This is a genomic window from Bradyrhizobium sp. LA2.1 (assembly GCF_040547725.1).
Classification (GTDB): domain Bacteria; phylum Pseudomonadota; class Alphaproteobacteria; order Rhizobiales; family Xanthobacteraceae; genus Bradyrhizobium; species Bradyrhizobium barranii.
Genome location: NZ_JBEPQI010000003.1, coordinates 399,738 through 457,408 on the forward strand (window position 1 = coordinate 399,738; position 57,671 = coordinate 457,408).

The window sequence follows — 57,671 nt, forward strand, 5'->3', positions numbered from 1 at the left end:
GCGCTCATCGGCTGCGGCCGTCCGCATTCAGCGCCCGCAACATCGCGATGCGGGCGAACATCACCCAGCCGCCGCCTGTCTCGGCTGCGTTGATCAAGGTCTCGATGGCGGTCTGCCAGTGCACCTCGTGCTGTGCGTCCTCAGGCAGCTGCATGATGTAGTCTGCCGCGTCTTGCAGCGTCAACAGCTTGCGCTTGTGACTTACGCGAACGGGATCGTCGAACGCCGTCGACCAGGGCATGTCAGGCCGGCCGATCGGCGAGGGGAGACATCACGGCGCGATTGCAGACGCGGATTGCGTCTAACCGGCCTTCTTCGCCCGCGCCGGCGCGCGGACCGGCTTGTCGGCCTTCTTGGGCGGCGCTTCCTTGGCTGCTGCAGTCTTGCCGCCCTTGCCGGCGATCGGCAGCAGCATCTCGCGCTGGCCCTCGACGCGCTTCTTCGGCTTCTTGCCCTTGACGGTCTCCCTGACGGGCTCCTTGGCGGCCTTGGCCGTGGGCGCCATGTCCTTCTCGCCGGCGATGCTCTTCTTCAACGCGTCCATCAGGTTGATGACGTTGCCGCCGGTCTTCGGCGCGGCCTTCGCCGCGATCGGTGCACCACTGCGCTTCTTGTTGATGAGGTCGATCAGAGCGGTCTCGTAGTGATCCTCGAACAGCTCGGGCTCGAACGCGCCGGACTTCTTCTCGACGATGTGCTTTGCGAGGTCGAGCATGTCCCTGGTCAGCTTCACGTCCTGGATGTCGTCGAAATATTCCTTCTCGCTGCGCACCTCGTAAGGGTAGCGCAGCAGCGTGCCCATCAGCCCGCTCTCGAGCGGCTCGAGCGCGATGATGTGCTCGCGGTTGGTCAGCACGACGCGGCCGATCGCGACCTTGTCCATGCTGCGGATGGTCTCGCGGATCACCGCGAAGGCGTCGTGGCCGACCTTGCCGTCAGGCACGAGATAATAGGGACGGATCAAATAGCGGCTGTCGATATCGGTCTTCGGCACGAACTCGTCGATCTCGATCGTGTGCGTGGAGTCCAGCGCGATGTCGTCGAGCTCGTCCTTGGTGACCTCGATATAGGTGTCGGTGTCGACCTTGTAGCCCTTGACGATGTCCTCGGAGGTCACCTCGTCACCGGTCTCGGCGTCGACCTTGAGGTACTTGATCCGGTGGCCGGTCTTGCGGTTGATCTGGTTGAACGAAACCTTCTCGGTATCCGAAGTGGCCGGATACAGCGCGACCGGGCAGGTCACGAGCGACAGACGCAGAAAACCCTTCCAATTGGCGCGGGGGGCCATGGGCTACTCCAAACGCAACGGGGACAGAGGACGAGGATACCATCGGGGAACAACGAATCATAGCAAGGCGGATTGCGGAATCTTGCAACTGCGTTAACCGGCCGCCCGGCGCGCGGTTGCAGCCCGATGCAGCGGCAAAAACCGGAACATCATATCCAATCACGCGTTGGCTCAAGACATCAGGCCGCGAGGGGGTTGCGACCACCGCAGCCGACATCCAGAGATTGAGGGCACTATGGCAGCCACGCGAGAGCACGATCAGATCGTCGAAACCGCCACCGAGGCGCGTCAGGGCGAGCCCGGGCCGTCAGTGGCGGCCCTGCTTACCATCTCGACCGGGCTCGCGGTCCTGATCCTTGCCGTCATCTGGTTCGTGTTCTTCCGGACCTGACGGCCGATCGACGGGACGGTTCGGACCTTCCGACTCGCCGCGTAACGCGGCACATTGCGCCCGCCACGCCCGCCGGCTCGTCCGGTGGCTGCCTGGCGGGCGCCGTCGCGTCGGCGCTTGAGAAGCTCTATATGACCAAAAAGTAACGCGGCCGGTTCCCCGTGTTCATATTCAGTTCACGCCGGAATTGCTCATCTCTGGCGATCGATTGTGCAGTCTATTTCTGGAGAGAAGCGTGCGCCTGCTTGTTGTTGAGGACGACCCCGATCTCAATCGGCAGCTCACCAAGGCGCTGACCGACGCCGGCTACGTCGTCGACCGTGCCTTCGACGGCGAGGAGGGGCATTATCTCGGCGATAATGAGCCCTACGATGCCGTTGTGCTCGACATCGGCCTGCCGAAGAAGGACGGCATCTCGGTGCTGGAAGCCTGGCGCCGCAACGGCCGCACCATGCCGGTCCTGATCCTCACCGCGCGTGACCGCTGGAGCGACAAGGTCCAGGGGTTCGATGCCGGCGCCGACGATTACGTGCCGAAGCCGTTCCATCTGGAGGAGGTGCTGGCGCGCATCCGCGCGCTGCTGCGCCGCTCCACCGGCCATGCCCAGAGCGAATTGAGTTGCGGCCCCGTCACGCTCGACACCAGGACCGGGCGGGTCAGCGTCTCCGGCAATCCCGTCAAGATGACCTCGCACGAATATCGGCTTCTGGCCTACCTGATGCACCATTCGGGGCGCGTCGTGTCCCGCACCGAGCTGGTCGAACACCTCTACGACCAGGACTTCGACCGCGACTCCAACACCATCGAGGTCTTCGTCGGCCGCATCCGCAAGAAGCTCGACGTCGACATCATTCAGACCGTCCGCGGCCTCGGCTATCTCCTGACCCCGCCGCCTGCTCCCGGCGCTTGAGGCGTCAGGACTTGACGGCCGGCCGAACAGGGGCCTTGGTCCGGTCATGACGTCCGACGCCCCGCCACCCCGCGCCTGCCGGGATCCTTCCGATGCCCGCTAGCTCGCTTGCCAACCGCCTGTTCCTATCGGCGACGGCGTGGCTCGTGGTGATCCTGGCCATCACCGGGGTGGTGCTGTCGTCGGTCTACAAGAGCGCCACCGAGCGCGCCTTCGACCGCCGGCTCAATCTCTATCTGCGCACCCTCATCGCCGAGGTCGCGACCCCCGACGAGCCGCCGGACCGTCAGTTCCAGTCGCTCGGCGAGCCCCTGTTCGAGCTACCGCTGTCGGGCTGGTACTGGCAGATCACGCGGACCGATACCGAAAAGCCGGAGGTGCGCTCCTCGCGCTCGCTCTGGGACAAGAAGCTGCCGAAGCTGGAGGAGCAGGGCACCGAGCTCACCGCCGCCGGCATTCGCCTCGCCTATGTCGACGGGCCCGAGGGACAGAACCTGCGCATGGTGGAGCGGCCGGTCGATCTCGGTGCGGACGGCAAATATCTGGTCAGCGTCGCCGGTGACGACACCGAGATTTTCGACGAGACGCGGAGCTTCGACTACTACCTCGGCGGCACCTTCACCGCGCTCGGCATCGTGCTGCTGCTGACCACGGTGTTCCAGGTGAGGTTCGGTCTTGCGCCGCTCAAGCGCATCTCGGAATCTATCGCCGACATCCGCTCGGGGCGGGCGGAGCGGCTCGAAGGTGAATTCCCGGTCGAGATCGCGCCGTTGGCGCGCGAGACCAACGCGCTGATCGATGCCAATCGCGAGATCGTCGAGCGCGCGCGCACCCATGTCGGCAACCTCGCCCATGCGATCAAGACGCCGCTCTCGGTGATCGTGAATGAGGCCGGCACGCACGCCACCGAGCCGTTCGCAGCCAAGGTGATGGAGCAGGCGGACGTGATGCGCGACCAGCTCGCCCATCATCTGGAGCGCGCGCGCATCGCGGCACGCGTCTCGGTGGTCGCGACCGTGACGGAGGTCGCACCCGTCATCGAGGCGCTGCGGCGGACCATGGAGAAGATCCATCGCGATCGCGACATCGTGGTCGAGGCCAAGGCCGATCCGTCCGCAAAATTTCGCGGCGAGCGGCAAGATCTGGAGGAGATGGTCGGCAATCTCGTCGACAATGCCTGCAAATGGGCGGCCTCGCAGGTCTTCATCGAGGTTCTGGTGGAAGCGCCGCACCAGACGGGCGCCGGCCCGCGCCTGCGGATCATCGTCGACGACGATGGCCGCGGCCTGTCGGAGGCCGAGCGCGCCCAGGTCTCCCGGCGCGGCCAGCGGCTCGACGAGTCCAAGCCCGGCTCGGGGCTCGGCCTGTCCATCGTGACCGACCTCGCCGCGCTCTATGGCGGCAGCCTCTCGCTCGCGGGCGCCCCGACCGGTGGCCTGCGGGCGGAGCTGGTCCTTCCCGGAATATAATCCTTTGTTCCGGCACGACTATTTGGCTGGTCCGGTACCGATCCGGACGAAACCGGAGCTATTTCGAAGCGACTTCCTAAACGGCTTCTTAAGTGGGCCCCATCTATGATCGCGCAGGACGCATCCCACGTCTGCCATTTTATCGTGCATCACCCGGGCGCATGAGCCAGACATCGATCGAGCGGCTGAGGGAATATCTCGCGCAGCTCCCGCCGCAGTCGCAGGCGCTGCTGATGCGGGAGTTCGAGCGCGCGCTTGAGCGTGGCCAGGACACGGCGGTGGCGACCCTCGTGCTCGAGCAGCTGCGCAAGATCGTCCGCAAGACCGAAGTCGACGAGGCTGCGCCGCCGCGCACGGACGATCTGTCGCGGCTGTTGTTCCAGGTGCTGGAACCGTTCCTGGTCGAGGCGGGCGCCCCTGTCAGGGTCGGCCAGATCCGTCGCTCCTCGCTGCATCCGATCTGGCAATGGCTCGGCCGCGATGGCGCCCCCGACAAGGTCAACGAATTCGAGGCGGCGCTGGCGCGCATGCCGGCTTCAGACAGTGCAGGGCAGGTCGAAGCCCTCGCGGCGAGGCTCCAGGCCGTGGCCGCGGATGCCATCTTCGGGTTGACGGGTCCCGGCGGCGGCGACAAGTCGCGCGCGCTCGCCCGTGTCGGCCCGCCCAACGTGATCGAGGACCTCTATTCGATCGGAGCGGTGCTTCAGGTCCGGGAAGCCATCGCTACGCTGAACGAGAAGCTGCCGCGCTTCCTGCGTACCTTCGGCGAAGCCCAGATCGCATCTGTGACGTCCACACTCAACATCCCCGCGCTCCAGACGCCGCAGATGCTGGCCTTCGCGCTGTCGATGGTCGTGCAGCGGATGACCGCGCCGTGGCAGATCATCCGCCTCGCCATCAAGATTGCCGCGTCCGACGACGAGATCCGCGTCGCGGCCACGCCCTACGGCGTGGCCGTCACGATCGCTTTGCATGATTTGTCCTGCGTTGCCGCGATCCTGCGCATGGACATCAAGCGCGGTCATTTCGAGAACGTCGCGGACAATCTCAAGGCGCTGCATGACGGCGTGCGCGGTCTTCGCACCGAGCTCGATCTGCGTAACGATTCCGTCTGGGGCAAGCAGCTGACCTCGATCCGGGCCGACATCTCCAATGCGCTGCAATCGGAGATCGACAGCGTTCCCGGCCGGGTTCGCCGCATCCTGCGCCAGCGCGCCGAGAAGGATATTCCGCCGGGGGCGCGGATCGACAGCACCGAGGTCGAGGAAACCGCGGCACTGATCGATTTCGTCGCGACCTGCCGCAACTATGCGAGCGAGCTTGCGATCAACGAAGTGACGCTGCGCACCTATTCCGATCTCCAGCAATATGTCGAACGCTCGACCGAGCAGTTGGTGCAGTCGCTGCGAGCGGCCGATCACAAGGTCCGCACCTATCGGCAGCAGCAGGTGCAGGCCGCGATCCGCTTCTGCCAGGTGCTGTTCGGCGATGATTACGCGTCGCTGATGAGCCGCGCCGCAGAGAACGCGGCCACGGGCGAGCGCAAATCGTCGCGGGCAAGCTGATCAAGCGCATTTTTTTGTGATCACAATTTGTGGTTGACGGTGCCGGTGGCGGGCCCTACGGTCGCCGTGCAAGATTTTGGAATTTCTATCTGTGGGCGCATGAAACCCCTTATCAGCTCCATCGAAATTGAAAACCGCGTCATTGTCGCCAAATATCAGAGGCTGATGGTTGGCGCGAAGGTGGTGCTGATCGAGAAGGCAAGCGGCCGCCAACTGCCTGAGACCGTCACCAGGGTTGCATCGCCCGTTCCCGTCGGGGCGTTGCGCATCAAATTGCCTGAAGCAATCGAGCCGGGAACATACTTCCTGAGGGCCTTCAACGGGCACGGCGAGGACGCCGCTCAAAGCGCGGACTTCGAGATCCGTTAAGCCGTTGGATTTTCACAGTTTCGGGACTGTGTGCGGTCGCGCCGAATTGACAATTGTCAATTGCCGCATCGTCCGGCCGTGGTGTAAAGCCACCTATGGGCGCGGTTCGCGCGCCGCCGGAAGCTTGCCAGATGACGCTATGGTTCGTGTTCGCGCTGATGACGGTCGCGGCGATTTTCGCCGTGCTTCTGCCGCTCGGCCGCAGCGGACGCGCGCAAAATCAGGGGAGCGAGGTCGCGGTTTACAAGGACCAGCTGGCCGAGATCGAGCGTGATCTCGCCGCAGGACTGATCGCCGCGCCGGAAGCCGAGGCCGCACGTGTCGAGATCAGCCGCAGGCTGCTTGCCGCGGCCGGGAGCGAGCCGGTATCGGAACCGACATCGAGCCTCAAATGGCGCCGCGCGGCGGCTGTGCTGGCGCTTGCCGGCCTGCCGCTCATTGCGATCGGCGTCTACATGCCGCTCGGCTCGCCCAGGCTTCAGGACTTTCCCCTGGCGCAGCGGGAGCGCGGGGCCGGGTCCGGCATGGCGCTCGAGAATCTCGTCGTGCAGGTCGAGCAGCATCTGGAAAAGAATCCGACCGACGGGCGCGGCTGGAACGTGCTCGCGCCGGTGCTGGTGCGGCTTGGCCGCTTCGACGATGCGGTGCGCGCCTATCGCAACTCGCTCACCTACAACGGCGAGAGTTCGGAGCGCCGGGCCGATCTCGGCGAGGCGATCGCGGCTGCCGCCGGCGGCGTGGTGACCGCCGAGGCCAAGACCGAATTCGAGCGCGCGCATGGGCTGAACGCGGACGATCCCAAGGCGAACTATTTCCTCGGGCTTGCCGCCGAGCAGGATGGCCGCAAGGACGACGCCGCCAACATCTGGCGCTCACTGCTGGCGAAAGCGCCGGCGGATGCGCCGTGGCGTCCTCTGGTGCAGACCTCGCTGGTGCGGGTCGGCGGCGGTGGTGCTACGATGCCGGCGCTGTCGGACGAGACGATCGCAGCCTCCAAGGACATGAACGAGGGCGATCGCAACGCAATGGTGCGCGGCATGGTCGAACGCCTGGCCACCCGGCTGAAGCAGAACGGCGACGATGTCGAGGGTTGGCTGCGCCTGGTGCGCGCCTATCTCGTGATGGGCGATCGTGACAGGGCAATGGGCGCTTCGACCGACGCGCGACAGGCGGTCGCCAACGACGCCGCGCGGCTGCGCCAGCTCAACGAAGGCCTCAAGACTCTCGGGCTCGACGGATGACGATGTCGGGACGAGGCGAGCGGAGAACGGATACGCGATGACGCGCAAGCAGCGACGTATGACCATCATCGGCGGCTCCCTCGCGGTGCTCGCGCTTGCGGCCGCGCTCGTGCTCAACGCTCTGCGCGACTCCATCGTGTTCTTCTCGACGCCGACGATGGTCGCCGAAAAGCACGTCGAGCCCGGCAAGCGGTTTCGTCTCGGCGGCCTGGTGCAGCCCGGCTCGCTCCAGCGCGGCGACAATCTCGCCGTGACCTTCGAGGTTGCGGACGGCGGCGCCAAGCTGCCGGTCGCCTACAAGGGCATCCTGCCCGACCTGTTCCGGGAAGGGCAGGGCGTGGTCGCCGAAGGCGCGCTCGACGCCAATGGCGTGTTCAAGGCCGACACCGTGCTCGCCAAGCACGATGAGACCTACATGCCCAAGGAAGTCGCCGATGCCCTGAAGAAGCAGGGGCACTGGAAGGACGATTACGGCGCCAAGGCTTCTGATAGCGTCAAGCCCGCGGCGACGACCGCGCAGGGCAACCCGCAGGGAGCAGTGCGTTGATCGCGGAATCCGGACACTACGCGCTGGTGCTGGCTCTCGGCCTGGCGCTGATCCAGTCCATCGTGCCGCTGATCGGTGCGCGCTTGCGCGATGACGCGCTGATGAACGTGGCGCGCTCCGCCGCGCTGGCGCAGCTGCTGTTCGTCGGTGCATCGTTCATCGCGCTCGTGATGCTTCACGTGAACTCGGATTTCTCCGTCGCCAACGTCTACGAGAACTCCCATTCGATGAAGCCGCTGATCTACAAGATCACCGGCGTGTGGGGGAACCATGAAGGCTCGATGCTGCTGTGGGTCTCGATCCTGGCGCTGTTCGGCGGAATGGTCGCCGCCTTCGGCAACAATCTGCCGCTGTCGCTGCGCGCGCATGTGCTGGCCGTGCAGGCGTGGATCGCCAGCGCCTTCTATCTCTTCATCCTGGTGACATCGAATCCGTTCCTGCGCATCGCCAATCCGCCGATCGAGGGACGCGATCTCAATCCGGTGCTCCAGGACATCGGCCTCGCCGTGCATCCGCCGATGCTCTATCTCGGCTATGTCGGCTTCTCGATCTCGTTCTCCTTCGCCATCGCGGCGCTGATGGAGGGGCGGATCGACGCGGCCTGGGCGCGCTGGGTGCGGCCGTGGACGCTGGTGGCCTGGATCTTCCTGACCCTCGGCATCGCGATGGGGTCGTACTGGGCCTATTACGAGCTCGGCTGGGGCGGCTGGTGGTTCTGGGATCCGGTCGAGAACGCCTCGCTGATGCCGTGGCTCGCCGGCACGGCGCTGCTGCACTCGGCGCTGGTGATGGAGAAGCGCAACGCGCTGAAGGTCTGGACCATCCTGCTGTCGATCCTGACCTTCTCGCTATCGCTGCTCGGCACCTTCCTGGTGCGTTCGGGCGTCATCACCTCCGTGCACGCTTTCGCCACCGATCCGACGCGCGGCGTGTTCATCCTGCTGATCCTCTGCCTGTTCATCGGCGGCAGCCTCTCGCTGTTTGCGGGCCGCGCCACCTCGTTGAAGCAGGGCGGCCTGTTCGCGCCGATCTCGCGCGAGGGCGCGCTGGTGTTGAACAATCTGCTGCTCAGCGTAGCTTGCGCGGTCGTGCTGTTCGGCACGCTCTATCCTCTGGCGATGGAAGCGCTCGACTTCAAGATGTCGGTCGGCGCCCCCTTCTACAATCTCACCTTCGTCCCGCTGTTCGCGCTGCTGCTGCTCGTGGTGCCGTTCGGGCCGATGCTGGCGTGGAAGCGCGGCGATCTGCTCGCTGTGACCCAGCGGCTGCTCGCGGCGGGCGTTGCCGCGCTCGTTGTGATCGCCATCGTCTGGGCCTGGACCCGTGGTGGCAGTGCGCTGGCACCATTGGCAATTGGGCTTGGAGTCTTCGTCATCGCCGGTGCCGTGACCGATCTGTCCGAACGGACCGGTTTGTTCCGCCTGCCGTTCGCAACGACGCTGCACCGGGCCCGCGGCCTGCCGCGTTCGGCCTGGGGTTCTGTGTTTGCCCATGCGGGCCTCGGCGTCGCGCTGATCGGGATCGTCTGCGAGACCACCTGGAACAGCGAGTATATCGCGACCATGAAGCAGAACGACGTTGCACACGTCGCCGGCTATGATCTCAAGCTCGACGGCCTGTCCCAGCGTCAGGGGCCGAACTTCCGCGAGATGATCGCCGAGTTCAACGTCAGCCGCGACGGTGAGAAGATCAGCGTCATGACGCCGTCCAAGCGCAACTTCACGACGCGCGGGTCCTCGACCACCGAGGCCGCATTGCTGACGCGCGGCGCGAGCCAGCTCTACGTTTCCCTCGGCGACGCGACTGCCGATGGCGCCATTGCGGTGCGCATCTATCACAAGCCGCTGGTGCTGCTGATCTGGTGGGGACCGGTGCTCATGGCCGTTGGCGGCATGCTGTCGCTGTCCGATCGGCGCCTGCGGGTCGGCGCACCGAAGCCGGCGCGGGCCAAGCAGCGCCTTCAGCCGGCGGAGTGATCCGATGCGGCGGATGATGGTCACGATCGTTGCGCTCATGCTGCTGGCTTTGCCCGCCGCCCACGCCGTGCAGCCCGACGAGATCATGTCGGATCCCGTGAAGGAGGCACGCGCGCGCGACCTATCGCGCGAGCTGCGCTGCATGGTCTGCCAGAACCAGTCGATCGACGATTCCGACGCACCGCTGGCGCGCGATTTGCGGCTGCTGGTGCGCGAGCGGATCGCTGCCGGCGACAGCAATTCGCAGGTGCTCGACTTCCTGGTCGCGCGCTATGGCGAGTTCGTGCTGCTCAAGCCGCGCTTCGAGCGGCAGACCATGCTGTTGTGGCTGCTCGCGCCGCTGCTGCTGATTGGCGGCGGCCTGGCGCTCTGGCTGCAAATCCGCCGGCGCGCGCGAAGCGGTGCAGACCTACCAGCTCCGCCGCTCACGCCCGAGGAAGAGGCTCGGCTCGCAGCCTTGATGTCGGACGAGACGAAGTCGTCCTAGCGACTTCAAGTCGTCCCGGCCTAAGTAATGATACGTAGGCCGTCTGCCGCAGCCTGTTTCATGCTCTGTTGACCTTTGTCTGGAAGCTTGTCGCGAAATTCAATTCCAGACGTTTGAGTCCTCAGCCGATGTTCACGAACAGCAATCTGACGATCCGCTTCCTGGTCGGTGCCGTCGTCGCTGCATTATTGTTCCTGCTGGGCATTGGCGGCGGCACCGGCTTCGTCGCGGTGCTCTACCTCAACAACGAGATCACCAGCCTGTCGTCGGATTTCGCCGCGCTGAGCGGCCCCGCGCGCGAGCATGCAATGCTGATCTACCAGCAGGCGCAGGCGGCATTCTCCTATTTTCTGATCGCCTGCGGCGTGATCGCGGTGGTCGCTGTCGCGATCTGCCTCACCACCTGGTTTGCCGTGCGCAACGGCATCCTCAATCCGCTGGCGGCGATTGTGCACGCCATGCGTGAGGTCGCCGATCAGAAATTCGAGACGCCTGTTCCGGGCCTCGGCGGTACCAACGAGATCGGCCTGCTCGCCGGCGCACTGGAAGTGTTCAAGACAAACGGCTTGGAGCGGCGGCGCCTCACCGAGCAGCAATTACACGAAGCGCAGCATCAGGCCGAGCGGTCGAAATTCCTGCCGGATCAAGCGCTTCAACGATCTCGTTGCTAGTGTGGTCGACAGCGTGGCGTCCTCGGCCGTACACCTGAAGAGCAATGCCGAAACGCTGTCACGGACGGCCAGCGACACCAGCTCCAAGGCCAATGCGGTCGCGAGCGCGGCGAACCAGGCCAGCGCCAGCGTGCAGATCGTCGCGGGCTCGGCCGAGGAGATGACGAACTCGATCGGCACGATCAGCCGCCGCGTCACCGACGCGACGCAGCGTGCCGAAGGCGCGGCGACGCAGGCCGAGAAGAGCCGCGACACCATCCACACGCTGTCGGATGCCGCCGACAAGATCGGCGAGGTCGTGCAGCTCGTGCAGGCGATCGCCTCGCAGACCAACCTGCTGGCGCTCAACGCCACCATCGAGGCGGCGCGGGCAGGGGACGCCGGCAAGGGTTTTGCCGTGGTTGCCTCCGAAGTGAAGAGCCTCGCGCACCAGACCAGCAAGGCGACGGAAGAAATCACCTCGCACGTCGCAAGCATCCAGGGCATCACCGCGCAGACGCGCGGCGCGATCGACGGCATCTCGAAGACGCTGTCGGAGATCTCGTCGATCATGTCGGGCATCGAGGTCGACACCGCCCAGCAGCGCAACGCCACGCAGGACATCACCCGCAGCGCGCAGGATGCCGCGCATGGAACGCTGGACGTCTCCAACCACATCGTCCAGATCACCTCGACGTCGGCGGAGACCGGCCGCATGGCGGCCGAAGCGCGCGATTCCGCCGTCGATCTGTCGCAGCAGGCCGAAACCCTGAAGCGTGAAGTCGACGAATTCATCGTCAGCGTGAAGGCGAGCTGATCTCGCCAAAGGCGTGTTCGACGCTCGTCAGGGGAACTCGATTAAGTTCCTGCAAGGCCACGACTTTCGGCGTGCGATAAACTGCCGCAACGGCGCGACCCTTCATTACAAAAGTTTAACCCCGCCGCCAGCGCACGGTAAGGCGGGAGCCCCCATCTTCATGTCCGTAACGTGCTGCCATCCGGCACCGAAAGAATTCAAGGCCTTGGAGATTCCTGCATGACCGACCGTCCCGACCTCACGAACCTTCCGTCCTACCGGCCGCCCCGCCGGTCGGTTTTCTCCGCGCGCAGGATCGCGCTGATGGCTTCGGTCGTCGCTGGCCTCGGGATTGCCGTCCACGGCTTCAGCCCGTCGACCTCGCCGAGCGAGCTGTTCTCCAGCCCGGCGCATGCGCAGGTCAACAACGAGGTCCGGAAGGTTGAGCGTCCGGTCGGCTTCGCCGACATCGTCGAGCGCGTGAAACCGTCGGTGATCTCGGTGAAGGTCAATATCAAGGAGAAGACCGCGAGCAACGACGATGGCGATGATTCCTCCTCGCCGTTCCAGCCGGGCTCGCCGATGGAGCGCTTCTTCCGCCGCTTCGGCGGTCCGGATGGTTTCCCGGGCCAGAAGGGTGGCCGCGGCCGCGTCGTGCAGGGCCAGGGCTCCGGCTTCTTCATCTCCGCCGACGGTTTTGCCGTGACCAACAACCACGTGGTCGACGGCGCCGACAAGGTCGAGGTCACGACCGACGACGGCAAGACCTATACCGCCAAGGTGATCGGCACCGACCAGCGCACTGACCTCGCCCTCATCAAGGTCGAGGGCAGCTCGAACTTCCCGTTCGCCAAGCTCGCCGACAGCAAGCCGCGGATCGGCGACTGGGTGCTCGCGGTCGGCAATCCCTTCGGCCTCGGCGGCACCGTGACTGCGGGGATCGTCTCGGCCAGCGGCCGCGACATCGGCAACGGTCCCTATGACGATTTCATCCAGATCGATGCGCCCGTGAACAAGGGCAATTCCGGTGGTCCCGCTTTCGACACCAACGGCGAGGTGATGGGCGTCAATACCGCGATCTACTCGCCCTCCGGCGGCAGCGTCGGCATCGCGTTCTCGATTCCCGCGAGCACCGTGAAGAGCGTGGTGGCCCAGCTCAAGGACAAGGGCTCGGTCAGCCGCGGCTGGATCGGCGTCCAGATCCAGCCTGTCACCTCCGACATCGCCGACAGCCTCGGCATGAAGAAGGCTGAAGGTGCGCTGGTGGCGGAGCCGCAGGCGAACGGTCCGGCGGCGAAGGCCGGCATCGAGTCCGGCGACGTGATCACCTCGGTCAACGGTGAATCCGTCAAGGATGCCCGCGAGCTTGCCCGCACCATCGGCGGCATGGCGCCCGGCGCGACCGTGAAGCTCAACGTGTTGCACAAGGGCCAGGACAAGGTCGTGAACCTCACCCTCGGCCAGCTGCCGAACACGATCGAGGCCAAGGCCGACACCGACAAGGATAGCGGCAAGGGTGCGAGCCGTGGCACCGACGTGCCCAAGCTCGGCATGACCGTCGCGCCCGCCGACTCCGTGGCTGGCGCCGGCAAGGAAGGTGTCGTGGTCACCGAAGTCGATCCGAAGAGCGCCGCGGCCGAACGCGGCTTCAAGGAAGGCGACGTTATTCTCGAAGTCGGCGGCAAGAGCGTGAGCACCGCCGGCGAAGTCCGCGACGCCATCAACACGGCGCGGACCGACAACAAGAACAGCGTCCTGATGCGCGTGAAGAGCGGCGGCCAGTCGCGCTTCGTCGCCGTGCCCATCGCCAAGGGCTAAGCCGTCAGGAGGTCTACGAGATGAGGGGTGTCGCCGGCATCAGTCGCCCCCGCCGCCGACGCCCTTCGGGGGAGCAGCGTAAGGCCCGCTCCCCCAGCCTACCTTCCGGTGGAATTACGCCCCCCTCCGTCGGAAGGCCTAGGGCGGTGAGGTCCCCCCAGCTTCACCGCCCGCCTTTTTGCCTACCCAAGTCCCGTTTGCTTGGCTTGCATGCGATTGCCGCTCGCGCCATGTTCAGAGAAGGTTGACCCCCTTGACCGCCGCCGAACGCACGATGCGCCTCCTCATCATCGAAGACGACCGCGAATCCGCCGACTATCTCGTGAAGGCGTTTCGTGAAGTCGGACACATTGCCGACCACGCCGCCGACGGCGAGGAAGGCCTCGCCATGGCCGAGAGCGGCGATTACGACGTGCTGGTGGTCGACCGCATGCTGCCCAAGCGTGACGGCCTGTCCCTGATCGGCGCGTTGCGCGACAAGGGCGACTCGTCGCCGGTGCTGATTCTCTCCGCGCTCGGGCAGGTCGACGATCGCATTAAGGGTCTGCGCGCCGGCGGCGACGACTATCTGCCGAAGCCTTATTCCTTTGCCGAGTTGCTGGCCCGGGTCGAAGTGCTGTCACGGCGCCGCGGCGGTCCGGCCGAGGACACGCTCTACCGCGTCGGCGATCTCGAACTCGACCGGCTGTCCCATCGCGTCGCCCGCGGCAAGGACGAACTGACGCTCCAGCCGCGCGAATTCCGCCTGCTCGAATACCTCATGAAGCATGCCGGCCAGGTGGTGACGCGCACCATGCTGCTGGAGAACGTCTGGGACTACCATTTCGATCCGCAGACCAACGTGATCGACGTGCACATTTCGCGGCTGCGCTCCAAGATCGACAAGGGTTTTGAGCGGCCGCTGCTGCACACGATCCGCGGCGCCGGATACATGATCCGGGATGGGATACGTTAAAGCTTTGGATACTCTTCAATACGCAAGGCACTGAGCCAGAAGAATTTTGAAGCTTCCCCGGAAACGGCGGGGTCGATGAGAAATTCAGCGGTCGCGGCTTTGCGAGCCGCCGCGCATCAAGAGCGTGGTCAGGATTAGATGAAGGACGACTGCCGGCCACAGAAGGACGCCGCTCAATCCACCTGCGAAACCGAGGTAGGCCAAATATAGGGTGATGGCTCCGTTGTAGATCAACATGCCCGGCAGTGGCAGCCACCCTGGCCAACAGGCGATCCCCAAGGCAATCAGCGCAATGCCGGCGACACGCGCGAGCGGCGTTGCGACACCGGAAAGCTGCTCGCCCAGCAACAATTGGCCAACCAGCGACGGCGCGATCAACAGCGCCAATCCCGTTGCAGCTTCGCTGATGGCGGCGAACGCCAATGCGCCTTTCATTTCTTCCCAACGTTCGCGGGTGGCTTTTGAGACTTCGACTCTTCAATGGGATCCGGCTCCGGCGCCGGCATAGGTCCAAGTTCTGCCTTGGCTTGCGCCGGGTCCTTCAACTCTGGTCCGAGCTTGAACGTCAGCTTGTTGATCTTGCCCGTGAACTTGAACGGAGGATCGTAGCGATACTCGAGCATCGCGACGCCGGTGCGGGTGTCCTGGCCGACGTCGAAGGTCTCGTCCTCCGGGAACGTGATCGGCGTACCGTGTTCAATGGACTTCCGGTCTACTTCCTTGTCGTCCACTGAAAGTACGCCTGTACCGCCCTTGCCCAATCCGGGCCCATCCGACTTGAAGTCGAAGACGATGGTGTGCTTGCCCGCGCTCAACTCCGGTCCCGACCAGATCGTGCGCTTGAGGTTGAGCAGGTTGTAGAGGAACACGGGCTTACCCCGCCGAAGGCCCGCCACACCCTTGCTTAGAAATAGTCCGTAGCCGCCGAAACGTCCGCCTTCGGTGACGATCATCCCTTCAGCGCCGCCGTTGGGAATCTCAACCTCGGCGGTGATGGTATAGGGCTTGTTGAGGATGCTCGGCGCGGCGCTAGCCGGCACACCGGTCAGTTCGCCCGAATAGGTGAATACCGTCTGCCCGGCCGTCAGGCTTGGGCGCGGCGTATTCCAACGCGCGAGCGTCGTGTTATCGAGCGGCAGCACGTTGTACTTCTTCGCCTCGACATCAAAGACGGCTTGCAACTCCTTGACCTTCTCCGGCATTTTGGCGGCCAGATCATTGAACTGGGTGGGGTCTTCCTGGACGTTGTAGAGCTCCCACTTGTATCCCGTGATCACATCTGGCGGGGGCGCGCTGCTTAGCTCCCATGGAAGCGTGATCGGCGTCGTGGCCGCAACCCAGCCATCGCGATAGATGGCGCGATTACCGAGCATCTCGAAATATTGGGTCGTGTGCGTCGTCCCGGCGTTGGCGTTCGCTTTGTCCCATGTGTACGCCATACTCACCCCTTCCATGGGGCTCTGTTTGATACCGTCGATCGTGTCAGGTTGCGAAATGCCGGTTGCTTCGAGGATGGTCGGAGCAATATCGATGACGTGATGGAATTGGCGACGGATTCCTCCCACATCGTTGATATGGCCGGGCCAGGACATGGCGACGCCTTGGGCGGTCCCGCCGAAATGCGACGGCACCTGCTTGACCCACTTGAATGGAGTGTCCATCGCCCACGCCCAGGGCGCGGCAAAATGCGGGAAAGTCTTGTCCGAGCCCCAGAACGGATACCAGAGGTACTGAGCCTTCACCGGCACCGGGACACCATTGAAGGTCGTGAACTCGTTGGGCGTACCGTTGATCATGCCTTCGGCACTCGCGCCGTTGTCGCCGCCGATGTAGATAATCAACGTGTTGTTGAGCTCTCCCAGGTCTTCGACGGCTTGAATGACGCGGCCGATCTCATGGTCGGTGTAGGCAAGGTAGGCGCCATAGACATCTGCCTGCTTGATGAAGAGCTTCTTCTCCAACTCGCCGATAGAATCCCATTGCGGCAATTCCTTCGGCCATGGCGTCAGCTTGGCGTGGTCGGGCATGATGCCCAACCGCTTCTGGTTGGCGAAGATCGTCTCCCGCAGCTTGTTCCAGCCTTGGTCGAACAGGTGCATGTCGCTGATCTTCTTGATCCAATCCGGCGTCGGATGATGCGGCGCGTGCGTGCCGCCGGGCACGTAATAAACGAAGAACGGCTTGTCGGGCGCGATCTCCTTGAGCTGTTTCACGTGCTGGATGGCTTCGTCGGCCATCGCGGTCGTCAGGTTCCAGCGGGGATTGTCCTGGAATGGATAAATCGCTGTGGTGTTGCGGAACAGATTCGGCTGCCACTGACTGGCATCGCCGCCGACAAAACCATAGAAATACTCGAAGCCCATGCCATTGGGCCATTGATTGAATGGCCCCGCCTGGCTCGATTGATATGAGGGTGTGTTGTGGTCCTTGCCGAACCACGAGGTGGCGTACCCGTTCGCCTTCAGGATGGTGCCGACGGTGCCTTTCTCGATCGGAATAATGGAATCGTAACCCGGGAACCCAGTCGATATTTCACCGACGACTCCGAAGCCGACCGAATGATGATTGCGGCCGGTGATGAGCGCCGCCCGCGTCGGTGAGCACAGCGAGGTGGAATGAAAATTGGTGTAGCGCAGGCCCTGCGCGGCGATACGATCCATCGCGGGCGTGGGGACAACGCCGCCGAAGGTGCTCGGCGCTCCGAAGCCTTGGTCGTCGGTCATGATGAGCAACACATTGGGCGCGCCCTTCGGCGGTACGACACGCGGTGCCCACCACGCCTTCGACTCGGAGGCTCTCTCGTTGATGACCCCTCCGAATTCTGGAGGCGGCGGCGGAAGCACCTTGCCGTCAATTGTCGTCGTGGCTGCGGGCGAGCCTGGGGTGCCCGTGACCTGCTGAGCCGACGCGGAGATGCAACCGAGGGCGAGAACACTTGCTGTGGTCGCAAGGGTGCGGCAACGGATTTTCATATTCCGACCTCCCGCAGTCCATTTTGCGGGTTGAGGCTGTCACCGCCAACCGATACCTGCTTGATTTAGGTCAAATGTGCCGGTTGGGCCGGGCCAGAGATCCCGATACCATCCCGCCGGATTCGCGGCCGTCTCACCGTTCCCGCAAGCTCTCCTGCCCATACCGGATCAGCGGCGACACCAGGTAGCTGATGATCTTCCTTGTGCCGGTCTTGATCTCGACGGTTACGGCCATGCCGGGCGCGAGGTTGACGGTGCGGCCGTCGATGTCCATCTGGGCGCGGTCGAGCGAGACGCGGGCGGAATAGACCAGCTCCTGGCCCTTGGGCTCACTGGATGATGTGTCGGTGCCGGCCGGCGTGTCGCCGGGCTTTTCCGGCGGCTTCTGGCGGACGATGGCGTCCTGGGAGACGCTGAGCACCTTGCCCTGGCGCAAGCCGTAGCGGGTGAAGCTGAAGGTGTCGACCTTGATCGCGGCGTCCTCGCCGGGGTTGACGAAGCCGATGTCGCGGTTCGAGATCATCGCCTCGATCTCGAGGCCGCCGCTGGTGGGCACCACCACCATCAGCGTCTGAGCCGGCGTCACCACGCCGCCGACCGAATGCACGGCGAGCTGCTGGACGATGCCGTCCTCCTGCGCGGCGAGGCGGAGCAGGCTGGTGCGCTGCTCGGCCTTGACGATGTCCTGGCGCAGGCCAGCCGCCTTCTGCTCGGCTTTCGCAAGCTCGTCGAACAGGCCGCGCTGATATTCCGCCTCGGTGCGCCGCAGCGTCTCCTCGATGCCTCCAACGGCGGCATCGGCCTCGGCGTAGTGGCTCTTCTGGACCAGCAATTCCTGCTGTTGCGCGACCAGGTCCTGCGTTTCCGTGAGGTATTGCAGTTTGGAGCCGAACTCGCGGTCGACGAGATATTTTCGTACATCGACCCGCTGCTGCATGATGGGAATGAGCGCGCTGATCTTGCCGATCGTGGCCTCGCTGGTCGAACGCTCCGCTTTCTTCTGCGTGCCCTGCCATTCGAGCGAGGTGATCTTGGACGCCTGCTCGGCGGCCTGCGAGGCCAGGAAACGTTTTGCGGTGCGGATCTGATCGGAGGTCGCGCGCGCGGGCGCGATGAATTTGGCTGGATCGCCGCCGGCAAGTGCGGCGTGCAGACGTGCGATGTCGAGCTCGCTGGCGAGCAAATCGCTCTGGAGATGGCCGAGCTCGGCCTGGCTCATGGTGGGATCGAGCTCGATCAGGAGGTCGCCGGCCTTGACGCGCTGACCGTCCTGCACGTGGATGGCGCGCACGACCGCGGTCTCGAACGGCTGGATCACCTTGGTGCGGCCGTCGGGGACGATCTTGCCGGTCGCGGTCGCGATGATGTCGACCGTGCCGATGCTGGCCCACACCAGCGCGATCAGAAATACCGCCGAGATCGACGCGGAGATGGCGCGGCCGATCGGCGAAGGCGGGGTCTCGACGATCTCGAGCGCCGCGGGGAGGAACGCCAGCTCGTCGCGCGTCCGCGTCGGGCTGCGCAGCGAGGCCATCATCGCCTTAGCCGACTTCATGGATGCCTGCCTGGACACGATGCAGCGTGGCGTAGCGGCCGCCGCTGCGGATCAGCTGGTCGTGCGAGCCGTCCTCGACGATACGGCCACGCTCCACGGTGATGATGCGGTCCGCGGTGCGCACGGTCGACAGACGGTGGGCGATGATCAGAACGGTACGGCCCGCCGTGATCTCGCGCATGTTGTGCTGGATGATGCGCTCGCTTTCATAGTCGAGCGCGCTCGTTGCTTCGTCGAAGATGAGAACGCGCGGATTGGTCGTCAGCGCGCGTGCGATCGCGATGCGCTGGCGCTGGCCACCGGACAGCGTGCTGCCGCGCTCGCCGATGACGGTGTCGTAGCCATCCTGGAGTTCGAGGATGAAATCGTGTGCGCCGGCGAGCTTTGCCGCGGCCACGACGCGCTCCATCGGCAGCGCGGGATCGGCCAGTGCGATGTTGTCGCGCACCGAGCGGTTGAACAGCATGTTCTCCTGCAGCACGACGCCGACCTGCCGGCGCAGCCAGGTCGGGTCGACCGCCGCAAGGTCATTGCCGTCGACCAGCACGCGGCCGCTCTCGGGGAGATAAAGCCGCTGGATCAGTTTTCCGAGCGTGCTCTTGCCGGAGCCGGAGGTGCCGACGATGCCGACGATCTGGCCGGCCGGAATCTTCAGGGTGATGTCGCTCAGGATCTGCGGTCCGTCGACGCGATAGCGGAAGCCGACATGCTCGAAGGTGATGTCGCCACGGATGGCAGGCAACGCCGCGCGACCCGGGCGATGGGTCGGCTCGGGCACAGTGTTGAGGATGTCGCCGAGCCGCTCGACCGACAGCCGCGCCTGGTGGAAATCCTGCCAGAGCTGGGCGAGCCGCAGCACCGGTGCGGTGACCCGTCCCGACAGCATGTTGAAGGCGACGAGCTCGCCGACCGTGAGGTTACCGTCGATGACCAGCTTGGCGCCGAAATAGAGCAGGATCGCCATGTTGATCTTGCTGACGAACTGAACGGCCTGGCTTGCAACATTGCCGAGATTGACCACGCGAAAGCTCGAGGCGACGTAGCCGGCAAGCTGCTCTTCCCAGCGCTTCTGCATCTGCGGCTCGACCGCCATCGCCTTCAAGGTCTCGACGCCGGTGACGCTCTCGACAAGGAACGACTGGTTCTCCGCGCCGCGCTTGAACTTCTCGTCGAGACGGTAGCGGAACAGCGGCGTGGCGCCGGCCGAGATGACGATGTAGAGCGGGAACGACGCCAGCACGATCGCGGTCAGCAGCGGCGAGTAGAACGCCATCAGGCCGAGGAAGACGAAGGTGAAGAACAGGTCGATCACCAGCGTCAGCGCCGAGCCGGTGATGAAGTTGCGCAGGTTCTCCAGCTCGCGCACCCGCGCGACCGTGTCGCCGACCCGCCGCGCCTGGAAATAGGACAGCGGCAGCGCCAGCAGATGGTGGAACAGCCGCGCGCCGAGCTCGACGTCGATGCGGTTTGTCGTGTGCGAGAACAGATAGGTGCGGAGCGCGCCGAGCACGACCTCGAAGATCGAGATCGCGACGATGCCGGCGACCAGCACATCCAGCGTGCCGAGGCTGCGATGCACCAGCACCTTGTCGATCACCACCTGGAAGAACAGCGGCGACACCAGCGCGAAGATCTGGAGGAAGAACGAGGCGAGCAGCACTTCGCCGAGCAGGCCGCGATAGCGGTTGACCGCGCCCATGAACCAGGTGATGTCGAAGCGCCGCGACAGATCGGCAAGGCCTGCGCGCTTGGTCATCAGCACGATGCGGCCGTCCCAGAGCACCTCGAACTGCGCCTTGGTCAGCATCTGCGGCCGCGGCGAGCCCGGATATTGCACGATGGCCTTGCCGTCGCCGGCCTTGCCGAGGATCAGGAAGCCGCCGTCGCGCAAGGGGACGATGGCCGGCAGCGGCGTCTTGTCGAGCCGGTCCCAGCTCGTCTTCACCACGCGCGCCTTGATGTTGAACTGCCTGGTACAGCGCAGCATCTCGGTGGTGCCGATCACGGTGACGCCGAGCTGATGGCGGAGCTGCTCCGGCTCGGCGGGCACCCCGAGGAATTGGAGCATCATGACGAGCGCGGTCAGGCCGGGGTCGGCCGGCGGCTTCGGCACGGCCTGCACCGGCGGCTCCTTCGGCAGCTCTTTGGCGGCCGGGTCGCGTGAAATGGTCTCGTTCGGGCTCATTGGAAGCAACTATCCGCGGTCATCGGGTCCGGACGATTTCACGGACGGGGGCTCGCCGGTCGGCAGGGCGGCCGATAGCTAACGCGGCTATGTTACGGTTTGATAACTATGTCGGACCGCTCACATAACGGTCGGATTTGGCGTTCTGCGGCGGGATGCGGGGCGGCGGGAGGCAAGTTCACCTCCCGCCGCGATCGCATGATGCACCGGGGCGGGGCCCCGGTGCGCGGATCGTATTGGCCGATCAGCCGTGGCTGGCCAGCGTGGGCTGCTGCTGCGTCGTGTCCGAAGGCACGAGGCTGCTCTCGCCGGCGTCCGGGACGATGCTCGCCGACTGCTGCACCAGCAGGGACAGCGAGATCGCCGATCCGCCGTGGCCGTCGTCGGTGACGTTGAGCTCGGTGCCGGACTGAACGCCAGCGAACTGGTAGGTGTGGCTGCCCGAGTTCGTGGCGAGCGTCAGTGTCGTACCGTCGAAGGTGAACGACGAGACCGACGTGTTGAGCAGGTCGATCGTGTCGCCGAGTTCGAAGTTCGACACCGTGCCGGTCAGGCCGGAAGCGCTTTCGAGCGTCAACGTTGCAGCCGAGCCGGCGAAGTCGACGCCGTTCTGGACGCCTCCGGCGAAGACATGCTCGACCCCGCCCGCAAGGTGGGTGTTGTCGGCGGTGCCTGCGACGTCGAGTTCGCCGCTCTTGAGCGTCGTGTTGGACGCCGTTCCGATCACGAACCCGACTCCGCCGTTGATCGTCGTGGACGCGGCCGAGCCGCCGGCGTCGACATAGAGCAGGCCGCCGCCGTTGACCGTGGTCGCCGTCACCGATCCGCCCGCGCCAATGTACGAATTGCCGCCGTTCTCGATCACGGTGTTGGCGGCGATGCCGCCATCCAGCACCTGCTGATTGCCGCTGAGGTTCGTGCCGGAGACGGTGGCGTGGTAGACGTCCTGGAAGCCGCCAGCCGCAACGATCGTGCCGATCGCGCTGCCGCCGTGGTAGACGTGCTGCGCGCCGCCGTTCTTGACGGTCACACCGGTCGCGACGCCGCCGCCCAGCGAGTTGCCGCCACCGACCGAGCCGCCGGTTGCCGTGCCGTCGACATACTGGAAGCCGCCGTCGATCACGGTGTCGCTGGCCGATCCGCCGGCATCGATGTATTGGAAGCCGCCGGTTTTGACCAGCGTGCCGGCGCTGGTGCCGCCGTCGCCGACATATTGGTAGCCGCCGCTATAGACCGTGGTGTCGATGGCCGTTCCGCCCGCCAGCACCTGCTGGTTGCCGCTGAGGCTGACGTTGGTGACGGTCGAGTTCGAGTAGACGTCCTGGTAGCCGCCGGCCTCGACCGTCGAACCGTTGGCGCTGCCGCCGAAGTAGACGTGCTGCTGGCCGCCCGCGTGAACAGTGGTGTCGTTCGCGGTGCCGTAGTCGTACTGCACGCCGCCGCTGAGGATGTTGGTATGCTCGGTGGTCGCGCCGTTGAGGACGTCGACGACGCCGCCATTGCCGATCGTGATCTGGCCGGAGACGTTGCCGCCGGTGGCGACATCGAGAGTGCCGTCACCGAGGACGACATAGCCCTGCGAGGTCGTCGATGCGCCCTTGACCGAAACCGCGCCGGTCGAGACCAGCGTCGGCGCCGCGAAGACGGTCGAGGTGCCGGCGTTGCCAGCTGCATCGGTGGTCTTGGCGGTCAGGTTGTTGGCGCCTTCCACCAGCGTCACGCCGGCGAGGCTCCAGGAGCCATCGGCGCCAGCCGTGGTGGTGCCGACCAGGGTCGCACCGTCATAGACCGAGACCAGAAGGCCGGCTTCGGTGGTGCCGCTCACCATGAAGGTGGGCAGGTTGGCGGTGTCGAGCGTCACGCCGGTGACGCCGACGGCCGGGGCAACCGTGTCCACGGTCACGTTGATCGCGGAGGCGGCATCGCTCACGGCGCCGGTCGTATCGGTGACCTTCGCAGTGATGGCATGGGCCGCGTTGCCGAGCAGGCCGGTCTGGATGTCGACGTAGCCGCGCGCGATGTCGGCGAGCGAGAGCGTGACTGCCGAGCCGATCGCGGTCTGGCCGTCGAACAGCTGCACGACGTCGCCGGCAAAGTTGCTGCCGGTTGCGATGCGGACCGTCAGGTTGGTGTCGTTGGTGCTAGCGCCGTTGGCGAGCGCGCCGCTGTTGGGCGAGACGTCATCGGTGACCGACACGATGGTCGGCGCGGTCGGGGCGTTCGACAGGTTGAAGACCTGCGCGGTGATGCCGTAGGAGGAGTTGTCACCAAGCGTCTGGCTGAAGTCCTGCCAGCTGATGACGAAGCCGCCATTGGCGAGCGCCGAGACGGTCGGATAGTACTGATAGCTGTTGGTCTGCGAGTTGACGATGTACTCGCCGCCGATCTTGTTGCCGGCCGTATCATAGACCTGCGCCTTGATGCCGGAGCCGCTGCCGTCGGCCGTTCCTTCGTCCGACCAGGTCACGACGAAGCCGCCGCCGGTCAGTGCGGTGATGCTCGAAAAGCCCTGGTTGCCGCCGGTCTGGGTGTTGACCTGGAATTCCGAGCCGACCTTGCTGCCGCCAGCCGTGAAGACCTGCGCGCGAATTTCGCCGCTGGTGTCCTCGAAGCTGATGACGAAATTGCCGTTGGCAAGACCGGTCACGCCGGCAACCATGCGGCTGTTGTAATAGGCGGTATCGACGGTGAATTCGGAGCCGACCTTGGTCGCGCCGCTCGCACCCGGGTGGAACACCTGGCCGCGGACTTCCCAATTGCCGGTGCGGAAATCGTTCCAGGTGACGACGAAGTCGCCGTTGCTGAGCGTTGCGATCGAGGCGCGCTCCTGATCGAAGTTGGCGCTGGCGGAGTTGACGAGGAATTCGGAGCCGACCTTGGCACCGTTGGCGTCATAGACCTGGGCCTTGATGTCGGGCGCGACGCTGCCCTGGTTGGTCCAGGCGACGACGAAGCCGCCATTGGGCAGGCCGGTGATGGCCGGGGTGTTCTGGTTGTTGGCGGTGACGGAGTTGATGAGGAATTCGCCGCCGACCGGGGCGCCGTTCGCGCCGTAGATCTGGGCCTTGATGTCGCCGCTCGTGGAGTTCTGGTCCTGCCACGAGACGACGAAGCCGCCGTTGCTGAGGCCGGTCACGACCGGGGAGGCCTGCGAGCCGTTGGTCTGGGTGTTGACCAGGAATTCGCCGCCGACCTTGCTGCCGTCCGCGGCATAGAGCTGGGCATGGACGGCGGAGCCGCTGGCGTCGCCGAGTGTGCTGCTGCCGCTGGTGGAGCCGGCGAGGCCGTCCTGCCAGGTGACGACGAAGCCGCCATTGGTGAGGCCGGTAATGGAGGGATACCACTGGCTGCCAGCCGTCTGGCTATTGACCTGAAATTCGGTACCTATTTTTACGACGGTGGTCATAACATACCTCAAGTGATGCTGAAGAAGCGCTGAAGGGCTGAATTCCGCGCTGCGACCGCCTGTTGCGGAGGCATGCGCCGAACCTGCACGGGCTCTAAACGATCTATTTATGATATTTTATGATACATTTTTGCGCGGTATGCGGCATTTTGTCCGGAATAACGTTATATCAATGATATGAAGAGGTTCCGCGGGTGCAGCCGAGGCGGGTGCTCCAAATGGTATGCAATCTGGCGCTGGGCATGCCTCCCGCATAGGCAGGCGTGACTGGAGCCGTCGTCGCACGGCCCGCGTTGTGGATGAACGTGCTCGCGCGCTGCCCCTCGATGGCGCGCGACCTGTTGCGTCTGAGATTTGATGAGCGAAGCGTGGCGAGGCTTGCGCCGATGGCCTTGGCCGGAGCAGGGCGGCGACAGCCGAGGAAGCTGTACCGGGACCTGTCCCGGTACAGCAATGTCGTCTCAGGTCAGCTCTGGGCGTGAACGAGCGAGGCGCCCTCGGGATCGGAGCCCTGCTGCGTGATCGCGCCTTCGCCTGCATCCGGGACCAGGCTCGCCGAGAACTGCGAGAGCAGTGACAGCGACACGGACGTGCCGCCATGGCCGTCGGAGGCGACGTTCAACGCGGTGCCGGCCTCGACGCCTGCGAACTGATAGGCGAGGGAGCCGTTGCTGGTGGTCAGCGTGAGCGTCGCGCCATCGAATTCGTACGAGGTCACAGCGAGGTTGCGGAAGTCGATGACGTCGCCGACCTCGAAATTCGAGATCGTGCCGGTCAGGCCGGAGGCGTCCTCGAGATAGAGCGTCGAAGCCGTGCCTGCGAAATCGACGCCGTTCTGGACGCCGCCGGCATAGACGTATTCGGCGCCGCCGGCGAGATGCGTGTTGCTCGCCGTGCCCGCGACATCGAACTCACCACTGTTGACGGTCGCGTTCGAGGCGGTGCCCGCCACGAAGACGAAGCCGCCGTTGACCGTCGTGGAGGCCGCCGAACCGCCAACGTCCACATATTGCAGGCCGCCGGCGTTGACCATCGTTCCCGTCGCCGAAGCGCCGGAGCCGACATATTCGCTGCCGCCGGACAGAACCACAGTGTCGGTCGAACTGCCGGTGCCGAGAACCTGAAGGCCGCCGCTGACCTGGCTGCCCTGCACGCTGCCGCTGTTGACCTGCTGGAAGCCGCCGGCCTGGACCGTCGTCGTGATCGCGGTGCCGTCCAGCACGATGTGCTGAATGCCGCCGCTGTTGACGGTGGTGTTGTTGGTCGTGCCGGCGACTTCCTGGACGCCGCCGCCGAACACGACGGTGTCATTGCCGGTGCCGAGCACGAATTGATAGCCGCCGTTGTTGATCGCGGTGCCGTTGGCGGTGCCGTCCTCGCCGACATATTGCAGGCCGCCCGACGAGACGATCGTCCCGTTGGTGGTGCCGCCGGCCGCCACGAATTCGTTGCCGCCGTTGACGATGACCGTCGCGTAGGTCACGCCGCCGACATGCACCTGCTGGAAGCCAGCGAGCGTCGTTCCGGTGACGGTGGCGTTCATGACGTCCTGGTAACCGCCGGCGCTGATCACGACGTTACTGGCGGTGCCGCCATAGACGTGCTGGGTGCCGCCGTTGGAGATGACGACGCCGTTGGCCGTGCCGTAATTGTACTGCACACCGCCGGCGATGGTCGAGTTGTTGGCGGTGCCGCCGGCCTCGATCATGATGACAGTGCCGGGGCCGACCGCGGTCGCGCCGGACACGACGCCGCCGCTGGCGACGTCGAGCGTGCCCGAGACGACGATGTAGGTCGTGGTGGTGGGGGCGGAGATCGTTGTCGTGCCGCCAAATACAACTTGAGTGGTCATTGATGCCTCAAATGAGCGCTAATGGGGATGGTCGCGATGATGATACAACTCGGAATGGGAATCATTCCGTCGCTAATGATATATTTTGTATCATAACGCGCGAACAATGTTATAGTGATGTTCAGAACAAGAAGGTGCGGCGAAACGCCGGACGTCTTGCGAGGTCATGCGGACTGTCGCGCATGACCGGCGACCGCGCGGCGCGCCGTGGCCGAGAGGCTGGTCTTCAGGGTCGCTCTACGGGGAATTAACGCTCGACGGTCAGGGCCGGCGGCCTAGGCTGCTCGGCGCCAAAGGCCACCCAGACATTCGGATCGACGGCGCTTTGCCGCGACAGGTAGCGGTATTTGGTCTCGTACCAGAACAGGATTTCCGGGGTCTGGTTGTCGAGGATCATCTCGCCGCGGTCGGAGCGGACGGTGAGTACGGCGTGACGACCTTTGGCCGGACCGGGCTCCTCGACCGTTGTGATCAGGAGCGATCCCTGCGGCCAGCCCAGCCTGGCGAGCATCTTGCGCTTGAGCAGCACGATGTCCTCGCAATCGCCGCGATCGAGCGGAAGCGTCCAGCGTTCGGCCTTGCCGTAAAGCGCGTCATCGCTGGTCCAGGCGACGCGATCATTGACGTATTTGTTGGTCTCGTAGAGCTGCTGAAGCAGTTCGGGCGTGAGCACGACGTCCCGGGCCTGATCAGCGCCGGGCCGGCAGTCCTCGGCATTCTCGGCGCAGAACTGTTGCCAGCCGGACGGTGCCTTGGTCGCGGCGCCGATCGCAGCAAACAGGGTGGGGCGGGCCAGGAAAGCATGGGCCGGCAGCGCCATCGACAGGCAGGCCGCGGCAAGGCCGGCGGCCGCCAGCGTCGTCAGTCTCTGTTTTGCGTTGCGATTTCCCGCCATGTCGTGCCCCGCCGCTCCTTGTGCAGGGGACGTTGGCAGAGACAGCTCGCGATCCGGCTAAGCTATTGCTTCAAATTGTACCGATCCGCGCGATGTCGGCTGGGACGGCGGCGGTGATGGTATGATTTCCGTTAAGACCGGCGTTACGCCGTCACATCATGATATGACGGCGTTCCCCGCAGCTTGCGGCCCGCGCCGTCGATCAGAACGGCGACTCCTCGGGCCAGCGCAGCGCGTGCCATTGGCCGGCCGCGATCTGGCCGCGGCTCATCTTCGAGGCGACCGCATTGCGCAGCTTTGCGAAGTTCTCGCGGGTTTTCCTCGGTGCATGCGCAGCCGCGAGGTTCAGCCATTTGTAGGCGGCGACGTCGTCCTGCGGCACGCCCTGGCCCTTGTCGTAGGCGAGGCCGAGTAGATATTGCGACGTGGTGTCGCCTTGCTCGGCGGCCAGCCTGTACCAGTAGCCGGCGGCGTCATAGGCCTGCGGCAGGCCTTGTCCCGTCGCGTACATGAAGCCGACCATCCCTTGCGCGCGGGCATTGCCGCGCTCGGCCTGCGGCAACAGCAGACGGGCAGCGGTATTGTAGTCGCCGCGGTTGAAGGCGCCGGTTCCGGCGCCGAGGGAATCTGCGTGGGCGATGCTTGTCGAGGCAAGTCCCAGCACGATGGCGGCAATCAAGAGTCTGCTGGACCTAGTCATGTGAACCGCTCCTCGGGCAATTTGTACTGGCTCAGCGGTAGGTCGTCGGCGCGGGCTTCGGCCCGATCGCGTTGATCGTACCGCGCAGCTTGGTGCGCAGCTCCTCGGCGACGAAATGAGCATCGGCGCCGTCGCGGATGATCTGCGGCCGGATGAAGATGATGAGCTCGGTGCGCTTGACCTGCTTGTCCGTCTGCCCGAACACGGCTTCGCCGAGGCCGGGAATCTGGTCGAGGCCCGGAATGCCCGCGCGGCTCTTGGTCTGGGTGTCGCTGATCAGGCCCGCCAGCAGGACCGTCTGTCCGCTGGCGACCGCGACCGAGCTGCGCACCTTGCGGGTCGACACCGTCGGCGTCAGCGAATTGGTCGACGTCGAGGACGACCCTGACGACGAGTTGCTGACCGGATTGGAGATCTCCTGCTCGACATCGAGCCTGACATTGCCGTTGGCATTGATCCGCGGCACCACGCGCAGGATGATGCCGGTGCTGCGGTAGTCGGTCGTGTTGGCGATGGTGTTGTTGCCGGTCAGCACGGTTGCGCTTCCGGTCTGGATCGGGATCTCGTCGCCGACCTGGAGGGTCGCGACCTGGTTATCGATCACGACCACGGACGGGTTCGACAGCACCTTGACGTCGGTGATCGCATGCAGCGCGTTGAGCACGGCGCGCGGCGTCTGCGCGGAGCCGACCAGGAAGTTGAAGCCGGGGATGGCGCGCTGGAGCACGACATCGGCTGCCGCCGCGGCGACCGACGTTGCGCCGTTAAAGCCCACCGAGCCGGTGTTGGGCTTCAGGCCGACATCGCGGCTCATGATGTAGGACTGGATACCGTACTGGAGATCGTCGGTCAGCGTCACCTCGGCGATGGTGGCGTCGATGGCGACCTGGAGCTGCGGCTGGTCGATCTCCTTGATGGTCTGCTCGATGATCCGGTACTGTTCCTGGCTCGCATAGATCAACAGCGTGTTATTGACGCTGTCGGCAGTGATGCGGACACCGTCGAGAACGTTGCCGGGACCTGCGCCGCCGCGGCCTGAATTCTGTCCTGTGGCGGAGTTGTCGAACAGGCTGCCGCCGCCTTGCGAAGCGGATGATGAACCGTAGGCGGCCTGATTGCCGGTAGACGCGTCGGAAGCACCCGAGCTTGCCGCGCGTCCGCCTGAATTCGAGCCAAAGCCGCTGCTCGACTGATTGGGGGAGGCCGACAGGCGACTGAGCGCAGAGCCGCCGCTCGAGCTCGAGGCGAGGCCGGATCCTGGTGCGACCTGTCCGCCGGGGCTGTCGAGCTGAGAGGCGGACGAGCCGGAAGAGCTGCTCGAACCGAAGACGTCGTTGAGCACCCGCGCGATCTGCCGGGCGTCGCCGAACTTCACGCGGTAGACGTGGACCGCGGAGCGGCCTGTATTGGTGGTGTCGAGGCGGCGGATCCAGGTCTCGACACGGTTCAACAGCTCCGGCTTCCGCGTCACCGCGAGCACCGCGTTCATCCGGGCGATCGACTGGAATTTGATCACGTTCTGCGTCATGCCGCCCTCGCCGGAATCGACGATTTTTTCGAGCTCGGCGATGATCGGTCCCGGATTGCTGTTCTGCACCGGGAAGATGCCGACCGATTGTCCCTTCAAGAAGTCCGCATCGAAGCTCAGCACGAGATCGACCGCGTTGCGGCGCTCGCTGCCGGAGCCCTGGATCAGGATCAGGTTGCGGCTGGTGTCGGCGCGGATCATGCCCTGCTTGGTGGCAAAACTGTCGACCAGCTTGATGACGGTCTGTGCCGAGACATATTGCAGCGGCACGATCGTTATGCCGTAGCCCGGTGTCATGCGATCGGAGGCGTCCGCACCGCCGACGCCGACCGCGTCGCCCTGCGGCATCAACCGGTAGCCGGTATCGTCGCGCACCAGCGCGACGCCGCCGATCCGCAGCGCGTTTTCGAGCGCGAAGACGACGTCGGATTTGGGGATCGGCCGGCCCGAGGAGAGGCTGATATTGCCCTGGACGCGCGGATCGATGACGTAGCCGACGCCGAGGATGTCGCCGAGCACGATCTTGGCGACAGATGCGACCGGCGAATTGTCGAAATTGAGCTCGAACCGGTCGGTGCTGACCGCCGCTTGCTGCGACGAGGTGGCGGTTGGCGCATCGTCGCTGGCAACCGCCGCGTAGATCGCGGTCTTGGCGCGGGGGCCGGTCGAGAGTTCGCGCTGCGGCAACTGGTTCGGATAGCGCGGCAACAGGTCAACCGAGCGGACCTTGTCGAAGACATCCGGATCCTTGGTGTCGGCATCGGCGATGCCGCTCACCGTGTTGCACGATCCGAGCAATACGCAGATGGCAGCGCATTGGACAACCAAGCCGATCCGGAATGTTGCTCGGCTCACTGGACTGCCTCACTCACGCGCCGCCCGCTGTTGTTCCCGTCGAGGCGGGGCGGGCCGAATGCGGCTTGCTTAACCCTCTCGTATGACAGTCGTGTGTTACGAATTCTGTTAGCCTTGCGCCCGTCGCGCGAGCTTGTTGTGAGAATGTGATGCGACGGAAAATTGCGCAGGGACATCAAGGACGTTCTGTTCGATCATGTTGTGACTGGCCGGGGACGATATTGCGATCGATCATGCCGTCACATTTCCAATCGGAAAACTAAGGTAAACGGCCCGCTCGCCGCTCTGCGGCCGTCAGAGTGACTACGGTAGACGTTCATGGCCTCCCCGAATGCGCACGAGTTCGTCGCTCGTTTCAGCCAGAAGGTTGGCCTGAAGCCGGACGCGGACAAGCTCGGCAGGCTGAATGGGTCCCGCCCTGCCGAAGGCGGTCTGCGTAAGCTGTGGGAAATGAGTGAATTGTCGGCGAGCGAATTCGCCGACGAGGTGTCGCTGTTCTTCGAGCTTCCGCGCGTCACGCTTCAGGAGATGATGGCGACGGAATCCCGCGCGCAGCAGTTTTCGCGCCGGTTCCTGCGCGAAATGGCGGTGTTCCCGTGTCAGCCCGCCGGCGGATCGCCAGTGCTTGTGCTGGCCGACCCCACGGACCGGGCCTCGATACAGGCGGCTGCAATCGTGCTTGGCACGGCGCCGACCATCAAGGTTGCCTCGTTCGAGGACATCGCCACCGTGCTCGACCAGCGTCTCGGCGAGGAGGAGAGCGCGAGCGCCGAGACCGCCGTCAATGCCACGGCGCAGGATGACGACATCGACAATCTGCGCGACCTTGCCAGCGGCGCGCCGGTCGTTCGCGCCGTCAACGACATGTTCGAGACCGCCGTCGAGCTGCGCGCCAGCGATATCCATATCGAGCCCGGCCGCACCTCGCTGGTGATACGGATGCGCGTCGACGGGCTGTTGCGCAATGTCGCGACACCGAACGGCGTGCCCCCGGCGGCGGTGATCTCGCGCATCAAGATCCTGGCGGGACTGAACATCGCCGAGCGCCGGTTGCCGCAGGACGGCGGCGCGCGGGTGCGGGCGGCGCGCTCGGAGATCGACGTGCGCGTCGCGATCATGCCGACGCAGCATGGCGAGTCCGCCGTCATCCGCCTGCTGCCGCGGGACCGCGCTTTGCTGTCGATCGACAAGCTCGGCTTCCTGCCCGGCGACCAGGGCAAATTGCGGCGCATGCTGGCGCTTCCGCACGGCATGATCATCGTCACCGGCCCGACCGGCAGCGGCAAGACCACGACGCTCGCGACGGTGCTGTCGCTGCTCAACGAGCCGACCCGAAAGATCCTGACCATCGAGGATCCCGTCGAATACGAGATCCCCGGCATCTCCCAGTCGCAGGCCAAGCCCTCGATCGGTCTGACCTTCGCCACCGCGCTGCGCTCCTTCGTGCGCCAGGACCCCGACGTCATCATGGTCGGCGAAGTCCGCGACTCCGAGACCGCTCATGTCGCGATCCACGCAGCGCTCACCGGCCATCTCGTGCTGACCACGCTGCACACCGAGACGGCGGCGGCCGCCGTGCCGCGCCTTCTCGATCTCGGCGTCGAGGCGTTCCTGCTGCGCTCGACCTTGCGCGCGGTGATCGCGCAGCGCCTGGTCCGCCAGCTCTGTGACCGCTGCAAGAGCAGCCGGCCGCTGACCCATGCCGACGTCGAGGCCGATCCGCGCTACACGGCGGTCGGTCTGTCCGTCGGCAATGTCATCTTCGAACCCGTCGGCTGCGAGCGCTGCGGCAATGTCGGCTATCGCGGCCGTATCGGCGTGTTCGAGGTGCTCGAGATGAACGAGGAAGTCCGCGCGCTGGTCGAGGAGAAGTCCGACTGGGAATCCATCGACAAGGTCGCCATCCGCAACGGCATGACGACCATGATCGAGGATGGCCTCGCCAAATGCCTGTCGGGCATGACCTCGGCGGCGGAGATCCTGCGCGTGACCACCGTGCGGTGACGAGATGCCGAATTTTCGCTATCGCGCGCTGACGCAGAAGGGAGAGGTGGTCTCCGGCTCGATCACGGCGGCCAACCTCGCCGAAGTGTCCCAGCGCATCGAATATCTCGGCCTGGTCGCGATCGATGCCGGGCCCGAGGAGGAAGCCAAGGGTTGGTCGCTCTCTCTGGCGTCGTTGACGTTGTCGAAGCCGGGGCCCGCGGATGTCACGATCTTCACGCGCGACCTTGCTCTGCTCCTGAAGGCCGGTGCCCGGCTGAATGATGCGCTCGAACTGCTCGCAGGCGACATGGACGTCAGCCGGCTGCGTCCGGTCGTCAATACCATCAAGACCGCGATCATGTCCGGCGAGAGCTTTGCCGAAGCGCTTGCGCGCGAGCCGACGCTGTTTCCGCCCATGTATGTCGCCCTGGTCAGAGTCGGCGAGATGTCGGGCACGCTGGACCACATTCTGGAGACGATCGGGACCGAGCGCACGCGCGCGGAGGCTCTGCGCCGCAAGGTGACCGGCGCCCTGCAATATCCTGCCTTCGTGCTGCTCGCGGCCGGTGGCGTGCTGATCTTCTTCGTCACGTTCGTGCTTCCGCAGTTTTCGGCGGTGTTGCGCGACTTCAACGCCAAGACCGATCCCGTCATCGAGGTGTTCCTGACGCTGTCGGACATCCTGCGCGGTCACGGCTTCGAGGTCGGCGCCGTGGTTGCCATCGCCGTCATCGGCGGCTGGCTGGCGTGGCGCAGGCCATCGGTCCGCGCCAGCATCGTGACGCAGATCGCGCGGCTGCCTGTCATCTCGACCGTGGTCGAATTCCACCGCGCCGCGCTGTTCTCGCGCAATCTCGGTATTCTGCTCGGCAGCGGCGTGACGCTGACGGCGACGCTTCGCATCCTGATCGACATCATGAATGCGACCGGCAACGTGCAGGCCTGGGCGGCGATGGCCGACCGCGTGCGCCATGGCGGCAGGCTCGCCGAGGCGCTGGCTGCTTCGGCCGTGCTGCCGCCCGTCGCGGTGCGGATGCTGCGGCTTGGCGAGGAGACCGGACAGTTGCCGACGCTGTCGGGCCGCGTCGCGGAGTTCTACGAGGAAAAGCTGCAGCGGCAGCTCGATCGCGTCGTCGCCATCATCGGGCCTGCCGCGATCATCCTCATCAGCGTCGTGGTCGGGGGCCTGATCGTGTCGGTCATGACGGCGCTGTTGTCAGTGACGCAAGTTGTCGGTTGAGAAGGGGAGGGTTCGCATGATCCGCGTTTCCAAGAAGGGGCTGTTCCCTCCGCCGAGGCGGCGGCGCCGGCGTCGCGGCGAGGAAGGCTTTACGCTGGTGGAGATGCTGGTCGTCATCACCATCATCGGCATGATCATGGCGCTGGTCGGCCCGCGGGTGCTGAACTATCTCAGCGAATCCCGCGTCAAGGCGGCCAAGATACAGATCCAGAGTTTCAGCAGCGCGCTCGACCTGTTCTACCTCGACGCCGGCCGCTTCCCGACCGGCTCGGAAGGACTGGGCGCCCTCGCTCATGCCGTGAGCGGCGTGGCGTCCTGGAATGGCCCGTATTTGAAGGGCGGCAACGTTCCCAACGACCCATGGGGCAATCCTTATGTCTACAAGCAGCCGGCGGAACGCGCGCCCTACGAAATTCGCTCGCTCGGCTCCGACGGGCAGGAGGGTGGAACGGGAACGTCGGCCGATCTCGTCTCCGGAGCGAACTGATACGGGCGAGGCCGGCTTCACGCTGCTCGAAATGGTCTGCGTGCTGGCCATCGTCGCGATGCTCGCGGCCGTGCTGCTGCCGCGCTTTCCGTCGCAGACCTCGCGGCCGCGGCTCGAGGCTTATGCGATCGAGGTTGCGGCCCTGCTCAAGGCCGACCGCAACGCCGCGCTGTCGCGCTACGGCGCCGTCAGCGCCGTTGTGGACGCGCGGGCACGTACCGTGAGGTCGGGGTCGGGTCCCTGGATCATCCAGGTGCCGCAGGACGTGGTGTTCGACGCGCTGCTGCCGCAACGCTGCAACGGCCGGCCGGCGTTCTCGACCATCAGTTTTTTTGCCAGCGGCATGTCGTGCGGCGGCACGATCCGCCTGACACGTCTCGGCAACGCCGTCGAGGTGCGCGTGAACTGGCTGACGGGAGGCGTGGACATTGTCGCGCAAGAAGTCCTCTAGCCGCCGGCGCGAAGCCGGCTTCACCATGATCGAGGCCGTCGTGGCGCTCGCGCTGGTGACGATCGTGCTCGCTGCGATCGGAACGTTGGTCGCGACCAATTCGCGCGGCGCCTGGAAGCTCGAGCAGCATGCCGCCCTCGTCAATGCGGCGCGCGTGGTGGTGTCCACCTTGCCGCGCGCCGGAGCGCCGATGCTTGATGATCTGCGCGGACGGGTCGCCGGCCACCGCTGGCAGATGCGCATGACGCCATTCCTCGACGATGTGCCTGTCGTGCCGGAGTCGCGGTTCGTTCCGCAGCGCGTCGAATTGCGTGTGCAGGCTCCGGGCGGGGCGATGGTGTCGTTCGAAACCATCCGCTTGCAGAGCAGGGGCGGAAGCTGATGACCGACGCCCGGCAATGGCGCGCCGAAGACGGCTTCACGCTGTTCGAAGCCCTGGTTGCGCTGGCACTGATGGGCCTGATCATGGGCGCTCTGGCCTCGGTCACCGGGCAATGGCTGCCGAGCTGGAATCGCGGCATCATCCGCGCCCAGCGCAACGAGCAGGTCGCGGTCGCTCTCGACCGGCTCACGGCCGATCTGGCGGCGGCCGACTACGTGACGCGGTCGGACAATCTGCCGCTGTTTCGCGGCGGAGAGCAGGCCGTGATGTTCGTTCGCTCCGTGCTCGGCCCGAATGGTCGGCCGGGCCTGGAGATCGTGCGAATCTCCGAGATCAACGACCGAAACGGTCCGGCACTGGTGCGCATGCGTGCGCCGTTCGTGCTGCTGAAGGCGGGAGATCCCAGGGCAGACCAGATTCCGTTCGTCGATCCCGTCGTGCTGCTGCGGCTGCCATATCGCATCAGCTTCGCCTATGCCGGTCTTGACGGCAAATGGGGCGGCCGCTGGCTCAACTCCGGCGAACTGCCGATGTCGGTCCGCTTCGACATCAGGGACGTCGAGCGCGGAACCGTGATTTCGAGCGCCGCGCGGATCCATGTCGAGACAGGCGCGCCGCGGCCGGATCCGTCGACCGAGCAGGAGGCGACGCAGACGCAATCCGGTAACGGGCCGACGCAATGACCGGTCCGTCCGCTCGACTGAGACGCAAGCTTGCTGCGCAGGACGGGTTCATCGTCGTCGCCACCTTGTGGCTGCTTGCGGGACTGGCCGCGCTTGCGACCGTCGCTTCGGTCTACATCGCGCAATCGGCCAATGCGCTCTCGGCGCTGGACGCGGCGACGCAATGGGAGATGCTGGGTTCGGCGGGTGTCGAGCTCGCCGCCTACCAATTGTCGGCGCCTGCGACGATGCGGCGTCCGACCCATGGCGGCTTCGGCTTCCGCCTGGCCGATGCCTCCGTGCGCGTCGAGTACATGTCGGAATCGGCACGGATCAATCTCAACATGGCGCCGCGTGCGATGATCGCGGGACTGTTCAGGGCGCTCGGCGCGCCGGCGGAAGCAGCCGACGAATATGCCGCGCGTGTCGTCGCCTGGCGGCGCACGCCGAGACCGGACGGGCGGGATACGGAGCCGGCGGCCTATGCTGCGGCGGACCTCGCTTACGTGCCGCGGCAAGCGCCATTCGCCAGCGCCGATGAGCTGTGGCTGGTGCTCGGCCTGCCGGTCGAGCTGATCGAGCGTGCGATGCCTTTCGTGACGGTCTACAGCGGTATGGCGGAGGTCAACGTGCTCGATGCCGCGCCGGAGGTGATCGCGGCATTGCCGGACATGACGACGGCCAGGCTCGACGCCTTCCTCAATCAGCGCGCGGACCTGCCGCCCGACAATCCAGAGTTCGTCATCGGCGCGCTCGGCGGGCGGCAGCCGGGCGCCACGATATCGGCGAGCGACGCCTATCGGGTGCGCATACGGATCACGCTGCGGGACGGCCGGCAACGAACGCCCGAGGCGGTGATCCGGATTCCGGGACCGGGCGAGAAGGAGGCCTTCCGCGTACTGGCATGGACCGACGAGGTTGATCCGGATCGAGGAGGGCGGCCAAGGCCGCGGGAGAGCCGATGAGTATTCCCAGTCAAATCGCAGCCGCGCTGTCGCTGTGGATCGACAGCGTTGCGCGCACGGTGAGCGCGCGGCTCGAACGAACGCGCGGTGCGCGGCAGATCGCGATCAGCGAGGACGAGGAGGGCGCCCTGACGCTGCGCCTTGCCTCGACGACGAGCAAGGATGCCGATCTGCCGCCCGGTCGCATCAACGTCGTCGATGGCGTGATCAGCGAACCGCTGTCGGGCGAATGGTCCGCGGCGATGAAGGGTGCGATGGTCGACCTCGCGCTTCAACCATCGCGCTTCGTATTTCGTCCGCTGGAGTTGCCGGGACGTGCAGTCGAGTTTCTCGACGGAATCATCCGTGCCCAGATCGATCGGCTGACACCCTGGAGCTCGGCGGAAGCGGTGTTTCACTGGACGCCGCCGCAGGCGATCGCCGACGACCAGGTCGAGTTGACGGTGGTGGCGACGGCGCGCACGGCGGTGACGTCGTTGTCGCAAGCTCTCCTCGATGCAGGCGCGGCCGCCGTCGAGATATCGACCTCGGCGCCCGGGATGGAGCGGGTCGCCGTCTATCATCAGCGCGTCGGCGGGCAAAGCGGCTCGAGCCGGCTCCGGTTTGCGCTGATCGTAGTTCTCGCGACGACCGGCGTGCTGGCGATGCTGTCGGTCGGGCTCGGCGGGATCGCCACCGATTCCTACGATGCCGAGCTGCAGCAGACCCAGCGCCGGATCGCCGAGCGCCGCGCGCTCGCGCGCGGCGGGCAGGGCGGCCAGGGCAGCTCGCCGCTCGAAATCCTGGCGCGCCGCAAGCAGACGATGCCGTCGGCCGTGATGGTGCTGGAAGAGCTGTCCGGCCTCTTGCCCGACCACACCTACGCGACCGAGCTGAGGATCGAGGGCGACAAGCTCGAGATCACGGGTCTGACCAGCGACGCCCCGTCGCTGATCCAGATCCTGGAGCAGTCGCCACATTTCGCCAGCGCAGGCTTCTTCGCACCGACGACGCGCGCCGCCAACGAGGCGGGCGAGCGCTTCCACATCGAGACCAGGATCAAGCCGCAATTCGGGCCGGGCACATGATCAGCATGCAGAAGTTCGAAGGATATCTCACGCGCTTACCGGTCGCCGCGGTCGCGGCCTATGTGGCGCTGGTGGTGCTGTTCGCGTTCACGACAGTGCAGACCGTGATCGAGATCCTGGGGAGCCGCGATGCTGCGGCGTCAGCCGCGGAGATCCTTCAGACGCTCGAGGCCCGGCGTGCTACGCCGCCGCCCGCCGTCCGGGCCGATATCAGCGTTCCCACGGGCTCGGCGTTCCTCGAAGGACAGACGGCCTCGGTCGCAAGCGCCGTGCTGCTCCAGCGGGTGCTCGCGGCGACCAAGCGGGTGAACGGCAACACACTGTCGTCACAGGTCGATGTCCAGGGACCGCTCGCCAAATCCGGCTTCGTCTCGGCGACGTTCAACATCGAGCTCGCTTCCGCATCTCTTCAGCCGCTCCTCTATGACCTGGAGGCCGGCATGCCCTTTCTGTTCATCGATGGTCTGGTCGTCCAGACCGCCTCGGGAAGCGCCGACAACAGCAAGTTGCGCCTGGTCCTCGGCATCTCGGCGCAGCGACAGAACGCGAAGTGAACGAAGCGACCGCGGGTGGAGGCGAAATCAGCTTGCGATCGTTGCGCGGTCTGCGCTCACGCAATTGCTGCGCGACCGGATACCGGCTTCATTTCAGGTTTGAACAGCAGCAACAGGAGCGAGACCCCGAACGCGTCGCCGAGACTGAACAACTGGGGTTGGAAGAAGGCCCCAAACGCCAGGGCGACCAATCCGCCCAAGCGGGCACAGGCAAAGCGGCGTTGCTGCCGATCCTTCCCCGTTGATCGCACTGCTTCGGCGCGTGCAGCGGCAATGACGCAACCGACAAAGAGGATTATCAATCCGCCCCCGACGATTCCGAATTCCACCAGCGTCTTCAGGTAGCCATTGTGCCCTGCCTCAAAGGCTGATGCGCGCTTGAATCCGATGCCGAGCGGATGATCCATGATCGTCGCCAGGGCCGCGTACCAGTATTCATCCCTTCCTGTGAATCCTGAAGACAGATCTCGACTTGAATCGTCAAGCGCGAGAAAGGTGGCAATCTGCGGCCAAAGGAATATGCACAACAGCAACGCAACGATCGCCGCGGCAACCTTCCACGGGCGCAGGGAATTGAAGGTCAAGTCATGCACGACAAGCGCGGAAATGCAGCCGATCAAGGCGTACCGCGAGCTGACGAGAGCGGCCATCGAGAAGCACAGGATTCTGACGACGATACCCGTTTTCCCAGCGTGAAACTGCGACAGAATGAAGCCTGCGAGTAACGGTGCGGAAAAGAGATTTGGTTGAATACCCCCGACATTGCGGCCTTGCGGTAATCCCAGGACGGCCAGCGCGGAGATGCCGAACAGACAAAATATGATGGATGCCACCTTCATGCAGGTTTCGATGCCGTCCGGTGGCAGCGTCCATACGACAGACAGCATCAAAGCAGTCAGCATGAGCAGAATGGTGTAAAAAACGCCAACGAACGTCGCCGCCTCGTCATCGTGCAATTGTAGGACAACAGACAGGTAGATGATGCCAATGATCGCGACCTGGGCGAGGCTCAATCGCCCCAGGCTGGCGAACGCCCGCGAAGCGTGCATCAAGGACACCGTCGTGATGAACAGCGCGATTCCGGTAATCTGTCCGATCAGAACCGTGCCGCCCAGGGCAAACGAAGTTGGAACGTCCGCGAAGTCCGGGTTCAGGTCAATCATGGGGAAGGAAAGGAGGCCGCACCACGCCCAGAAAGACCCGATAACTGCAATCGTTGAAGGGCTGCGAGCGCGGAAAATTGCGGCAGCACCAGCGGTCAATCGGTGCTTGCCCGGGTTGGTCGTCGATCGATCGACGAAAGATGCTGGCAGGTTCAAGGAAATCGTCCCTCTTGCGGGTGCGCTTGCCAGACGGTGGTTCCCAGCACCCGGACGTGGTCCGGTGGCAATCCCGCCATGTGCCGCTCCATCATGGCGGCGTATGCCGTCTCCAGATCACGCGTGTACTGCTTCGTGTCGTACAAAGGTGTCGTCAGTCGATCGCGGGCCAGCTTCGCTCTCAGCGCCGCGAGCCTGGCGGGATCGTTCGCCAGTTCGATCGCCAATTGTTCGTAGGCCGCCGGCGTCGTCGTGATCAGTTCGGGCAGGCGGATCGCATTGAGCAAGCTCGCCCCGACACGCGCCGCGAATGTTTCGCCGAGGCAGGTCACGACCGGAAGTCCGGTCCAGAGCGCATCGCTGGCGGTCGTATGAGCGCCGTACGGAACTGTATCGAGGAAAAGGTCCGCGCAACGATGCCGCGCTAGGTGCGCGGAGGTGGGGAGCCGTTGGGCGAAAACCAGACGACGCGGCGCCACGCCCCTTGCCTGCGCCTCTCGACGCAAATTGTCCGCAGCCGTTGGATTGTCCTCGAACAGCCACAACACGCTGTTCTCCACCGCGGCGAGAATCCGCATCCAGGATGAGAAAACGTCGGGCGTGATCTTGTAGTTGTCGTTGAAGCAGCAGAAGACGAAAGCGTTATCCGGAAGGCCGTGCTCGGCGCGGACAGGCATCAGATCCGCAATTGCACGGTCGCGATCGTTTGCCTGATAGCTTTCGGGAAGCCAGGCGATTTTCTCCACGTAGCAATCGTAATCGTGCTCGGGAATCACGTTTCGGTCTGCGACGATGTAGTCGATGAAGCCTGCACCGATGGTGCCGGGAAAGCCGAGATAGTTGACCTGGATCGGGGCGGGACGCATGGCCAAGATGCCGGTGCGCGCGTCCTGGGTATATCCTTTCAAATCGACGAGGATGTCGACTTCCAGAGCCCTGACAAGCTCGGCGATTTGAGTGTCACTTTGCGGTTTGGCGTCGATAAAGCGCTCGAACGCGGCTTCGATCCGTCGGCGCATGTCCGAGCCGTCGTTTGGGCCGACCGAGATGGCGGTGATTTCAAAGCGCGTCCTGTCGTGATGTTCGAAGACGCCCGCCATCAGTTGCGAGGTCGCGTGCTGATGAAAATCCGCCGAGAGATAGCCGATGCGGATGCGGTCGTGAGTGTAGCGCTCGCCGCGCCAGACCGGCGAACTCTGGAGACGAAAGTTGTTCTCGGCCCACGTGCGCGCGCATTGAAGCTGCTCGGCCGATGTGGACGGAATCGCGACGAACATGAACGGTGAGACGAGCTTCCCGCTTCGGACCGATGACCTGACCGAGGCACAACCACTCGCGAAATCCGTCCAATCGCATTGATGCAACTTGACGCGCAAACAGGCGGCGGCCACGGCGGACTGATCCGGATTGAGGTCGAGAGCCCTGTTCCAGGCGACTAAGGCGTCGTCGTAACGTTTCTCGAGGTAGGCGACCTGACCCTTCGCCAGCCAGGCGCTCACCAGGCCGGGATTCAGGACTGTGGCGCGGTCGAGAGCCGCCGCCGCATCGTGGTGACGGCCAAGGGACAGCAACACAGTCCCGCGCCCGAGCCAGGCCTCGGCGAAAGCGGCATCCGCAGCGATGGCGCGATCGAACGCGACCTCCGCATCGCGCTGACGGCCTGATCGAAGGAGAATATTGCCGTGTCCGGACCAGGCCGACGCGAGGTACGGCCCGATGGTGAGCGCACGGTCGTACGCTGCCGCAGCGTCCTCGAGGCGACCGAGATCGAGGAGTGCGTTGCCGCGGCTAGCCCATGCTTCGGGGAGGTCGGGTTGCAGCTTCAATGTGTGGTCCGCGGCAGCCAGAGCTTCGTCGCGCCGGCCCAGCTGGATCAGGGCGTAGCAGCGGCCGAGTGCCGCTGCCGCAAGATCAGGCCGCAGCGTGAGGGCGTTGTCATAGGCCGAGAGCGCGTCGTTGTAACGGCAGGTCGCGAAGTGGATCGTTCCCTTATCGAGATGCGCCTCCGCGAACTGTGGGTTCAACTGCAATGCCTGGTCATACGAAGCGAGTGCCGGTTCATATTGGCGCGACTTCGCCAGCGCCGAACCCAGCATGAAGTGGGCCGGAAAATGCCGGGGGTGATGGATCAACAGGCGTGTCAGATGTTCGATGGCTTCCGAATGGCGGCTCAGTGCCAACAGCCCAGCTGCGCTTCCATGCAAAAGTCCCAGGCTGGTCGGCGCGAATTGTAGTCCGTGCTGGCACAGCCGGACCAACTCGTCATGCTCGCCGGCCCGGTGGAGCACGGCCGCGTAATTCTCAATGAACTCCACGTTGACCGGCTTTGACTGCAACGACCGTGTCATCAGCAGTTTTGCGCGATCAATATTTCCCGCCGCTGCCTCGGCCACGCCCAGGAAATGCACGGCGTGAAGATTATTGGGATTGGCATCGATGATGCGTCGATACAGTTTGGCGGCGGCGGCGATGTCCCCCTTGTCATGCAAGGACAGCGCCCGATCCAATATCCGTCGCTCGTCACGCATCGCTCGAACCGCACATTGCCTCAAAGGCCCGATGGCCGGGACGAACTCCCGCTCTGCTTGACCCGACCCCACTCCTTACGTTCCGAATTGCACAAGACTGTGACATCGGCGGCTGTAGCGGCGAGCTATGCGATGATCCGCGAGCTGTCGTCGGACCGGTTATGTGAGGTATCAATTCGTGTAACATTGGTCTACATCGGCGCTGCCAGCCGTAGGTTCAGGTCACGACGCCCGCCCCGGAAAACATCATGCTTGAAACAAGTGTCGCGAGCTCCAACGCCTCGGATGGAACGCGGAGCCCTGCGGCGTCTCGATACCGGCTTGCACAAATGCGCGCCGCCGGGTGGGTGAGAGCCGTCCATGGCCAATGGAGGCAGATTGCCAACATCGGGCTGCTGGTCGCCGGGTTCGGCCTCGGTCAAGGGGCGATATTCATTGTCCAGACCGTACTCGTAGCCGCAGGCGAGTACGAGCTTCTCGCAGCATTCGGCACGCATTATTCCTTTGCCATTCTGGGCATCGTCCTCGTTGATGCCGGTGCGAGTACGACACTCGCCCGGGCAGTCGCCCGCTTGCCGAGCGGTCGAGAGGCAAGCGGCGAGGTATGGCGGATATTCTGCGAGACGAGCGCGATAAGGATCACGGTGGCCTTGATCGTCGGTGTCGCTGCAGCCCTGTATGTCTGGCGACTCTCGTCTGACGAGTTTTCGCGATGGTACGTCGCCCTTGCGCTCCCCGGATTGCTGCTGTGGGCCGTCAACGGGGTTGGTCTGCTCGACGGCCTGAGACTCAGTGGCATCAGCGGAATCACGGGATCGGTGGCTTACCTGGTCACCGCCGCCGGCCTCGCCTTGGCGGCCCACAAGTCGGCTGCCGCAGCAGGCGCGATACTGGGCGGCGCCTTTTCCATAGGCTATCTCGTGACGTTGATCGCGCAATGGACGACGCTGGCGCGCAAGGGCTGGTACCCGCGATTTCACAGGGTGACACGTGCGGGCCTGACAAGGGCACTGACGGACGGCTGTGCCCTGTCGTTCCAGATCTTGCCGGGGCAGGTCAACATGCGCGTTCAGTTGGTATTGAGCACGGTCTATCTCGGCGCCGAGACGACCGCCCTTTTCGTGTACGCCAAGCAGATCGTGACGGCATCGACCCAGATCGTGGGGTTCGTGCTGAGGGTGGAATTCCCAAGCCTCGTCGAGAAACTGTCGGCAGCCGGAAAGCAGAGCCTCGGCAATATGCTCGGGGCGCAGAGAATGGCGCTCTATTGCGCGGCGACGTTTGCAGTCGGGGTTACCGTCGTCGCCGGCATCGCTGCGCAGGTGCCGGATTTTGGCTTGCACCGGGCTGCGATTGTCATCGCCGGCTTCGCGCCGACGATATTCACGATGTCGCTGTTGCTGATGATGATGCAGGCCTTGGCTGCGACAGGCGCGTATGGTCTCGCCGCCGGGGCTCTGGCGATCGGCTCGGCGGCGGGAATGCTGGTCAGTTACTTGCTGGTTTCGATGCTTGGTGTCTATGCTTTCGTGGCGGGAGAGGTCGTATTGAATCTCCTTGGGCTCTATGTCGGATATCGCTATCTGCGCCGGTGAGGGACGAGCCGGGACGGCCGAGCCTCGATCTTGTAGTCCTGTGATATCAGCTCACGTCGGCCGGTTTCGGCACCATCGCTATGGGGGGAGCGGAGACTGGCTTGGCTGCGGGCCCCCATGGTAACCGGAATGACAAAGGCCTCAGGAAATTTTCGGCAGCAGCGACGATAACCCTCTTCTTCGCCAGGACCTTCGATTCGACGAGATGCCAGGACAGCGCCGCGAACGCCAAGCTGAGGACGTAGGCCATGGCAAAGCTGAGGAGCCAGTTCTTGTTCTCCGGAAAGAGGTAGACGAGGAGCTGCTGCACCGGCAGCCCATACAGGTACACTCCGTAGGAGTAGTCGCCCGTCCGATTGACAAACGTCTCTCGGAAGTTGGAAAGCCCGACGAAGACGGTGGCGTAGGCGATCGGGATCATCGCCAGATATTGCAACGCTCCGCCCCAGAGCAGGGCGTAGGAAAGCACGACCGACAGAGCGAACAGGTCAGCTCGCAGCGGAACCTTGTCCTTGAGCTCGAACAAGGACACGCCGATCAAGAACGCGAGGACGAGAGTCTCGATCTGCACTCTCCCGTCGCCTGCAGACCAGTCCGCCGGCGCATGAATTCCCAGTGCCTGCATTCCCAGCAAGCAGATGAACGTCGCCACGGTGACGAGCGGAACGGTCCGGCGCAGGTGTGCGAGCTGCAGGACGAGCACGGTAGCGAGGATTGCGTAGCAGTACATCTCCGCCGGAATGGTCCAGAGCTGCAGATTCACGACACGCGGCACAGGGTTGTTAAGAAAGACACCAGGCAGATAATATTGGATATCGCCGATGATATTGAGAGGATATGCCCGAAACAGGGGATCACTGAAATACGCGGCCAAGGTGAAGCTGGTCACGAGCGGACCGAGCACCAGCATTGCGAGAAGCGACTCGACACAAAGCGCCGGGATAATACGCAGCACTCTCAGCAACAGAAAGCCGATTGTCGTCTTTGAACGATGCAGACTTCCTGAAACAAGGAATCCGCTAAGGGCGAAGAAAGCCGGCACCACTGCCCAGAGAATTGGCTGGTAGATCGGGGGCTGCGCCACGGAAAACATGCCGACGCGGACCGTCGAGTCAACCAGCGACTTGAAGGTCTGGACATCTGCGCCCAGCGTAAACGTCTTGCTATGGATGAAGAGGACGGCCGTAGAGAGAAGTATCCTGAGGTAGTCGAAGCCTGTTGAATGACCCTCAACGGACTCCATCCGAGCGGAGATGCTTTCTCCCTTGGGCAGCGCGGAAGCCATCAGTACTGATCCCCGTCCAGTCTTGCTAATGCTCAGAGCCGACGCCCCTGGCGCGCGGACGCAAGGGCTCTCTTGAGGGCGGCCACCCTGACGTCTCTGGCCGGCGGCGGCTGCCCGTCGTGACATGTTCGATCGAGCGAACCGGCGTCGCCAATGGCGCGGTGCGCGGAGCAGGTGTGGCGGTCCGTTGCGGAAGGGACATGAATTCGTGTTCGAGCGAACGGATGATCGAGATGCGATCCCATTTCTGTTCAGCGCGTGCGCGCGCGACGGCACCGAGGCGATCCCGCAGTGCCTCGTCTTTGGCCAGCGTCGTGACAGCCGCGGCAAGCGCGCCAGCGTCGCCCGGAGCGATGACGAGGCCGGCACCTTCGACCTCCGACGCAATGCCCGTACCAGGCTCGGTCATCGCGATGAGCGGTCGGCCAGATGCGAGCATGCCGGCCAGCTTGGACGGCAGAACCAGGTCGGATATCTCGGCCTTCTGCGGCAAGAGCTGAATGTCGGCGGTGCTGAGCAACTCCGAGACCCGATCGAGCGGCTGGAGATCAAGGAAGCGGACGTTGTGCAGACCGGCAGCCATTTGCACCAATGCCGGTTTGACTGGGCCATTTCCGCAGAGAACGAACTTTACCGAGGGCTGGCTGTCCTTCAATGCTGTGGCGGCTTCGATGATCAGCTCCAGTCCCTGCTTGTTCGACATGGCTCCCGAGTAGAGCGCCACGATATCGGTCGGCGCCAGCTGCAGCTCCGAGCGGAGCTGCGTTTGATTGCTTCCCGGCACGACGATGCTGGTATCGATCCAGTTCCGGAACTCACGCAATCTGGCAGGCACGATGCCCTTGTGCTCGAGGCGGCGTACCATCTGTATCGAGATGGTCGAAACACGGTCGAATGAACGCAGTATCCACCGTTCGACCGTACGCATCAGCTTGCGCGTGACGCCGCTGCGGAGCAGCCCGACCTCGAACGCTGCGTCGACTTCGAGGTCCTGAACATGAACCCAGGAGGATGCGCCGGTCATCCTGGCGGCCAATGCCGCCATGGGTGCGGAAAGCAGGGATGGTGCCACCACGAAGACGATATCGGGACGCCACCAGAGCGCGCTCGACAGAACGGGGACGGCTGCCGAAAGCATGAAGGAGGTGTGGTGAAGCAGTCGCTTGAGACCCGAGGGCCGGCTTGGCACGTAGATCGGCGCCCGAATGACGTCCACATCGTTCAGACGTTGATGGCGATACCATCTCGAACGATATCCCGGTGGGATGCTCCAGTCGGGGTAATAGGGCGGGGCCGTGACGACGCGAACCTCGTGTCCCCAACTGGCGAGACTCTCGCAGAATTCGGTGTTGTATTTCGCCACGCCGATCAGATCGGGAGCATAATTTATCCCTATCACCAACACCCGCATGACCGTCCTCATTTTCGGTCCAAGCGAAAGGCTTCGACCGGCCGCGACAAATCCCAGCCCGCCGAGCCGGTTACGGGTTCGGTCGTGGCGCCTGCAGGCCGGAGCGTGTCTTGGGGGTGAAGCCGAGTCCGAGATGATCCTGGATAGGATCGATCTCAGCGAGCATCCTCCTGCGTATTGTTATGTCTGATATCATTTCTTGTGTGACGTTATCGTAATAACGATACGACAAGTAACAGGGGGCGGCGTGGCGCGGCAATCCCGGGAATTGGATCGATCGGTGCAACACACGGCGATCGGAAGCCTGGCTCAGCGCGGGCGGCAAATCCAGATCGGGCCGGGGCGCGGATCGCGGCGGCGAAGTCGGGCGTCGCAGGTGTTGCGAGGCGGCACCGTCACTGCCGGCTACGGCGTTTCGGCAATCTGGATCACGCGTTCCAGATGACGAAAGATCGCGACATGCCAGGGCGGGTCATCGGCAACTTCAGACGTCGATCCGGCCGCCTGAACCGCACCAGATACCGGGTTCTCTCGTCACGAGCGCGGAGAGGCCTGCACCGCACGCACGACATCGATCAATGCCGTCGCCATCCGGTCAACACTGAACCGATCCGCGAACAGATCGTGGGTTCGTCGGCCCATGGCTGCCCGGTCTTCCGGAGACATGGCCAGCCATGCGCGCAGGTTCTTGAGTGTGCCCGCCAGCGAATCTTCGGCGACAAGACCTGCGCCGGCCGCTTGAACCTCGCGCCATATATTGACCTTGTCGGAAATCAGCACGGACAGGCCGCAACCCAGGGCCTCGGCGACCGAGATGCCGAAGTTCTCTTGATGGGAGGGCAGCACGAAGGCCTCGCTGCTGTGGAACGCGCCCCATTTGGCGTCGCCCTGCAACATGCCGGGCCATGAGATGCGATCGGCCACGCCCAAGGCGCGGGTCCGGGCCTTGAGCTGACCGACCCAGCCGGTCTGGTCCGGCCCGGCCATCAGCAGATGCAGGCGAGGCTCCTCGGCCGCCACGTGGGCGAATGCCTCGACAAGCAGATCGCAGCCCTTCTTGGCGTGCAGCCGCCCGAGAAAGAGCAAGACCCGCTTGCCGCGCAACTCGGGATGGGCGGCAAGGAAAGCCTCTCGTAGCGGGGGCGCGTCCTGCGGCGGCAATCGCGTGCCGTAGGACACCACGACCTCCTGCGCCCGGTAGGGCCAAAACGAGCGGCGCGCAAGCAACCGCTCATCCTCGCTCGTGAACAGCACAGCCGCAGCGTCGCGCAGAACCCGGTATTCGGCCCAGGGCCAGTAGAGGCACTTCTTCAGATGTTTGAGCGGATAGTTCTGCTTGAACCACGGATCAAGCATGCCGTGCGTGAACACGACGTAGGGCTGCCTCAGCTCGCGCATGACCTGCCAAACGGCAAAGCTGTGGTACTGCCAGATACCGTTCACAATGACTGCGTCATAACCGCCGGCGTGGGCGCGCAACCATGGCTGGAGCGACGTCGAGAAATGATAGCCGCCACGCGGCGGCCCGAGTGCATGCACGGGTAACGGAAAGGATTCCAGATGAGGCGCCCTGGGATCATCCAGACACGCTACTTCGACCTGGTGACCCATCTCCAACAGTCGCAAGCCACGCTGGCGCACGCCCTCGATGGGCCCGCCATTGCTGGGATCGGCGGAGGAAATGACGTGAAGCAGCCTCACTGGTGCCTCCTCAGGCTGCGGCAAAATGTCGATACAGCGTCATCGCCCAGTCGCGATGCCGCGTGACGCCGCTGCTCGCGCCCGGATTGAGCCATTGATGGATCGGCACCGCAAAGCCGGTCTTGGGCCGGTTCAGCACGCCTTCCGGCAATTCGGGCGCGACGCGCCTGACGATGGTGCGCTTTTCGCTGTTCGCGTCGAAATCCGGAAGCTCCACGAAGTGTTGCAGCAGTTGCAGATCGACCAGGGGCACGCGTATCTCGAGCGAATGCGCCATACCCGCCCAGTCGGCGTCGCGCAGCAACTGGTTGCGCATGTACCACTGCATCTCGAGAGCGGAGACCGCCAGCCGGTCGCTCTCCAGGCCCTCGGTACTGGCATCGAGGCGGTTCATAGTCGCGAGCTCCTCCAGGCCATCTCTGGCCATGGCCGGGTCCATCAGCTGCGCGAGCTCCCACGGCATGTGGAGTGCTCGCCGCAACAGATATGCCCCCGACAGGCTGTGGCCGTATTCGACGAGTCCCGCATATTTGGGCGACGGCAGTGCGGAGGCGAAAGGTTGGGCCAGATGCCGCAGCAGTAGCCCGGTTCGTTCGCCGACCGGTGCGCGCCGCATCAGGCTCACCAGGCGCGGTACCTGCCGGAAGCTCGGGTAAGAGCCGAACAGCTCGTCGCCGCCGAGCCCCGAGATCGCAACTTTCAGGCCTTGCGCGGCCGCGGCCTTGGAGACGAACCAGACGTTGATGCCGTCGATCGAGGGTTGATCCATCGCGTCGATCAGGTGCTGCCGGTCGCACTCGAAGTCGCGGGCTGAAATCCGATGCAGCGCATGTTTTGCGTGGAGCAGGCCGGCGACCTCGTCGGCCAGTCCGGCCTCGTCGTTGGGGCCGTCGGCATACTCGTTGAAGCCCAGGGTCAGCGTGCGCAACTCGCCGGCGCTCGCCGCACAGGCCGCGAGCATGGTTGAATCCAACCCCGCCGAAAGGAAGACGCCAACAGGCACGTCCGCCACCATGTGCGCGGCGACGCTGTCCCTGACCGCTGCGGCGATCTGATCGAGCGCGTCGTCGGTGCGAGCGCCGGAGGCCGTGGGCAGGCGACCCAACGCATCCACGATGCTTGCAAACCGGACCGGACGTCCGGCGCCCGCGGCGCTGAAGCGCTGCCAGTGCCCAGGCGGCAACGCGCGGATGCCGCGGTACAGGGTGTATGGCTCGGGTACTGACCCCCACAGCAGGAAGCCGGCGTGGCCCGCCGGTTCGGGCCTCCGGTCCACCGGGGCTTGCAGCAACGGCTTGACCTGGGACGCGAAGCGAACGGTGGCGCCGTCGTCGGCCACGTACAGAGGCTTGATGCCGAACGGGTCCCGGGCCAGCAGCAACTCGCGCCGACCAGCGTCCCAGAGTGCGAAGGCATACATGCCGCGAAGGTCGGAGAACATCTCTTCGCCGCGCTGGGCGTAGAGCTTGAGCAACACTTCGGTGTCCGATTGAGTTCGCGTCGCAACGCCGTCGTGGTGCAACCGGGCGCGCAACTGCTGGTGATTGTAGATCTCGCCGTTGAAGCAGATCCAATTGCCGGTTTCGGGGTCAAGCATGGGCTGCGCGCCGCCCTCGCTCAGATCGATGATGGCCAGGCGGCGATGTCCGAAGCCGACGCGCCCGTCGGCGGCCATCCACAGGCCGGCGCCGTCCGGACCGCGCGCGAGCATCGCGTCACGCACGCGCAGCAGCTCGGCTTTGTCGATGGGGGCCGCCTCGGCACGGTATGCGAAGGCGCCAGCAATTCCACACATGGTTCAGCTTTCGGTCAGCGAGGGACGTTGTCATGCACGATGATAATTGTGCGACGGTGCGTTACGGCGCCTTGAATCGTCCTCCCTGCGCAGGCCCTCGCGCAATGTGACGGGGAAGCCCGGACCAGCGGCCGGTTTATCTACTCAATGTTACCGTCTTCGGCAATGCGCTGCACGTATCGAGTGCTGCGATCTCGATATCGTCAAACTGTAATGTTCGTTTGATAGGACCTCGGCTGAAACATAACAGAATGATAACAGGGCTGCATGTTCTCCGCTCCCGAACGCACCACGCCGGCGCACGCGCGCTTGCAGTTCGGGCACGGCGAACGGCCCGTCACCACCGCCGGCACCCGATCATCCCAATGCTCTGTCCCGTGAGTTCCGTCGGATATGTACAAGCCTCGCCGGCGCCAACTCTCTGACCGGATTTCACTGGGCTCAGAGATATCGGAACGAGCTACAGCCACGGTCGGCTCGCCTCTGCCATCTCCGGAGGCCGCATCGGCCGTGAATGCAGAAGAGCCGGCCGCGATCGCCGCGCCGTGGTTCAAATCCGTCGTCGTCTTCGGGCTGTTGTTCGGCGCGGTCTGGCTCTCGCTGTACACCGCCTACGCTATGCTGCCTTTTATCAGGCCGGGCTCGGTCGTCATTGCGTACGCAAAATTGGATACGCTTGTGAAGGGCCGGATGTTCGGTCCGCAGGACCGCAATCGGGTGATGGTCTTCGGCAACAGCAAGCTTCTCTCCGCGTTGCGTCCATCCGACTTGGATGCGGCCGTCGGATCCGGCTTCCGATCGTATAACCTTGGGCTGCCCGGCGAAGTTCACTTCCTACCGATTCTGGAAGCCGCGTTGGAAGCCGGCAACGTTCCCACGCACGTGCTGTTGACGATCCCTTGGGACGACAAGGGCGCATCCGATAATATTGCTGATATCCTGCGAAACGATAATTTGTTGGCAAGTACGCTGTTTCCTTTTCGTAATTTGCCCCGTGAAGCAGCGCTGTTCGCTTTTCAGAATCTGGATCGGCTGTCCGACGCGCGCCGCGATGTGGAGATCCAGCGCGCTGCAATGCTCCGCGATCGGGGCTGGTACTTCATCAAATCGCAGAGCCATTACCCGGGCGATCGCCTTCCGGATGACTACGCCCTGCCGACCGATCATCCCACACGTATTGAGCTACGGATGATCCCTGAAAAGTCTCACTCTCGTAGTCACCTCGAACGGCTGGCGAGCCAGTATGGCTTCCAGATCATCATTGTTCCGGGCTTCTTCCGCGCTGGCGAGGCTGCTCCGCTGCCAGCCGCTGACGACGCGAGGTCGATGATGATCTCGGATCGGCCCCTCATTCGGGTGTCTGGGCCGGACTATTTCATGTATCCGCCAGCGCTCTTTGCCGATCCGCAGCACATGAATCCGGCCGGGGCGCGCGCCTACACGGCCGATCTGGCCAAATTGCTGAAGGCCACCGGAGCATTCGACTGATGCTCTTCAACTCTTTCGAATTTCTGGCGTTCTTCGTAACGTTCCTGGTGGTGTTCTTCTCGTTGCCGGGGCGAACCCAGCCGCTGGTGCTGCTGATCGCCAGCTACATATTCTACATGAGCTGGCGCCCTTCCTTCGGACTTCTGCTCGGATTGACGACGATCGTGGACTACACGACCGCACTCATGATGGCGCGGGCTCGGACCGATGGCGGACGCAAGGCGGCGCTGACCGTCGCGCTGTCGATCAATCTGGGCGTACTCGGAACGGTCAAATATCTGGACTTCCTGATTTCGAACGTGCTCGGCGTGGTCGGGCTATTCGGGTATGTGGTGCCGGACTATGCCCTTGGTCTGGTGCTCCCGCTGGGCATTTCGTTCTACACGTTTCAGTCGGTCGGCTATACGCTCGACGTGTACAATCGCAGGGTTGCTGCTGAGCGTGACTTTATCACCTACGCCCAATATGTGAGCTTCTTTCCGCAGCTGATCGCCGGTCCGATCGAGCGCGCGGCGCACATGCTGCCGCAGTTCCGGATCACACATCGGCTTTCCTACAAAAATGTCACCGCCGGCCTGTTGCTCGTCGGCTATGGCCTGTTCAAGAAGATGTGCATCGCCGACGTGGTCGCGTCGGTGGTGAACGGGATCTACGCCAATCCGGCGCAGTATTCCGGCAGTTATCAACTGCTCGCGGCGGTGCTCTTCGCCCTCCAGATCTATTGCGATTTTTCGGGGTACTCGGACATTGCGCGTGGCGTGGCACGCATCATGGGCTTCGACCTCATGATCAATTTCGGGCAACCTTATTTCGCCACCAGCCTGAACGAGTTCTGGCGCCGTTGGCATATCTCCTTGTCGACCTGGTTCCGCGATTATCTGTTCATTCCGCTCGGAGGAAGCCGCGGCAACGAAGGCTCCACCGCGCGCAATCTCATCATCGTATTCGCGGTCAGTGGTATTTGGCACGGCGCAGCGTGGAACTTCGTCGCTTGGGGCACGCTGCATGGGGTCTGCCTGGTTGTCGAACGAGCCTTTATCAGGCTTGCAAAACCGGAAGCGTGGCTCGGCGAGTCGGCTCGTCTGCTGCTCGGTTGGGCCTGGATGCTAGCCGTCGTGCTCGTGGGATGGGTCTTCTTCCGGTCGACGAGCGTCGCCAATGCGATCGTCGCCCTGCGGAGCCTGGGCGACTTCGGTCCCATCTCCTATTTCACCCTGAAGATGCTGGATCTCGCGAGCGGCGAACTGGTGATGCTCGCCGTCTCGCTCGCACTGCTGTTCGTGATCGACTTCCACCTGTCGTTTCGGCCGCAGCGCCTTCGTGATCTGTGGGAGGTGCGCTGGCTGCCAACGGCTGCCGGTGTCGCGCTGGCTTATTACATCGTGCTGTTCGGCATTTTTGGACATGCCGAATTCATCTACTTCCAGTTCTGACCGCGGCCGACGCCCGGCCGCGAAGGTTGGGCGTGAGTATCCTGACCCGAACAACGAAAAGGGGGGCGTCGCAACCGCCCCAATTCACGGCGTCAGCGGCCTACGCGTCCGACAACAGCTTGGCATGCTCGCCTTTCACCACCAGGTACCTGCCAAGGCAGATGGCGTCGAGACCGGTGCGAAGGAAGCAGCTCATGGCCTGTTCGGGTGTGTCGACGATCGGTTCGTTCTCATTGAAGCTGGTATTGAGCACGATCGGTATCCCGGACAGTTCGCCGAAGCTGTGGATCAAGTCGTAGTAGAGCGGATTGGTGTCCCGCGCGATGCTTTGCAGCCGTCCGGTGCCATCGACATGGGTGATGGCGGGAAGTCTCTCGCGCCATTCCGGGCGAAGCTTGACGACATGCATCATGAAGGGACTGAACACATCCTGTTCGAAATAGGTCGATACCGCCGGCTGCAAGATGGTCGGAGCAAAGGGACGGAAGCCCTCCCTTCGCTTGATCTTGGCGTTGATCACATCCTTCATGTTGGCGCGGGTCGGGTCGGCGAGAATGGAGCGATTGCCGAGGGCGCGCGGGCCCCATTCGGATCGCCCCTGGTACCAGCCAACCACCAGCCCGGCGTGCAACAGGGATGCGACCGCCTTCGGAACGTTGCCGGGCGATAGTTCGCGCATGGGAGTTTTGGCCGATTCTGCTGCGCGCCGCATCGTCTCATCCGAGTGAGCCGGCCCCCAATAGGAATGCGTCATATGGAATCGCTCTCGTCCGCCCGCGACATTGTGCCATGTCCACAGTCCCGCACCGAGACACAGACCGTCGTCCGATGAGGCCGGTTGCATATATGCCTGCTGGAAAGGCGTGTCGCGCAGCAGGCGCGCGTTCATGACGCCGTTGAGTGCGCAACCTCCGGCATAAACGACCTGCTTGCTCGGGACCAGATCGTGCAGCTTGTTGAAGCAATGCACCGCTACTTCCTCGAAGCGGACCTGACAGGAGCGGGCGATGTCCTTGTCCCGTTGTGTTAGCTCCTCGCCGCGCTGGCGCGGCGAGCCGAACTTCTCGATCCATTTGTCGGTGAACAAGCGCAGCATTTCCACGTGATTTCGCTCGTCCATCTTTCCGCTTTCGCCGCCGCGGTGCATGCCAAAAAAGCCCTCGGCGAGCTTGAACCAGCCATCGGGCCGCGTTTGAACGAGTTCTCGCATCGTGTCCGCAAAGCGGTCGACGCCGTATGGCGCGAGCCCCATGACCTTGTACTCTTCGCCATATTCGGCGAAGCCGATGAACTGACAGCATGCCGTGTAGAAGAAGCCCAGGCTGTTCGGCAGGTTGACGCGGTCGAGCACGTCGATCCGTGTACCCTCGCAGCGCGCCGCCATCGCGCTGGTGAAATCGCCGCTGCCGTCATAGGAGAAGCCGGCCGTCAGCCCGTCGAACGGCGAGCAGTAGTAGGAGCTCGCAATGTGGGACAGATGATGCTCCACGTTGACGACTTTGGCCTTGACCATGTCCGGGGCCTGCCCGGACGCCTCGGCGACCTGCTCGCTGATGCTCAGCTCGTCCTTGGCCCGCCGGATATGCTCAAGCGCCGCTTTGCCGCCGGTGAGGGGATTGCGCAAGACATACGAGACCTGGGCCGCGCGATTCTGCGACGGATCGCGCGCGACCGCGATGAAATCCAGATCCTTCGACGATATGCCGCCCATGGCAAGAACCGATTGGATCGCCTGCTGCGGGAAGGATGGATCATGCTTGAAGCGTTTGCCGAAGCGCTCCTCAGCCGAAGCTGCGACCACCTTGCCATCGATGATGAGCGCCGCGGAGGCATCGGGATGGTTGAGGTTGAGGCCGAGAATTGCGGTCATCGGTACAGTCTTTCAGGTTGTGAAGCGGCTGCCGGAGAGGAATTCCGTTCGGCCACAGCGGGAGATCGCAGCCAGAGCAGAGGTTTAACTAACAACGGAACTTATCATTACCGTGACTGATCGAGAGGGAGCGCGAGGCGGGGGCGTTAGCTCGTAGCGCTATTTCTGGATACGCCGTTCTTCGACGTTCCTTCGACTGAGCCACCACGCGACGCCGCGATCAATCATCAGACCGACCCGTGATGGTCCCATGGTGTTTCCTTCGACGACCACGTCGCGGACGCCGGGCGAGGTCGCGGCAAAGCCTTTGATTTCGATGTGGGCGTCCTGATCGAGGCGATTGCCTCGAACGATCACCGCCTGCACCATCGGCGGTCGACCCGGAGCCTTTGCGGTCTGGTTCGCCTGGACGAGAATTGAAGCCTCATTGGAGAAAATGCTCCGTTCGGGCCCGGCCCGGTAGACGTTTCCCTCGAGTATGTGATTGTCGAGGATCTGAATCCGCCAGCCGGGCTGGAAACTGTCGTAGGACAGTCCGAAGACGGCAAAGCCGCTGGTCCTGTTGGATCGATTGCCGGAGATGACATGCCCCAGCGCCGTCCCGTACGTCTGCGCGGCGACGCCCGTGTCCTCGAAGTCATTATCGATGATCAGATAGTTTTGCTGTGCCTGGCTGACGGTGATCTCCGAATTCGAGTCCAGCGCCACCTCGAGCGGTCGATCGAGCGTCACCGACAAGTCGGACGGCTTTTTCTCGAAGGCTTTGACCCTGGCGTATTGGCCGGCACCGCGTCCGTTGACCACCATGACGGCGGCGCCGGTCCAGTCCGTGCCGGCCGGATACGGATTGGCTGCATCCAGCAGCGACAACCGATCCGGACCAGCGCTGTTCGCGTGTCCGAAATAGAATCCGCCTGGCCCGTCCGACGTCATGGCTTCCCGATCCCAGCCATAAATGGCCTTGAACGTGTTGCCGCCGACGAAGATGTTCTCGGATGCGCTGACCCATTTTGACAGCGTCGATATTCCTCCGCCAGTTCCCTGGAGATCGGCGGCAGTCACCGTATTGCCTTCAAAGACGACCTGACGCGATCCCACGATCGAGTAGGAGCCATAGCGGCCGTTGGTCAGGATATTGCGGGCCACAATCGCGTTGGTTGCCTTGAAGAGGCGAAGCGAATGTCCGGATCCGAGAATGTCGCAATCGGATACTTCGATCCTGTTTCCGCTCAATCGAATGGTGTCGGGAGATCCATCGGGATAGATCCGACGGAAGTCGTTCATTTGCCGCAGGGTGGCTTCAGCCTCCATGAGACCCCGGAAGGCCGAACCGCGAATGCGGACATGTCGGATGGCGATATCGGCCGCGTCAGGAATCGGGGCGTCGCCGAACTGAAAGCCCCCCGCGATGATGTGCGGGTGATTCGATGCGTAGATTGTGAGGTCTTCGACCGAGAACTGCGACCTTCCCTGTATCAGCGCGGCCGGAAGTGTTGCCAGACTAGGCCAGACCAAATTGACCAGATCGATGCGTTCCCCCTGCAATTTGACGCGAGGTGGAATGACGATCATGTCCGAGATCAGATAGCGCCCGCGCGGGAAGTACACGGTCCCGCCTCCGGCCTGGCTCGCAGCTTCGATGGCGGCCTTGACGGCGCGCGTACAATCAAACCTGCCGTCGCCGTTAGCGCCATATGCCCGTACATCGAAGGATTGCACCGCGTTCGCCTCGGGAGAGCGCACGACGATGCTGCCCACATCGACCCATTCGGCGTCGCCGCCGTCTCCGTTGGAGAGGCGCAGCCGGTAGCGGCCGGGTGAAACCTGATCAGGGATGCGAAACGCACCGCGCCACAGGTCGCCTTTGGTCAGGACGGCTTTCGTCGGTGCATTCCCGGCGTCGGGCAGCATCAACAATTGTGCACGGCTTGCCTGGCGAACGATGTTGCGACCGAACACCTGGAGCCAGCCCGAAGGCGAGACCTCGTCGCCGAGGTTTCCCTGCGTCCAATAGATTGTTGGCAGGTTGATGCGGCCGCTGAGAGTGCCCTGGGGGTGGGTCAGGCTGAAGCGGTAGATCCCGGGCGTGAACTGCTCCGGGATCGTGAATTTAAGGGAGAGGGGATTGGCCTGCAGGATCGGAACGGAGGTTTCCTGTCCGCTCTCGCGGGAGGAGCCGTCGCCAATTCGGGCAACGGTCACAGATGTAATCTTGTCGAGCTCGGCGCCGGTGACGAGCACTGTTTCGTCCGGACCGACGGGATCGTTGAACCAGAACATCGACTGTGCGGTCGCCTCCGCCATCCAAATCAACTGAAACAGGGCAACGATGGCCGCGGCACTACGCGTCATGTACCGTGCCCATCGAAATCATTTTGGCGTTCGAGCGCATGTTGATCAGAGCTCGATGACGAGGCCGGTCAGGCGTCGCAGCTCCGCGCGCATTTCCGCCGGATCCTTCAGATGAGAGATGGCGGCTTCCAGCTCTTCCACCTTTGCGCCGACAAGGAAGCGATACCAGAGACCCTGCAATCCGTGATAGACAAGGCCTTCCTTGCCGTCGAGAAAACCGAGCTGGAAAATCAGGCGAAACAGGAAATAGGCCGGAGCGCTGATTTGATAAGGGATACGGTTGTACAACCGTTCCTTGATCCAGCGCTTGATGGCTGCCTGGCGCGAGCCTTCCTCCGATATCAGATCAACATCGCGCCCGAACAGGCGATGGCGCTCGTTGATCACGTCGATTGCCTCGCGTGTGGCGTATTTGTTGTGCTTGTCGGTGAAGAACGTCAGATCGTTGAGATTGTGATCGGCGAACCCGCCATCGAATGTAACGGTCTGGCCGCCCCACAGAATCATGTGCTCATCCATCCAGCGGTCTTCGATGCGACCGTGGCCGCGGCGCCAGATCCGCAAGAGGAGGAGCGGGTAGCGGCCACCATGGCGAATCCAGCGGCCAAGGAAGATGTGCTTGCGCTTGAGGTTGATTCCGACGACTTCGTTGCTCAGGCGCGGCAGTTCGTCGCGAATTCTGGCGCCCAG

Annotated in this window: 43 protein-coding genes and 1 pseudogene (1 of these 44 only partly in view); 24 read left to right on the forward strand and 20 right to left on the reverse strand. The window is 64.1% G+C overall.

All coding sequences use genetic code 11. The annotated features are described in order from the left end of the window. Window positions 1-4: 4 nt before the first annotated feature. Together ABIB95_RS07350 and ku are read right to left on the reverse strand one after the other, a co-directional pair. Window positions 5-241, reverse strand: a complete 237-nt coding sequence (locus ABIB95_RS07350) for a hypothetical protein (RefSeq protein ID WP_354238373.1) — start codon at window positions 239-241, stop codon at window positions 5-7. A 60-nt stretch (window positions 242-301) separates the two neighbouring features. Then, a complete protein-coding gene (gene ku, locus ABIB95_RS07355; RefSeq protein WP_354238374.1) occupies window positions 302-1,288 on the reverse strand; it encodes a non-homologous end joining protein Ku in 987 nt (328 codons plus the stop codon). 235 nt (window positions 1,289-1,523) lie between these two features. Between ku and ABIB95_RS07360 the strand changes: the two genes are divergently transcribed. The 12 genes and pseudogenes from ABIB95_RS07360 (at window position 1,524) to ABIB95_RS07415 (ending at window position 14,462) form a co-directional block, all read left to right on the forward strand. Next, on the forward strand, window positions 1,524-1,679 hold the full coding sequence (locus ABIB95_RS07360; RefSeq protein ID WP_247308443.1) for a hypothetical protein: 156 nt from the start codon (window positions 1,524-1,526) through the stop codon (window positions 1,677-1,679). 235 nt (window positions 1,680-1,914) lie between these two features. Beyond that, window positions 1,915-2,589: a response regulator transcription factor gene (locus tag ABIB95_RS07365; RefSeq protein ID WP_014496705.1), complete on the forward strand. Its 675-nt coding sequence runs from the start codon at window positions 1,915-1,917 to the stop codon at window positions 2,587-2,589. Between the two features lie 92 nt (window positions 2,590-2,681). Further along, the gene (locus ABIB95_RS07370; RefSeq protein ID WP_354238375.1) at window positions 2,682-4,058 is read left to right on the forward strand and encodes an ATP-binding protein; all 1,377 of its coding nucleotides are present in this window, start codon (window positions 2,682-2,684) and stop codon (window positions 4,056-4,058) included. Window positions 4,059-4,219: 161 nt separating this feature from the next. After that, on the forward strand, window positions 4,220-5,623 hold the full coding sequence (locus ABIB95_RS07375) for a hypothetical protein (RefSeq protein WP_354238376.1): 1,404 nt from the start codon (window positions 4,220-4,222) through the stop codon (window positions 5,621-5,623). A 99-nt stretch (window positions 5,624-5,722) separates the two neighbouring features. After that, window positions 5,723-5,992 (forward strand): hypothetical protein, encoded by a 270-nt coding sequence (locus ABIB95_RS07380; RefSeq protein ID WP_028149902.1) that lies wholly within the window; start codon window positions 5,723-5,725, stop codon window positions 5,990-5,992. A gap of 131 nt (window positions 5,993-6,123) precedes the next feature. Further along, window positions 6,124-7,233: a c-type cytochrome biogenesis protein CcmI gene (gene ccmI / locus ABIB95_RS07385; protein WP_354238377.1), complete on the forward strand. Its 1,110-nt coding sequence runs from the start codon at window positions 6,124-6,126 to the stop codon at window positions 7,231-7,233. A gap of 37 nt (window positions 7,234-7,270) precedes the next feature. After that, window positions 7,271-7,780, forward strand: coding sequence for a cytochrome c maturation protein CcmE (gene ccmE / locus ABIB95_RS07390; protein WP_063984547.1), 510 nt, complete (start codon window positions 7,271-7,273; stop codon window positions 7,778-7,780). Next, on the forward strand, window positions 7,777-9,756 hold the full coding sequence (locus ABIB95_RS07395) for a heme lyase CcmF/NrfE family subunit (RefSeq protein ID WP_354238378.1): 1,980 nt from the start codon (window positions 7,777-7,779) through the stop codon (window positions 9,754-9,756). The genes ccmE and ABIB95_RS07395 overlap by 4 nt, the downstream gene beginning before the upstream one ends. Before the next feature lie 4 nt (window positions 9,757-9,760). Further along, window positions 9,761-10,243 carry a cytochrome c-type biogenesis protein gene (locus tag ABIB95_RS07400; RefSeq protein WP_354238379.1) on the forward strand — a complete coding sequence of 161 codons (483 nt, stop codon included), beginning with the start codon at window positions 9,761-9,763 and terminating at the stop codon, window positions 10,241-10,243. Window positions 10,244-10,371: 128 nt separating this feature from the next. Next, window positions 10,372-11,710: pseudogene (locus ABIB95_RS07405) on the forward strand (methyl-accepting chemotaxis protein). Between the two features lie 219 nt (window positions 11,711-11,929). After that, complete coding sequence (locus tag ABIB95_RS07410; protein WP_028149896.1) at window positions 11,930-13,507, forward strand: Do family serine endopeptidase; 1,578 nt, start codon at window positions 11,930-11,932, stop codon at window positions 13,505-13,507. Window positions 13,508-13,781: 274 nt separating this feature from the next. Continuing rightward, the gene (locus ABIB95_RS07415) at window positions 13,782-14,462 is read left to right on the forward strand and encodes a response regulator transcription factor (RefSeq protein WP_063986547.1); all 681 of its coding nucleotides are present in this window, start codon (window positions 13,782-13,784) and stop codon (window positions 14,460-14,462) included. An 84-nt stretch (window positions 14,463-14,546) separates the two neighbouring features. Here ABIB95_RS07415 and ABIB95_RS07420 read toward each other — a convergent pair whose 3' ends face one another. From ABIB95_RS07420 to gspD, 9 genes are all read right to left on the reverse strand, one after another. Further along, on the reverse strand, window positions 14,547-14,897 hold the full coding sequence (locus ABIB95_RS07420) for a hypothetical protein (RefSeq protein WP_354238380.1): 351 nt from the start codon (window positions 14,895-14,897) through the stop codon (window positions 14,547-14,549). Continuing rightward, window positions 14,894-17,434, reverse strand: coding sequence for an arylsulfatase (locus tag ABIB95_RS07425; protein WP_354238381.1), 2,541 nt, complete (start codon window positions 17,432-17,434; stop codon window positions 14,894-14,896). Before ABIB95_RS07425 ends, ABIB95_RS07420 begins: the two co-directional genes overlap by 4 nt. 133 nt (window positions 17,435-17,567) lie before the next feature. Next, the gene (locus ABIB95_RS07430) at window positions 17,568-18,989 is read right to left on the reverse strand and encodes an HlyD family type I secretion periplasmic adaptor subunit (protein ID WP_354238382.1); all 1,422 of its coding nucleotides are present in this window, start codon (window positions 18,987-18,989) and stop codon (window positions 17,568-17,570) included. After that, the gene (locus tag ABIB95_RS07435) at window positions 18,976-21,174 is read right to left on the reverse strand and encodes a type I secretion system permease/ATPase (RefSeq protein ID WP_354238383.1); all 2,199 of its coding nucleotides are present in this window, start codon (window positions 21,172-21,174) and stop codon (window positions 18,976-18,978) included. The genes ABIB95_RS07430 and ABIB95_RS07435 overlap by 14 nt, the downstream gene beginning before the upstream one ends. Before the next feature lie 244 nt (window positions 21,175-21,418). After that, a complete protein-coding gene (locus tag ABIB95_RS07440; RefSeq protein ID WP_354238384.1) occupies window positions 21,419-24,580 on the reverse strand; it encodes an AIDA repeat-containing protein in 3,162 nt (1,053 codons plus the stop codon). 466 nt (window positions 24,581-25,046) lie between these two features. Next, the gene (locus ABIB95_RS07445) at window positions 25,047-26,432 is read right to left on the reverse strand and encodes a hypothetical protein (protein WP_354238385.1); all 1,386 of its coding nucleotides are present in this window, start codon (window positions 26,430-26,432) and stop codon (window positions 25,047-25,049) included. Between the two features lie 247 nt (window positions 26,433-26,679). Further along, on the reverse strand, window positions 26,680-27,327 hold the full coding sequence (locus ABIB95_RS07450; RefSeq protein WP_354238386.1) for a transglutaminase-like cysteine peptidase: 648 nt from the start codon (window positions 27,325-27,327) through the stop codon (window positions 26,680-26,682). Between the two features lie 202 nt (window positions 27,328-27,529). Beyond that, window positions 27,530-28,027 carry a tetratricopeptide repeat protein gene (locus ABIB95_RS07455; protein ID WP_354238387.1) on the reverse strand — a complete coding sequence of 166 codons (498 nt, stop codon included), beginning with the start codon at window positions 28,025-28,027 and terminating at the stop codon, window positions 27,530-27,532. A 31-nt stretch (window positions 28,028-28,058) separates the two neighbouring features. Then, window positions 28,059-30,332 carry a type II secretion system secretin GspD gene (gene gspD / locus ABIB95_RS07460; RefSeq protein ID WP_354238388.1) on the reverse strand — a complete coding sequence of 758 codons (2,274 nt, stop codon included), beginning with the start codon at window positions 30,330-30,332 and terminating at the stop codon, window positions 28,059-28,061. Window positions 30,333-30,728: 396 nt separating this feature from the next. Here gspD and ABIB95_RS07465 point away from each other — a divergent pair, with 396 nt between their 5' ends. From ABIB95_RS07465 to gspM, 9 genes are read left to right on the forward strand one after another with little or no spacing between them, the layout of a single operon-like run. Further along, window positions 30,729-32,414 (forward strand): GspE/PulE family protein, encoded by a 1,686-nt coding sequence (locus ABIB95_RS07465; protein ID WP_502917801.1) that lies wholly within the window; start codon window positions 30,729-30,731, stop codon window positions 32,412-32,414. A gap of 4 nt (window positions 32,415-32,418) precedes the next feature. After that, a complete protein-coding gene (locus ABIB95_RS07470) occupies window positions 32,419-33,636 on the forward strand; it encodes a type II secretion system F family protein (RefSeq protein ID WP_085402754.1) in 1,218 nt (405 codons plus the stop codon). 16 nt (window positions 33,637-33,652) lie between these two features. Continuing rightward, entirely contained in the window at window positions 33,653-34,123 is a 471-nt protein-coding gene (gene gspG, locus ABIB95_RS07475) for a type II secretion system major pseudopilin GspG (protein ID WP_354238389.1), read from the forward strand. Further along, the gene (locus ABIB95_RS07480) at window positions 34,080-34,574 is read left to right on the forward strand and encodes a prepilin-type N-terminal cleavage/methylation domain-containing protein (RefSeq protein ID WP_354238390.1); all 495 of its coding nucleotides are present in this window, start codon (window positions 34,080-34,082) and stop codon (window positions 34,572-34,574) included. Before gspG ends, ABIB95_RS07480 begins: the two co-directional genes overlap by 44 nt. Beyond that, the gene (locus ABIB95_RS07485; protein WP_354238391.1) at window positions 34,552-34,956 is read left to right on the forward strand and encodes a prepilin-type N-terminal cleavage/methylation domain-containing protein; all 405 of its coding nucleotides are present in this window, start codon (window positions 34,552-34,554) and stop codon (window positions 34,954-34,956) included. Before ABIB95_RS07480 ends, ABIB95_RS07485 begins: the two co-directional genes overlap by 23 nt. Beyond that, window positions 34,956-35,639 carry a PulJ/GspJ family protein gene (locus ABIB95_RS07490; RefSeq protein ID WP_259258379.1) on the forward strand — a complete coding sequence of 228 codons (684 nt, stop codon included), beginning with the start codon at window positions 34,956-34,958 and terminating at the stop codon, window positions 35,637-35,639. The genes ABIB95_RS07485 and ABIB95_RS07490 overlap by 1 nt, the downstream gene beginning before the upstream one ends. Then, on the forward strand, window positions 35,636-36,583 hold the full coding sequence (locus ABIB95_RS07495; protein WP_354238392.1) for a type II secretion system minor pseudopilin: 948 nt from the start codon (window positions 35,636-35,638) through the stop codon (window positions 36,581-36,583). Before ABIB95_RS07490 ends, ABIB95_RS07495 begins: the two co-directional genes overlap by 4 nt. Next, window positions 36,580-37,650 (forward strand): PilN domain-containing protein, encoded by a 1,071-nt coding sequence (locus tag ABIB95_RS07500; protein ID WP_354238393.1) that lies wholly within the window; start codon window positions 36,580-36,582, stop codon window positions 37,648-37,650. The genes ABIB95_RS07495 and ABIB95_RS07500 overlap by 4 nt, the downstream gene beginning before the upstream one ends. After that, entirely contained in the window at window positions 37,647-38,204 is a 558-nt protein-coding gene (gene gspM, locus ABIB95_RS07505) for a type II secretion system protein GspM (RefSeq protein WP_071915597.1), read from the forward strand. Before ABIB95_RS07500 ends, gspM begins: the two co-directional genes overlap by 4 nt. 56 nt (window positions 38,205-38,260) lie before the next feature. Here the strand turns inward: gspM and ABIB95_RS07510 are convergent, their stop codons facing one another. Together ABIB95_RS07510 and ABIB95_RS07515 are read right to left on the reverse strand one after the other, a co-directional pair. Beyond that, window positions 38,261-39,523: an O-antigen ligase family protein gene (locus ABIB95_RS07510; RefSeq protein WP_354238394.1), complete on the reverse strand. Its 1,263-nt coding sequence runs from the start codon at window positions 39,521-39,523 to the stop codon at window positions 38,261-38,263. After that, window positions 39,520-42,051: a tetratricopeptide repeat protein gene (locus ABIB95_RS07515; protein ID WP_354238395.1), complete on the reverse strand. Its 2,532-nt coding sequence runs from the start codon at window positions 42,049-42,051 to the stop codon at window positions 39,520-39,522. Before ABIB95_RS07515 ends, ABIB95_RS07510 begins: the two co-directional genes overlap by 4 nt. A 248-nt stretch (window positions 42,052-42,299) precedes the next feature. Between ABIB95_RS07515 and ABIB95_RS07520 the strand changes: the two genes are divergently transcribed. Further along, on the forward strand, window positions 42,300-43,646 hold the full coding sequence (locus ABIB95_RS07520; protein ID WP_354238396.1) for an oligosaccharide flippase family protein: 1,347 nt from the start codon (window positions 42,300-42,302) through the stop codon (window positions 43,644-43,646). Between the two features lie 46 nt (window positions 43,647-43,692). Here the strand turns inward: ABIB95_RS07520 and ABIB95_RS07525 are convergent, their stop codons facing one another. The 4 genes from ABIB95_RS07525 to asnB all read right to left on the reverse strand — a co-directional run bounded on the left by ABIB95_RS07525 (window position 43,693) and on the right by asnB (window position 49,838). Beyond that, a complete protein-coding gene (locus ABIB95_RS07525) occupies window positions 43,693-44,931 on the reverse strand; it encodes an acyltransferase family protein (RefSeq protein WP_354238398.1) in 1,239 nt (412 codons plus the stop codon). Between the two features lie 25 nt (window positions 44,932-44,956). Next, window positions 44,957-46,342, reverse strand: a complete 1,386-nt coding sequence (locus ABIB95_RS07530; protein WP_247308492.1) for a glycosyltransferase WbuB — start codon at window positions 46,340-46,342, stop codon at window positions 44,957-44,959. Between the two features lie 534 nt (window positions 46,343-46,876). Beyond that, window positions 46,877-48,043 carry a glycosyltransferase gene (locus tag ABIB95_RS07535; RefSeq protein WP_346016152.1) on the reverse strand — a complete coding sequence of 389 codons (1,167 nt, stop codon included), beginning with the start codon at window positions 48,041-48,043 and terminating at the stop codon, window positions 46,877-46,879. Between the two features lie 10 nt (window positions 48,044-48,053). Further along, complete coding sequence (asnB, locus tag ABIB95_RS07540) at window positions 48,054-49,838, reverse strand: asparagine synthase (glutamine-hydrolyzing) (protein ID WP_354238401.1); 1,785 nt, start codon at window positions 49,836-49,838, stop codon at window positions 48,054-48,056. A gap of 510 nt (window positions 49,839-50,348) precedes the next feature. On the opposite strand from asnB, the gene ABIB95_RS07545 reads away from it, so the two are divergent. Both ABIB95_RS07545 and ABIB95_RS07550 read left to right on the forward strand, forming a co-directional pair. After that, window positions 50,349-51,326 (forward strand): hypothetical protein, encoded by a 978-nt coding sequence (locus ABIB95_RS07545; protein ID WP_354238403.1) that lies wholly within the window; start codon window positions 50,349-50,351, stop codon window positions 51,324-51,326. Window positions 51,327-51,412: 86 nt separating this feature from the next. Beyond that, window positions 51,413-52,759: an MBOAT family O-acyltransferase gene (locus ABIB95_RS07550; protein WP_354238405.1), complete on the forward strand. Its 1,347-nt coding sequence runs from the start codon at window positions 51,413-51,415 to the stop codon at window positions 52,757-52,759. Between the two features lie 100 nt (window positions 52,760-52,859). Here ABIB95_RS07550 and ABIB95_RS07555 read toward each other — a convergent pair whose 3' ends face one another. From ABIB95_RS07555 to ABIB95_RS07565, 3 genes are all read right to left on the reverse strand, one after another. Beyond that, complete coding sequence (locus ABIB95_RS07555; protein WP_354238407.1) at window positions 52,860-54,629, reverse strand: carbamoyltransferase family protein; 1,770 nt, start codon at window positions 54,627-54,629, stop codon at window positions 52,860-52,862. 159 nt (window positions 54,630-54,788) lie between these two features. Beyond that, entirely contained in the window at window positions 54,789-56,981 is a 2,193-nt protein-coding gene (locus ABIB95_RS07560; RefSeq protein WP_354238409.1) for a glycosyl hydrolase family 28-related protein, read from the reverse strand. Between the two features lie 45 nt (window positions 56,982-57,026). Next, a protein-coding gene (locus tag ABIB95_RS07565) for a glycosyltransferase family 2 protein (protein WP_085402769.1) crosses the window boundary here: on the reverse strand, window positions 57,027-57,671 show its 3' portion. It continues 270 nt past the right edge of the window; the window shows 645 of its 915 coding nt (coding positions 271-915); its start codon lies off the right edge, out of view — the gene reads right to left on this strand; it ends in the stop codon at window positions 57,027-57,029.

What these genes read in the sequence shown, in the direction of transcription:
- ABIB95_RS07350 (WP_354238373.1), bottom strand. Translation starts at nt 241, where the DNA reads ATGCCCTGGTCGACGGCGTTCGACGATCCCGTTCGCGTAAGTCACAAG.
- ku (WP_354238374.1), bottom strand. Translation starts at nt 1,288, where the DNA reads ATGGCCCCCCGCGCCAATTGGAAGGGTTTTCTGCGTCTGTCGCTCGTG.
- ABIB95_RS07360 (WP_247308443.1), top strand. Translation starts at nt 1,524, where the DNA reads ATGGCAGCCACGCGAGAGCACGATCAGATCGTCGAAACCGCCACCGAG.
- ABIB95_RS07370 (WP_354238375.1), top strand. Translation starts at nt 2,682, where the DNA reads ATGCCCGCTAGCTCGCTTGCCAACCGCCTGTTCCTATCGGCGACGGCG.
- ABIB95_RS07375 (WP_354238376.1), top strand. Translation starts at nt 4,220, where the DNA reads ATGAGCCAGACATCGATCGAGCGGCTGAGGGAATATCTCGCGCAGCTC.
- ABIB95_RS07380 (WP_028149902.1), top strand. Translation starts at nt 5,723, where the DNA reads ATGAAACCCCTTATCAGCTCCATCGAAATTGAAAACCGCGTCATTGTC.
- ccmI (WP_354238377.1), top strand. Translation starts at nt 6,124, where the DNA reads ATGACGCTATGGTTCGTGTTCGCGCTGATGACGGTCGCGGCGATTTTC.
- ccmE (WP_063984547.1), top strand. Translation starts at nt 7,271, where the DNA reads ATGACGCGCAAGCAGCGACGTATGACCATCATCGGCGGCTCCCTCGCG.
- ABIB95_RS07400 (WP_354238379.1), top strand. Translation starts at nt 9,761, where the DNA reads ATGCGGCGGATGATGGTCACGATCGTTGCGCTCATGCTGCTGGCTTTG.
- ABIB95_RS07410 (WP_028149896.1), top strand. Translation starts at nt 11,930, where the DNA reads ATGACCGACCGTCCCGACCTCACGAACCTTCCGTCCTACCGGCCGCCC.
- ABIB95_RS07415 (WP_063986547.1), top strand. Translation starts at nt 13,782, where the DNA reads ATGCGCCTCCTCATCATCGAAGACGACCGCGAATCCGCCGACTATCTC.
- ABIB95_RS07420 (WP_354238380.1), bottom strand. Translation starts at nt 14,897, where the DNA reads ATGAAAGGCGCATTGGCGTTCGCCGCCATCAGCGAAGCTGCAACGGGA.
- ABIB95_RS07425 (WP_354238381.1), bottom strand. Translation starts at nt 17,434, where the DNA reads ATGAAAATCCGTTGCCGCACCCTTGCGACCACAGCAAGTGTTCTCGCC.
- ABIB95_RS07430 (WP_354238382.1), bottom strand. Translation starts at nt 18,989, where the DNA reads ATGAAGTCGGCTAAGGCGATGATGGCCTCGCTGCGCAGCCCGACGCGG.
- ABIB95_RS07435 (WP_354238383.1), bottom strand. Translation starts at nt 21,174, where the DNA reads ATGAGCCCGAACGAGACCATTTCACGCGACCCGGCCGCCAAAGAGCTG.
- ABIB95_RS07440 (WP_354238384.1), bottom strand. Translation starts at nt 24,580, where the DNA reads ATGACCACCGTCGTAAAAATAGGTACCGAATTTCAGGTCAATAGCCAG.
- ABIB95_RS07445 (WP_354238385.1), bottom strand. Translation starts at nt 26,432, where the DNA reads ATGACCACTCAAGTTGTATTTGGCGGCACGACAACGATCTCCGCCCCC.
- ABIB95_RS07450 (WP_354238386.1), bottom strand. Translation starts at nt 27,327, where the DNA reads ATGGCGGGAAATCGCAACGCAAAACAGAGACTGACGACGCTGGCGGCC.
- ABIB95_RS07455 (WP_354238387.1), bottom strand. Translation starts at nt 28,027, where the DNA reads ATGACTAGGTCCAGCAGACTCTTGATTGCCGCCATCGTGCTGGGACTT.
- ABIB95_RS07465 (WP_502917801.1), top strand. Translation starts at nt 30,729, where the DNA reads ATGGCCTCCCCGAATGCGCACGAGTTCGTCGCTCGTTTCAGCCAGAAG.
- ABIB95_RS07470 (WP_085402754.1), top strand. Translation starts at nt 32,419, where the DNA reads ATGCCGAATTTTCGCTATCGCGCGCTGACGCAGAAGGGAGAGGTGGTC.
- gspG (WP_354238389.1), top strand. Translation starts at nt 33,653, where the DNA reads ATGATCCGCGTTTCCAAGAAGGGGCTGTTCCCTCCGCCGAGGCGGCGG.
- ABIB95_RS07490 (WP_259258379.1), top strand. Translation starts at nt 34,956, where the DNA reads ATGACCGACGCCCGGCAATGGCGCGCCGAAGACGGCTTCACGCTGTTC.
- ABIB95_RS07495 (WP_354238392.1), top strand. Translation starts at nt 35,636, where the DNA reads ATGACCGGTCCGTCCGCTCGACTGAGACGCAAGCTTGCTGCGCAGGAC.
- ABIB95_RS07500 (WP_354238393.1), top strand. Translation starts at nt 36,580, where the DNA reads ATGAGTATTCCCAGTCAAATCGCAGCCGCGCTGTCGCTGTGGATCGAC.
- gspM (WP_071915597.1), top strand. Translation starts at nt 37,647, where the DNA reads ATGATCAGCATGCAGAAGTTCGAAGGATATCTCACGCGCTTACCGGTC.
- ABIB95_RS07515 (WP_354238395.1), bottom strand. Translation starts at nt 42,051, where the DNA reads ATGCGTGACGAGCGACGGATATTGGATCGGGCGCTGTCCTTGCATGAC.
- ABIB95_RS07520 (WP_354238396.1), top strand. Translation starts at nt 42,300, where the DNA reads ATGCTTGAAACAAGTGTCGCGAGCTCCAACGCCTCGGATGGAACGCGG.
- ABIB95_RS07525 (WP_354238398.1), bottom strand. Translation starts at nt 44,931, where the DNA reads ATGGCTTCCGCGCTGCCCAAGGGAGAAAGCATCTCCGCTCGGATGGAG.
- ABIB95_RS07530 (WP_247308492.1), bottom strand. Translation starts at nt 46,342, where the DNA reads ATGCGGGTGTTGGTGATAGGGATAAATTATGCTCCCGATCTGATCGGC.
- asnB (WP_354238401.1), bottom strand. Translation starts at nt 49,838, where the DNA reads ATGTGTGGAATTGCTGGCGCCTTCGCATACCGTGCCGAGGCGGCCCCC.
- ABIB95_RS07555 (WP_354238407.1), bottom strand. Translation starts at nt 54,629, where the DNA reads ATGACCGCAATTCTCGGCCTCAACCTCAACCATCCCGATGCCTCCGCG.
- ABIB95_RS07560 (WP_354238409.1), bottom strand. Translation starts at nt 56,981, where the DNA reads ATGACGCGTAGTGCCGCGGCCATCGTTGCCCTGTTTCAGTTGATTTGG.